The sequence below is a fragment of the Streptomyces sp. NBC_00654 genome (assembly GCF_026341775.1).
GTDB lineage: Bacteria > Actinomycetota > Actinomycetes > Streptomycetales > Streptomycetaceae > Streptomyces.
On the sequence record NZ_JAPEOB010000001.1, the window covers coordinates 4,193,387 to 4,250,103 of the forward strand.

At 69.5% G+C, this 56,717-nt stretch carries 52 protein-coding genes and 9 pseudogenes (2 of these 61 running past the window's edge); 42 read left to right on the plus strand and 19 right to left on the minus strand.

The features are described 5' to 3' along the window. Positions 1-1,998: the 3' portion of an FAD-dependent oxidoreductase gene (locus OHA98_RS17785; protein WP_266926933.1), read on the plus strand. It extends 291 nt beyond the left edge of the window; 1,998 of the gene's 2,289 nt are visible here — the last part of the coding sequence; the start codon falls outside the window, past its left edge; the stop codon is at positions 1,996-1,998. 63 nt (positions 1,999-2,061) lie between these two features. Here the strand turns inward: OHA98_RS17785 and OHA98_RS17790 are convergent, their stop codons facing one another. Beyond that, on the minus strand, positions 2,062-2,850 hold the full coding sequence (locus OHA98_RS17790) for an IclR family transcriptional regulator (protein ID WP_266926935.1): 789 nt from the start codon (positions 2,848-2,850) through the stop codon (positions 2,062-2,064). A gap of 263 nt (positions 2,851-3,113) precedes the next feature. Between OHA98_RS17790 and OHA98_RS17795 the strand changes: the two genes are divergently transcribed. Then, complete coding sequence (locus OHA98_RS17795) at positions 3,114-4,328, plus strand: MFS transporter (RefSeq protein ID WP_266926937.1); 1,215 nt, start codon at positions 3,114-3,116, stop codon at positions 4,326-4,328. On the opposite strand, the gene OHA98_RS17800 is transcribed toward OHA98_RS17795, so the two are convergent. Then, entirely contained in the window at positions 4,291-5,859 is a 1,569-nt protein-coding gene (locus OHA98_RS17800) for an aldehyde dehydrogenase (NADP(+)) (protein WP_266926939.1), read from the minus strand. The two genes, OHA98_RS17795 and OHA98_RS17800, sit on opposite strands and share 38 nt — an antisense overlap. A 144-nt stretch (positions 5,860-6,003) precedes the next feature. Between OHA98_RS17800 and OHA98_RS17805 the strand changes: the two genes are divergently transcribed. The 7 genes from OHA98_RS17805 to OHA98_RS17835 all read left to right on the plus strand — a co-directional run bounded on the left by OHA98_RS17805 (position 6,004) and on the right by OHA98_RS17835 (position 12,960). Next, positions 6,004-7,164, plus strand: a complete 1,161-nt coding sequence (locus OHA98_RS17805) for an FAD-binding oxidoreductase (RefSeq protein WP_266926940.1) — start codon at positions 6,004-6,006, stop codon at positions 7,162-7,164. Then, a complete protein-coding gene (locus tag OHA98_RS17810; RefSeq protein ID WP_266926941.1) occupies positions 7,161-7,415 on the plus strand; it encodes a (2Fe-2S)-binding protein in 255 nt (84 codons plus the stop codon). Before OHA98_RS17805 ends, OHA98_RS17810 begins: the two co-directional genes overlap by 4 nt. Further along, positions 7,408-8,844, plus strand: a complete 1,437-nt coding sequence (locus OHA98_RS17815) for an FAD-dependent oxidoreductase (protein WP_266926942.1) — start codon at positions 7,408-7,410, stop codon at positions 8,842-8,844. The genes OHA98_RS17810 and OHA98_RS17815 overlap by 8 nt, the downstream gene beginning before the upstream one ends. A gap of 9 nt (positions 8,845-8,853) precedes the next feature. After that, positions 8,854-9,750, plus strand: coding sequence for a dihydrodipicolinate synthase family protein (locus OHA98_RS17820; RefSeq protein ID WP_266926944.1), 897 nt, complete (start codon positions 8,854-8,856; stop codon positions 9,748-9,750). Between the two features lies 1 nt (position 9,751). Beyond that, entirely contained in the window at positions 9,752-10,753 is a 1,002-nt protein-coding gene (locus OHA98_RS17825; RefSeq protein ID WP_266926945.1) for a proline racemase family protein, read from the plus strand. Between the two features lie 195 nt (positions 10,754-10,948). Next, positions 10,949-12,022, plus strand: a complete 1,074-nt coding sequence (locus OHA98_RS17830) for a proline racemase family protein (RefSeq protein ID WP_266926947.1) — start codon at positions 10,949-10,951, stop codon at positions 12,020-12,022. After that, a complete protein-coding gene (locus tag OHA98_RS17835) occupies positions 12,019-12,960 on the plus strand; it encodes an ornithine cyclodeaminase family protein (RefSeq protein ID WP_266926948.1) in 942 nt (313 codons plus the stop codon). The genes OHA98_RS17830 and OHA98_RS17835 overlap by 4 nt, the downstream gene beginning before the upstream one ends. 66 nt (positions 12,961-13,026) lie before the next feature. Here OHA98_RS17835 and OHA98_RS17840 read toward each other — a convergent pair whose 3' ends face one another. Further along, positions 13,027-13,737 (minus strand): GntR family transcriptional regulator, encoded by a 711-nt coding sequence (locus OHA98_RS17840; RefSeq protein WP_266926950.1) that lies wholly within the window; start codon positions 13,735-13,737, stop codon positions 13,027-13,029. Positions 13,738-14,116: 379 nt separating this feature from the next. Between OHA98_RS17840 and OHA98_RS17845 the strand changes: the two genes are divergently transcribed. Genes OHA98_RS17845 through OHA98_RS17865 form a run of 5 tightly spaced genes read left to right on the plus strand, consistent with a single transcriptional unit; the run spans position 14,117 to position 19,984 of the window. Beyond that, the gene (locus OHA98_RS17845; RefSeq protein ID WP_266926952.1) at positions 14,117-15,862 is read left to right on the plus strand and encodes an ABC transporter substrate-binding protein; all 1,746 of its coding nucleotides are present in this window, start codon (positions 14,117-14,119) and stop codon (positions 15,860-15,862) included. A 20-nt stretch (positions 15,863-15,882) separates the two neighbouring features. After that, positions 15,883-16,848 (plus strand): ABC transporter permease, encoded by a 966-nt coding sequence (locus tag OHA98_RS17850; RefSeq protein ID WP_266926954.1) that lies wholly within the window; start codon positions 15,883-15,885, stop codon positions 16,846-16,848. Continuing rightward, positions 16,845-17,831 carry an ABC transporter permease gene (locus OHA98_RS17855; RefSeq protein WP_266926956.1) on the plus strand — a complete coding sequence of 329 codons (987 nt, stop codon included), beginning with the start codon at positions 16,845-16,847 and terminating at the stop codon, positions 17,829-17,831. Before OHA98_RS17850 ends, OHA98_RS17855 begins: the two co-directional genes overlap by 4 nt. A 3-nt stretch (positions 17,832-17,834) precedes the next feature. Next, positions 17,835-18,911: an ABC transporter ATP-binding protein gene (locus OHA98_RS17860; protein WP_266926958.1), complete on the plus strand. Its 1,077-nt coding sequence runs from the start codon at positions 17,835-17,837 to the stop codon at positions 18,909-18,911. Next, positions 18,908-19,984, plus strand: a complete 1,077-nt coding sequence (locus OHA98_RS17865) for an ABC transporter ATP-binding protein (RefSeq protein ID WP_266926960.1) — start codon at positions 18,908-18,910, stop codon at positions 19,982-19,984. The genes OHA98_RS17860 and OHA98_RS17865 overlap by 4 nt, the downstream gene beginning before the upstream one ends. Before the next feature lie 172 nt (positions 19,985-20,156). On the opposite strand, the gene OHA98_RS17870 is transcribed toward OHA98_RS17865, so the two are convergent. Continuing rightward, positions 20,157-20,939 (minus strand): phytanoyl-CoA dioxygenase family protein, encoded by a 783-nt coding sequence (locus OHA98_RS17870; RefSeq protein WP_266926962.1) that lies wholly within the window; start codon positions 20,937-20,939, stop codon positions 20,157-20,159. A gap of 396 nt (positions 20,940-21,335) precedes the next feature. Further along, complete coding sequence (locus tag OHA98_RS17875; protein ID WP_266926963.1) at positions 21,336-21,494, minus strand: hypothetical protein; 159 nt, start codon at positions 21,492-21,494, stop codon at positions 21,336-21,338. 7 nt (positions 21,495-21,501) lie between these two features. Here OHA98_RS17875 and OHA98_RS17880 point away from each other — a divergent pair, with 7 nt between their 5' ends. From OHA98_RS17880 to OHA98_RS17910, 7 genes are all read left to right on the plus strand, one after another. Beyond that, complete coding sequence (locus tag OHA98_RS17880) at positions 21,502-21,657, plus strand: hypothetical protein (protein WP_266926965.1); 156 nt, start codon at positions 21,502-21,504, stop codon at positions 21,655-21,657. 200 nt (positions 21,658-21,857) lie between these two features. Next, positions 21,858-22,421: a TetR/AcrR family transcriptional regulator gene (locus OHA98_RS17885; RefSeq protein ID WP_266927941.1), complete on the plus strand. Its 564-nt coding sequence runs from the start codon at positions 21,858-21,860 to the stop codon at positions 22,419-22,421. Positions 22,422-22,492: 71 nt separating this feature from the next. Further along, positions 22,493-23,284, plus strand: coding sequence for a cyclase family protein (locus OHA98_RS17890; protein WP_266926967.1), 792 nt, complete (start codon positions 22,493-22,495; stop codon positions 23,282-23,284). A 29-nt stretch (positions 23,285-23,313) separates the two neighbouring features. After that, entirely contained in the window at positions 23,314-24,249 is a 936-nt protein-coding gene (locus OHA98_RS17895) for a fumarylacetoacetate hydrolase family protein (RefSeq protein ID WP_266926969.1), read from the plus strand. Then, entirely contained in the window at positions 24,246-25,505 is a 1,260-nt protein-coding gene (locus OHA98_RS17900; RefSeq protein WP_266926971.1) for a thiolase family protein, read from the plus strand. The genes OHA98_RS17895 and OHA98_RS17900 overlap by 4 nt, the downstream gene beginning before the upstream one ends. Next, positions 25,502-27,031 carry an AMP-binding protein gene (locus tag OHA98_RS17905; protein ID WP_266926973.1) on the plus strand — a complete coding sequence of 510 codons (1,530 nt, stop codon included), beginning with the start codon at positions 25,502-25,504 and terminating at the stop codon, positions 27,029-27,031. The genes OHA98_RS17900 and OHA98_RS17905 overlap by 4 nt, the downstream gene beginning before the upstream one ends. Before the next feature lie 121 nt (positions 27,032-27,152). After that, complete coding sequence (locus tag OHA98_RS17910; RefSeq protein WP_266926974.1) at positions 27,153-27,482, plus strand: hypothetical protein; 330 nt, start codon at positions 27,153-27,155, stop codon at positions 27,480-27,482. 2 nt (positions 27,483-27,484) lie between these two features. Here OHA98_RS17910 and OHA98_RS17915 read toward each other — a convergent pair whose 3' ends face one another. Beyond that, a complete protein-coding gene (locus OHA98_RS17915; RefSeq protein ID WP_266926976.1) occupies positions 27,485-28,180 on the minus strand; it encodes a flavin reductase family protein in 696 nt (231 codons plus the stop codon). 65 nt (positions 28,181-28,245) lie between these two features. Between OHA98_RS17915 and OHA98_RS17920 the strand changes: the two are divergent. Beyond that, positions 28,246-28,614: pseudogene (locus tag OHA98_RS17920) on the plus strand (ArsR/SmtB family transcription factor); the annotation flags it as partial. A gap of 31 nt (positions 28,615-28,645) precedes the next feature. Then, complete coding sequence (locus OHA98_RS17925; RefSeq protein ID WP_266926977.1) at positions 28,646-29,290, plus strand: SMI1/KNR4 family protein; 645 nt, start codon at positions 28,646-28,648, stop codon at positions 29,288-29,290. Positions 29,291-29,410: 120 nt separating this feature from the next. Here OHA98_RS17925 and OHA98_RS17930 read toward each other — a convergent pair whose 3' ends face one another. After that, positions 29,411-30,067, minus strand: a complete 657-nt coding sequence (locus OHA98_RS17930) for a winged helix-turn-helix domain-containing protein (RefSeq protein WP_266926979.1) — start codon at positions 30,065-30,067, stop codon at positions 29,411-29,413. Positions 30,068-30,107: 40 nt separating this feature from the next. Continuing rightward, entirely contained in the window at positions 30,108-30,287 is a 180-nt protein-coding gene (locus OHA98_RS17935) for a hypothetical protein (protein ID WP_266927971.1), read from the minus strand. Between the two features lie 187 nt (positions 30,288-30,474). On the opposite strand from OHA98_RS17935, the gene OHA98_RS17940 reads away from it, so the two are divergent. Then, positions 30,475-30,990 (plus strand): hypothetical protein, encoded by a 516-nt coding sequence (locus tag OHA98_RS17940; RefSeq protein ID WP_266927972.1) that lies wholly within the window; start codon positions 30,475-30,477, stop codon positions 30,988-30,990. Positions 30,991-31,020: 30 nt separating this feature from the next. Here OHA98_RS17940 and OHA98_RS42685 read toward each other — a convergent pair. Beyond that, positions 31,021-31,242 (minus strand): annotated as a pseudogene (locus OHA98_RS42685) (transposase); the annotation flags it as partial. 92 nt (positions 31,243-31,334) lie between these two features. Next, positions 31,335-32,072: a helix-turn-helix domain-containing protein gene (locus OHA98_RS17950; protein WP_266926981.1), complete on the minus strand. Its 738-nt coding sequence runs from the start codon at positions 32,070-32,072 to the stop codon at positions 31,335-31,337. A 218-nt stretch (positions 32,073-32,290) separates the two neighbouring features. On the opposite strand from OHA98_RS17950, the gene OHA98_RS17955 reads away from it, so the two are divergent. After that, on the plus strand, positions 32,291-33,253 hold the full coding sequence (locus OHA98_RS17955; RefSeq protein ID WP_266926982.1) for an ATP-binding cassette domain-containing protein: 963 nt from the start codon (positions 32,291-32,293) through the stop codon (positions 33,251-33,253). Beyond that, positions 33,250-34,077, plus strand: coding sequence for an ABC transporter permease (locus OHA98_RS17960; RefSeq protein WP_266926984.1), 828 nt, complete (start codon positions 33,250-33,252; stop codon positions 34,075-34,077). Before OHA98_RS17955 ends, OHA98_RS17960 begins: the two co-directional genes overlap by 4 nt. A gap of 227 nt (positions 34,078-34,304) precedes the next feature. On the opposite strand, the gene OHA98_RS17965 is transcribed toward OHA98_RS17960, so the two are convergent. Then, a complete protein-coding gene (locus tag OHA98_RS17965; RefSeq protein WP_266926987.1) occupies positions 34,305-35,507 on the minus strand; it encodes an MFS transporter in 1,203 nt (400 codons plus the stop codon). Between the two features lie 59 nt (positions 35,508-35,566). Between OHA98_RS17965 and OHA98_RS17970 the strand changes: the two genes are divergently transcribed. The 4 genes and pseudogenes from OHA98_RS17970 to OHA98_RS17985 form a co-directional block, all read left to right on the plus strand. Further along, on the plus strand, positions 35,567-36,253 hold the full coding sequence (locus OHA98_RS17970) for a FadR/GntR family transcriptional regulator (protein WP_266926989.1): 687 nt from the start codon (positions 35,567-35,569) through the stop codon (positions 36,251-36,253). Positions 36,254-36,997: 744 nt separating this feature from the next. Next, positions 36,998-37,252 (plus strand): hypothetical protein, encoded by a 255-nt coding sequence (locus OHA98_RS17975; RefSeq protein WP_266926991.1) that lies wholly within the window; start codon positions 36,998-37,000, stop codon positions 37,250-37,252. A gap of 255 nt (positions 37,253-37,507) precedes the next feature. Continuing rightward, positions 37,508-37,684 carry a hypothetical protein gene (locus OHA98_RS17980; RefSeq protein ID WP_266926993.1) on the plus strand — a complete coding sequence of 59 codons (177 nt, stop codon included), beginning with the start codon at positions 37,508-37,510 and terminating at the stop codon, positions 37,682-37,684. 419 nt (positions 37,685-38,103) lie between these two features. Further along, positions 38,104-38,409, plus strand: a pseudogene (locus tag OHA98_RS17985) (transglycosylase family protein); the annotation flags it as partial. A gap of 954 nt (positions 38,410-39,363) precedes the next feature. Here OHA98_RS17985 and OHA98_RS17990 read toward each other — a convergent pair. From OHA98_RS17990 to OHA98_RS18015, 6 genes and pseudogenes are all read right to left on the minus strand, one after another. Further along, positions 39,364-39,618: a hypothetical protein gene (locus OHA98_RS17990; protein WP_266926995.1), complete on the minus strand. Its 255-nt coding sequence runs from the start codon at positions 39,616-39,618 to the stop codon at positions 39,364-39,366. Between the two features lie 77 nt (positions 39,619-39,695). Then, positions 39,696-40,160 carry a hypothetical protein gene (locus OHA98_RS17995; protein WP_266926997.1) on the minus strand — a complete coding sequence of 155 codons (465 nt, stop codon included), beginning with the start codon at positions 40,158-40,160 and terminating at the stop codon, positions 39,696-39,698. 3 nt (positions 40,161-40,163) lie between these two features. Further along, positions 40,164-40,328: pseudogene (locus OHA98_RS42915) on the minus strand (hypothetical protein); the annotation flags it as partial. 1,237 nt (positions 40,329-41,565) lie between these two features. Next, positions 41,566-42,558 carry a tyrosine-type recombinase/integrase gene (locus OHA98_RS18005; protein ID WP_266927942.1) on the minus strand — a complete coding sequence of 331 codons (993 nt, stop codon included), beginning with the start codon at positions 42,556-42,558 and terminating at the stop codon, positions 41,566-41,568. Between the two features lie 309 nt (positions 42,559-42,867). Beyond that, positions 42,868-43,494, minus strand: a complete 627-nt coding sequence (locus OHA98_RS18010) for a DinB family protein (RefSeq protein WP_266927000.1) — start codon at positions 43,492-43,494, stop codon at positions 42,868-42,870. 185 nt (positions 43,495-43,679) lie between these two features. Then, a pseudogene (locus OHA98_RS18015) lies at positions 43,680-44,906 on the minus strand (MFS transporter); the annotation flags it as partial. Positions 44,907-44,995: 89 nt separating this feature from the next. Between OHA98_RS18015 and OHA98_RS18020 the strand changes: the two are divergent. After that, positions 44,996-45,973, plus strand: coding sequence for a winged helix-turn-helix domain-containing protein (locus tag OHA98_RS18020; protein WP_266927002.1), 978 nt, complete (start codon positions 44,996-44,998; stop codon positions 45,971-45,973). Here the strand turns inward: OHA98_RS18020 and OHA98_RS18025 are convergent. Further along, positions 45,925-46,793: pseudogene (locus tag OHA98_RS18025) on the minus strand (IS5 family transposase). The gene OHA98_RS18020 and the pseudogene OHA98_RS18025 sit on opposite strands and share 49 nt — an antisense overlap. A gap of 260 nt (positions 46,794-47,053) precedes the next feature. On the opposite strand from OHA98_RS18025, the pseudogene OHA98_RS18030 reads away from it, so the two are divergent. From OHA98_RS18030 to OHA98_RS18075, 11 genes and pseudogenes are all read left to right on the plus strand, one after another. Continuing rightward, positions 47,054-48,271 (plus strand): annotated as a pseudogene (locus OHA98_RS18030) (IS110 family transposase). 914 nt (positions 48,272-49,185) lie between these two features. After that, the gene (locus OHA98_RS18035; protein WP_266927004.1) at positions 49,186-49,728 is read left to right on the plus strand and encodes an EF-hand domain-containing protein; all 543 of its coding nucleotides are present in this window, start codon (positions 49,186-49,188) and stop codon (positions 49,726-49,728) included. Positions 49,729-49,868: 140 nt separating this feature from the next. Next, a complete protein-coding gene (locus OHA98_RS18040) occupies positions 49,869-50,573 on the plus strand; it encodes a TenA family transcriptional regulator (RefSeq protein WP_266927006.1) in 705 nt (234 codons plus the stop codon). 179 nt (positions 50,574-50,752) lie between these two features. After that, positions 50,753-51,253 carry a DinB family protein gene (locus OHA98_RS18045; protein WP_266927007.1) on the plus strand — a complete coding sequence of 167 codons (501 nt, stop codon included), beginning with the start codon at positions 50,753-50,755 and terminating at the stop codon, positions 51,251-51,253. A 152-nt stretch (positions 51,254-51,405) separates the two neighbouring features. Further along, positions 51,406-52,640, plus strand: a pseudogene (locus tag OHA98_RS18050) (IS701 family transposase). Between the two features lie 113 nt (positions 52,641-52,753). Then, on the plus strand, positions 52,754-53,005 hold the full coding sequence (locus OHA98_RS18055) for a hypothetical protein (RefSeq protein ID WP_266927009.1): 252 nt from the start codon (positions 52,754-52,756) through the stop codon (positions 53,003-53,005). Between the two features lie 153 nt (positions 53,006-53,158). Continuing rightward, positions 53,159-53,509 carry a hypothetical protein gene (locus tag OHA98_RS18060; RefSeq protein ID WP_266927010.1) on the plus strand — a complete coding sequence of 117 codons (351 nt, stop codon included), beginning with the start codon at positions 53,159-53,161 and terminating at the stop codon, positions 53,507-53,509. Positions 53,510-53,511: 2 nt separating this feature from the next. Beyond that, positions 53,512-53,652 (plus strand): hypothetical protein, encoded by a 141-nt coding sequence (locus OHA98_RS42920; protein WP_353962253.1) that lies wholly within the window; start codon positions 53,512-53,514, stop codon positions 53,650-53,652. A gap of 112 nt (positions 53,653-53,764) precedes the next feature. Further along, a complete protein-coding gene (locus OHA98_RS18065) occupies positions 53,765-54,130 on the plus strand; it encodes a S24 family peptidase (RefSeq protein WP_266927012.1) in 366 nt (121 codons plus the stop codon). A gap of 772 nt (positions 54,131-54,902) precedes the next feature. Further along, a complete protein-coding gene (locus OHA98_RS18070; protein WP_266927014.1) occupies positions 54,903-55,082 on the plus strand; it encodes a hypothetical protein in 180 nt (59 codons plus the stop codon). An 830-nt stretch (positions 55,083-55,912) separates the two neighbouring features. Next, positions 55,913-56,242 carry a hypothetical protein gene (locus OHA98_RS18075; protein ID WP_266927016.1) on the plus strand — a complete coding sequence of 110 codons (330 nt, stop codon included), beginning with the start codon at positions 55,913-55,915 and terminating at the stop codon, positions 56,240-56,242. 161 nt (positions 56,243-56,403) lie between these two features. Here the strand turns inward: OHA98_RS18075 and OHA98_RS18080 are convergent. Then, positions 56,404-56,717 (minus strand): annotated as a pseudogene (locus OHA98_RS18080) (transposase); its annotated part runs 1,081 nt beyond the window's last position; the annotation flags it as partial.

Below are 56,717 nucleotides of genomic sequence, written 5' to 3' on the forward strand. Positions count from 1 at the left end.
GCCGTCCGCGCCGAACCGAACATCGACCTCTACCTCAACACCGACGTACGCGAGGCCGACGCGAGCGGCCCCGCCGACAGCCGTGAGGTGCACTCCTGCACCGGCTGGATGATGGGCTCGGAACGCCGCATCACCTTCCACGCGCGCCAGTTCCTCGACTGCACCGGTGACGGCCTGCTCGGCCACCTCGTCGGCGCCCGCTACCGCATAGGCCGCGAGGCGCGGGCCGAGTTCGACGAGCCCTGGGCGCCGGCCGAGGCGGACCAGGCACTGCTCGGCTCGACGATCCTCTTCCACACCAGGGACACGGGCCGGCCGGCGAAGTTCGTACCACCCGCCTGCACCAAGGACCTGTCGACCACGCCCATCCTGCGCAACCGCATCCTGCGCACCGGGGACAACGGCTGCGACTACTGGTGGATCGAGTGGGGCGGCGAACTCGACACCGTCCACGACAACGAGCGCATCCGCGACGAGCTCCAGGCCGTGATCATGGGCATCTGGGACCACATCAAGAACTCCGGCGAGTTCCCCGACGCGGCGAACCTCACCCTGGAATGGGTGGGCAGTCTCCCCGGCAAGCGCGAGTACCGCCGCTTCGTCGGCGACCACGTCCTGACCCAGCAGGACATCCTCGAACAGCGCCAGTTCGCCGACCGGATCGCCTTCGGCGGCTGGTCCGTCGACCTCCATCCCGTACAGGGCATGTACGCGGATGAGCCCGGCGCCCGCCAGCGCTACGCGGACGGCATCTTCCACATCCCGCTGCGCTCCCTGTACTCGGCGAACGTCACGAACCTCCACTTCGCCGGGCGCAACATCTCCGCCACCCACATCGCCTTCGGGGCCACCCGCGTCATGGCCACCTGCGCGACACTCGGCGAGGCCGCGGGCACCGCTGCCGCCCTCTGTGTCGCCGAGGGCCTCACCCCACGCGAACTCGCCACCCGGCGACCGGAACTGGTACGCCACACCCTGCTGCGCCAGGACGCCTCCGTGATCGGCCTCGCCGACGACGATCCCGACAACCTGGCGCGCGCGGCCCGTGTCACCGCCTCCTCCCATCTGACCCGCCTGGCCGCCGAACCCACAGCGACCGCGCCCGGCGCCCCGTACCCCCTCACCCGGGACCTCGCCCTCCTGCTGCCGGTCGACCCCGCACTGGACGCGGTCGACCTCTTCGTCCAGGGCGCCCCGGACGGCCGGTCCCGCGAACTCACCGTGGAACTGTGGGGTACGGGCCACCCCGAGAACGCGGTCCCCACCGACCACATCCTCACGACCACCGTCACCGTCCCGCCGGACGGCCCCCACTGGGTCACGGCCCGTCTGGACCACCATCCGGACACCCCCCGCAACACGATCCTCATCGCCCGCGCCTGCCCGGACACGGCCCTGGTCCTCCTCCCCGAACGCACCGACGGTGTCCTCGCCCTGCGCAGGAAGGCCGAGGGAGACGCGGCCGTCGACCACGACATCCCGGAGGAGGACGGCCAGCCGGTCCTGGAGTGGCAGGCCCGCGGACTGCGCCGTCAGACCTTCGCCTTCCGCGCGACCCCCGACACCACCGCATTCCACCCCGAACGGGCCGTGGGCGGATACCAACGCCCCTACGGCGGCCCGCACATGTGGTCCTCCGAGCCGGAAGGCGCCCCCCAGTGGCTCCGTCTCGACTGGGAAGAGGAGCGAGAACTCACCGGGACGCGCCTGGTGTTCGACGACGACGTCGACGAGTACCTCAACAACCTGCACCGCCACCGCACCCCGTACGAGGTCATGCCGGAACTCGTGCGCGACTACCGCGTCCAGAGCCGTGACCCCGACGGCACCTGGCACACACTCCTGACGGTGACGGACAACCGGCGCCGCCACCGCGTACACGAACTGAAGGCCGCGGACGGCCGCCCCGTACGCACCGACGCGCTGCGGCTCGTGGTCGACGCGACGCACGGGGCACGGCACGCGCATGTGATCGCCTTCAAGGCGTACGGCGCGTAGCCGCACGGCGGAGGGGTCCGGTGAAGGCTGATCAGCCTTCACCGGACCCCTCCGTCATGTGCGTCAGAGCGCGCCGAGTGCCTGACTGATGGCGTCGGCGGCCTCGATGACCTCCCGTACGAGGGCGAGGCGCTGCCCCTCCGTGTCGGAGCGGTCCCCGAGCAGCGAGGTGGGGCCCCACAGGGAGATGGCGGCGACGACGTCCCCCGAAGCGTCCCGGACGGGCGCGGCCAGGGACGCGCGGCCCAGGGCGCGCTCCTCGGCCTCGACGGCGTAACCGGTGCGCCGGACGGTGTCGATCTCGGTGTCGAGGAGGTCGTGACTGGTGGTCGTGTACTCGGTGAGCGCGTCGAGCGGTTCGGTCAGCAGCTTGCGACGCTCTTTGGGAGCGAGCCCGGTGAGGAGGCACTTGCCGATGCTCGTGGCATGCAGCGGGGCGGTGTGTCCGGCCTGCGTATAGGACTTGGGGGTGCGCGTTCCCTCGAAATTGCACAGGAACATCAGCTCGGTGCCACGCCGGACGGCCACGTTGGCCCCGAGCCCGGTGCGGCTGGCGAGGTCCTGGAGCACCATGCGGGCGGCCCGGTGCACCGGGTGGCGGTTGGTGGCGGTGGCGGCGAGGGTCAGGAGACCGAGGCTGAGCCGGTAGAGGTTGCTGACCGGATCGCGTTCGACCATGTCGAGGCGCTCCAGGGTGGACAGCAGGCGAGAGGTGGTCGACGAGCCCAGTCCGGTGAGCTCGGCGACGTCGGAGACGCGCAGTTCGGCCCGACCGGAGTCGAGTGCGCGCAGCACCGAGACCGCTCGTTCGACGCTCTGGTTCGTCCCGACATCGGTCGCCCGCGTAGCCATGACCCTCCTCATTTTGCAAATCGCTTGCACAATCTGCATCAGCATATCGCGCATGATCGAGGCCCGTACCTGATATCGGCGACAGTGGGTGGAGCGCGGCGACGGCCGGCCGGGCCCGCTGATCCGCTGGGCCGTCGTCGCCCGTGGCACCGGGTGGGCCTGCGTGATCTGCCGGCCGTCATCACGGGGCCGGATGGCTGGTCGCCGCCGCCGGGACCAGCCGGTGCGGCGGATTCCGGCAAGGTGGCTCGTACCGTGCTCGCATGACCGCACGTCACCGCAGGAGCCGCCGCCCCGGGTACCTCGTGGCGGCGGCGGTGTTCGCCGTGGGCATGGCGGGCACCACCCTGCCCACACCGCTGTACGGGCTCTACCGCGCCCAGATCGGGTTCTCCGAGCTGATCGTGACGGTGGTGTTCGCTGTGTACGCGGTCGGCGTCATCGCCTCCCTCCTGCTCGCGGGCGACTACTCCGACCAGGTGGGCCGTCGTCCTGTTGTCCTGTGCGCCCTGGGTTTCGCCGCCGCCGCCGATCTGTGCTTCCTGTTCGAGGGCGGTCTGCCCCTGCTCTTCGCGGCCCGACTGCTGTCGGGGTTCTCGGCCGGACTGCTCACCGGGGCTGCGACCGCCGCCGTCATGGAACTCGCCCCGCCGGACCGCGCGGCCCGGGCCGGGTTCGCGGCCACCGCGGCGAACATGGGCGGCCTGGGCTGCGGAGCGCTGCTGGGCGGCCTGCTCGCGCAGTACGCTCCGGCGCCGTTGCGGCTGCCTTTCGCGGTGCATCTGGCCCTGGTGGTCGCGGCCTGCGTCCCGGCCCGGCTGCTGCCCGAGACCGTGGCCCGTCCCCGGCGGCTGCCTCACGGGCGGCCGCAGGGGATGGCCGTGGCGCCTCAGGCGCGGGGAGTGTTCCCCTCGGCGGCGATCGCCGCGTTCGCGGGCTTCGCGCTGCTCGGTCTGTTCACCGCGATCGCGCCGAGTTTTGTGGCCGAGGTGCTGAGGATCAATGATCTGGCCCTGTCCGGGGCGGTGGCCTTCTCCGCCTTTCTCGCCTCCACCCTGGGGCAGCTGCTGACCGGACGACTGGGTGTGCGCCGAGCGCTGCCCGCCGGATGTCTGACTCTCGTGGCAGGACTGCTGCTCGTGGGCGCGTCCGTCGTGGCGGAGTCGCTGCCACTGCTGCTGGCGGGTGCGCTCGTCGGTGGTTTCGGTCAGGGCCTGGCCTTCCGGGCCGGTCTGACGGCGGTCGGTGATGCCACCCCGCGCGAGCACCGCGGCGGTACCCTCTCGGCGTACTTCGTCGTCGCCTACATCGGAATCGCCGTGCCCGTGGTGGGTGTGGGAGCGCTGACGCTCCGGCTGGGGCTGCGGACCGCGAGCTTGGTCTTCACGGCCGTGGTGACGGCCCTCGCCCTGAGCGTCGGCCTGTATCTGCTCCGCCGGCCTACCGGGGCGGGTGGGGGGGATGGGCGCCATGTGTGAGGTGGGGGGCCCGCAGGGGGCTGTCGTCGCGGAGTTCGGGGGGCAGGAGGGGGCCGGGGAAGGACTGGTAGCAGACCGGGCGGAGCCAGCGCTCGATGGCGAGGGTGCCGACGCTCGTCGTTCCGGGTGAACTCGTCGCGGGCCACGGCCCCCCGTGCACCATCGCGTGGCCGACCTCGACCCCGGTGGGCCAGCCGCCCCACAGGATGCGGCCCGCCCGTTCCTCCAGCACGGGCAGCAGTCGCAGGGCCGTGGCCCGATCGGCGTCGGTTCCCTGCAGGGTGGCCGTCAGCTGGCCCTCCAGATTCTCCAGAAGAGAGAGAAGTTCATCCGTCCCGGACCAGCGCACGATGAGCCCCGCGGCGCCGAAGACCTCGCCGGTGAGTTCCTCGTGTGCGGCGTACGTGGCCGCGTCGCATTCGAGGACCACGGGGGCGGGGGCGTACGGGCCGTCCCCGGCTGTGCCCCGGGCAACCTCCCGCACTCCCTCGACAGCCGCCCACCGCTGTACGCCCTCGGTGTACGCCCGGGAGATCCCCGGATTGAGCATGACCTGGCCCTCTGCGCTCGCCATGGCCTGAGCCACCGAGGAGAGGAAGGCATCGCCCGCCGGCCCGGCCGGCAGCAGCAGAAGGCCGGGGTTCGTGCAGAACTGGCCGGCGCCGCTGGTCAGCGAGGCCACGTACCCGTCGGCCGCCGGTCCCGGCTCGGCGAGGGCCCCGTCGAGCATGATCACGGGATTGATCGCGGACATCTCGGCGTGGACCGGTACGGGCACCGGGCGGGACTGCGCGGCGGCGACCAGCGCCAGCCCGCCGGCCCGGGAGCCGGTGAAGCCCACCGCGGCGATCCGTGGATCACCGACCAGGGCGAGACCGACCTCGTTGCCCCGGCCCACCAGCAGCGAGAACACACCGGCCGGCACGCCTGTTCGCGCGGCGGCCGTCGTGACGGCGCGGGCCACCGCCTCGCTGGTGCCCGGGTGGGACGGGTGCGCCTTGACCACCACGGGGCAGCCGGCGGCCAGCGCGGACGCGGTGTCCCCGCCCGCGACCGAGAACGCCAGCGGGAAGTTGCTCGCGCCGAACACCGCTACCGGACCCACGGGAATCCGACGCAGCCGTACATCCGTCCGGGAGGCCCCGGAGTCGATGCGCACGCCGAGCGCGGTTCCGCTTCTGACCAGATCGGCGAACAGGCGCAGTTGCCCGCAGGTCCGCCCCCGTTCACCGGCCAGCCGGACCCGGGAGAGCCCGGTCTCGTGGGCCGCACGTTCGACAAGGGCGTCACCGAGTGCTTCGATCTCCTCCGCGCAGGCGTCGAGGAAGGCCGCCCGGCGCTCGGCGGGCAGGGCGCGGAAGGCGCGGGTGTCAGCCTCGGCGAGCCGGGCGGCCTCGGCGATCTGCTCCGCCGACGCGTCCCGGAGCGGAGGGCCGGTCGGCTCGCCGGTCGCGGCGGTGACCGCCTGCCAGGCGTCCCCCGTTCCGGGGGCGTCACGGCCGGCCAGGATCGAGTGTCCGGTCAGGTTCACAACGATTCATCTCCCTGTGTGCACGGTGGGCGACGTGCCGTCAACGGGCTTCGGGTGAAGATCACCCGGCCGACGGCGTTGTCTTCGGATCAGTCCGATGTATAGCCTAGCTGTGGAATGTGACATTGCACTGAGGGGGTGGCTATGAAAGTCGTTGTCGTGGGTGCGGGCATTGTGGGCGCCGCGTGCGCGTTCCACGCCGCCGCGGCGGGCCTCGACGTCACGGTTCTCGACCGGGGGCCGGTCGGCGCCGGCACGACCAGCCGGGGGGAGGGCAACATCCTCCTCTCCGACAAGGAGCCGGGACCCGAACTGGAACTGGCCCGGCTCAGCCGTGATCTGTGGGACGAGGCAGGCGAGGAACTCGGTCCGGACACCCTCGAACTGGAAGCCAAGGGCGGCCTGGTCGTCGCGAGCACACCAGGCGCCCTCACCGCCCTGCACGCGTTCGCCGCGAGCCAGGCAGCGGCCGGCGTCCGCACCGAACCCGTCGAACGCGTCCGCGATCTCGAACCGCACATCGCGCCCGGACTTCCCGGCGGCGTCCACTACCCGCAGGACGCCCAGGTACAGCCCGTCCTCGCGGCAGCCGGACTGCTGCGCGCCGCCATCCGGCGCGGCGCACGGACGCACACCGGCGAAGCCGTCGCCGCGATCACCGGACCGGGCGGCCGGATCGCCGGAGTCCGCACCGGCGACGGCACCGTGCTGCCCGCCGACGCCGTGGTGAACGCCGCGGGGACCTGGGGCGGCGAAGTCGGCCGCCGGCTCGGCGCCCCCATCGAGATCCTGCCGCGCAGGGGCTTCGTCCTCGTCACCGAGCCGCTGCCGCCGATGATCCGGCACAAGGTCTACTCCGCCGACTACGTCGCCAACGTCGCCTCCGGCGACGCGGGGCTGGAGACCTCGTGTGTCGTCGAGGGCACCCGGGCGGGCACCATTCTGATCGGCGCCAGCCGCGAGCGCGTCGGCTTCGACACCGCCATGAACCCCGCCGTGGTCGCCGCGCTCGCCGCGCAGGCGTGCCGGCTGTTCCCGTTCCTGCGCGGCACCCACCTGCTCCGCGCCTACCGGGGCTTCCGGCCGTACTGCCCGGACCATCTGCCGGTCATCGGCCCCGACTCCCGGGTGCCGGGCGTCATCCACGCGTGCGGCCACGAGGGTGCCGGTATCGGCCTCGCTCCCGGAACCGGAGCCCTGGTCACCGCCCATCTGCTCGGCCGCCCCTGGCGCGGCGCCGACCCGGCCGCCCACACCGGCCTCCTGCCCGACCGATTCCTCACCACCGGAGGTGTGCCGAAATGAGCGAGTTCACCGTGGACGGCGAACTGCTGCCGTTCGTGCCGGGACAGACCCTGGCCGCCGCGCTCGTCGCCTCGGGCCGGGTCGCCTGGAGGGTCACCCGGCTCGGACAGCGGCCCCGCGGAGTCTTCTGCGGGATCGGTGTCTGTTTCGACTGTCTGGTGACCATCGACGGACAGGGCGGGCAACGGGCCTGCCTCGTACAGGCCCGCACGGGCATGGCCATCACGACCGGGGAGGGTGACGATGACTGAATCCGGTGACTTTGTGGTGGTGGGCGCGGGCCCGGCCGGCATGGCGGCTGCCGCCACCGCCCTGGACGGTGGACTGCGTGTCGTTCTCGTCGACTCGGGAGCCGCCCTGGGCGGCCAGTTCTGGCGTCACCCCCCGCGACAGGCGCGTCAGGCCATCCCGACCGCGGATCTGCACCACGGACTGCGCGAGTACCGGGCGCTGTGCGCGACACTGTCCGCCCACGCGCGCACCGGCCGGCTCACGCTGCTGCTGAACCACCATGTGTGGAGCGCGGTCCGCGAGGGCGAGGGGTTCGCCGTCCACGCCGTGGACCGGAGCCGGGCACCCGAGGAGACCCCCGTAGTGCTGCGCGCCCCGGCACTGCTGGTGGCGACCGGCGCCTATGATCGTCAACTTCCCTTCCCGGGCTGGGATCTGCCCGGCGTGCTCACCATCGGGGGTCTCCAGGCGCTGCTCAAGGGCGGGGGAGTCGCCGCCGGCCGCCGGGTGGTGCTCGGCGGTACGGGACCGTTCCTGCTGCCGGTGGCCGCGGCCCTCGCCGCGCGGGGGGCCGAGGTCGCCGCGGTGTGCGAGGCGGCCGCGCCCTCGGCCTGGCTGCGACACCCCGTACCGCTGTTGCGCAACCCCGCCAAGTGGGCCGAGGGCGCACGGTACGCGGGCACACTCGCCCGGCACCGCGTCCCTGTCCGTACGCGCACCGCGATCGTCGGCGCCGAAGGCGACGGGAGGGTCGCCGTGGTGCGTGTCGCCTCCCTGGACGCCGACGGCACCCCGCTCCCGGGTACCGAGCGCCGGATCGAGGCCGACACGGTGGGAGTCGGCTGGGGCTTCGCACCCCAGCTCGACCTCCTCGTCCCTCTCGGCTGCACCCTCGCCGACGCGGGCGACGGCACCATGGCTGCCGCAGTCGACGACGGACAGCGCACCGATGTGCCCGGCCTCTACGCGGCGGGCGAGACCTGCGGCGTCGGCGGTGCCGCGCTCGCGGTGAACGAGGGGGCGATCGCCGCTGTGTCGGTGCTCACCGACCTGCGGGCGTCCGGCCTGCCGAACGTCCGGCGCCTGGCCGCGAAGCGTGCCGCGGTGGCCAGGCACCGAGTCTTCGCCCGCGCGATGGCACAGGCGCACCCCCTGCCACCTGCCTGGTCCGCGTGGCTGACCGACGACACGCTGGTCTGCCGGTGCGAAGAGGTCACCGCAGGGGCGGTCCGAGCCGCCCACGCCGACGGACCGGCGTCCGACCACCGGCAGGTCAAACAGCTGACCAGGGCCGGCATGGGGTGGTGCCAGGGCCGGATGTGCGGGCCCGCCGTGCACTGTCTCGTGGCCCGCGATCAGCCGTACGCATCCGCGGAACGGCTGATCGCGACCCCCATCACCCTCGGCGGGCTCGCCGGTCTTGACGAGTCCACCACCGATCACACCTGAGGAGTTCACATGAACCAGAACCGCATGCCCTGGCACGGCGTCATCGTCGCGACGAGCCTTCCGTTCGACCAAGACCTCGCCGTCGACCACGGTGCCTTCGGGGACAACGTCGCCTGGCTCGCCGAACAGGGCCTGCACGGCGTCGCGCCCAACGGCTCGCTGGGCGAGTACCAGACCCTGACGTACGAGGAACGCGACCGCGTCGTGGAGACCGCCGTCGCGAACGCCCCCGAGGGCTTCACCGTCATGCCGGGTGTGGGAGCCTACGGCGCGGTCGAGGCGAAGCGGCACGCACAGTTCGCCAAGGACGCCGGCTGCCAGGCCGTCATGTGCCTGCCGCCCAACGCCTACAGAGCCGATGACCGCGCCGTTCTGGAGCACTACCGGATGGTGGCGTCGGCCGGACTCCCCGTCACCGCCTACAACAACCCCATCGACACCAAGGTCGACCTGCGCCCGGAGCTGCTGGCCAAGCTGCACGCCGAGGGGTACATCGTGGGCGTGAAGGAGTTCTCCGGCGACGTCCGGCGCTGCTACGCCATCAGTGAGCTGGCCCCGGGGCTCGACCTCCTGGTCGGCACCGACGACACCCTCGTGGAAGTCGGTCTCGCCGGCGCCAAGGGCTGGGTCGCGGGCTACCCCCAGATCTTCCCGCGCGCGTGCCTCGACCTCTACAACGCCTCGCTGGCAGGCGATCTCGACACCGCGCTCCCGCTCTACCGCCGGCTTCACTCCGTGCTGCGCTGGGACAGCAACACCGAGTTCGTACAGGCCATCAAGCTCGGCCAGGACATGATCGGCCGGACCGGCGGCGCCTGCCGTCCGCCCCGGCAGGCGCTGGACCCCGAGACCGAGGCCTTCGTGCGCGCCGCCACCCAGGCCCTCATCGACGCCGGAGTGAACTGAGATGCGTTCGGTCGCCTGTTATCACGCCGTCGACTCGCACACCGAGGGGATGCCGACCCGGGTCATCACCGGCGGGGTCGGCGTCCTGCCGGGCGCGACGATGGCCGAGCGACGGCAGCTGTTCGTCGAGCAACGCGACCGGCTGCGCACCCTGCTCATGTGCGAGCCGCGCGGGCACGCGTCGATGTCCGGGGCGATACTCCAGCCCCCGACCCGGCCGGACGCAGACTTCGGCGTCCTGTACATCGAGGTCTCCGGCTGCCTGCCCATGTGCGGGCACGGCACCATCGGCGTGGCGACGGTGCTCGTGGAGACGGGCATGGTCGAGGTGGTCGAGCCGGAGACCCTCATCCGCCTCGACACACCCGCAGGGCTGGTCACGGCTCGGGTCGCCGTGCGGGACGGCCGCGCCGAGTCGGTCACCCTGGAGAACGTCGCGTCCTTCAGCCACGCGCTGGACCAGGTGGTCGAGGTCGAGGGCTTCGGCCCGGTCCGCTACGACATCGCCTACGGCGGCAACTTCTGCGCCTTCGTGCGCACCGAGGACCTCGGCATCCCCTTCGCCCGGGTGGAGAAGCAGCGACTGCTCGACGCGGGCGTGGCCGTCATGGACGCGATCAACACGCAGAACCCGGTGGCTCATCCGGAGGACCCCGCGATAGACGTCTGTCATCACGTCTATCTGGAGGCCCCCGACTCGACCGCCGGGCACTCGCGGCACGCCATGGTGGTCCACCCCGGGTGGTTCGACCGCTCGCCGTGCGGGACGGGAACCAGCGCCCGGCTGGCGCAACTGCACGCGCGGGGGCTGCTGACGACCGGGCGGGACGTCGTCAACGAGTCCTTCATCGGCTCCCGCTTCACCGGCCGGATCCTGGGAGAGACCACGGTCGGCGGCCGGCCCGCCGTACTGCCCTCCGTCACCGGCCGCGCCTGGATCACCGGGACCGCGCAGTACCTGCTCGATCCCACGGACCCCTTCCCGGCCGGGTTCACCATGTGAACCGGCCGAGGGGCGTGTGCGACGGGCCGGCCGCCGATCGGCGGCCGGCCCGCCGTGCAGGTCCGCCCGGACGCCGCACGGCGGAACGGCCCACAAACACGCAGACAGAGACACATCAGGGAGCGTGATCGAGTGACACGGGAGAGTCCGACGGTGGCTGACACACCGCAAGTGAACAGGAGGGCGGAACATCCGATGGCGACCGTGACGCCGGAGACGCGCGGGCCGCTGCGCACCGAACCGATCGAGACGGTGGACTGGCACACCGGGGGCGAACCGTTCCGGATCGTGCCGCAGGCCCCGCCGGCCCTGACCCGGGCCGGGCTCACCGTCGCCGAGCGGCGCACGGCCGCCATGGCCAGCGACGAGGTCCAGTGGACGCGGGCCCTGCTGTGCGGCGAACCGCGCGGCCACGCCGACATGTACGGGGCCTTCCTGGTGCCGCCGGACGACGACGGTGCCCACCTCGGTGCCCTCTTCTGGCACAAGGACGGATTCTCCACGGCCTGCGGCCACGGCACGATCGCCCTCGGAGCATGGGCGGTCGCCTCGGGCCTGGTCCCGGCGTCCGCCGACGGAACGACGGACGTCGTGATCGACGTACCCTCCGGCCGTGTCACGGCGAGCGTGCGCACCGTCGGCGGCCGGGTCGCGGACGTGACGTTCATCAACGTCCCCGGCTACGTCCACGCGCGCGGCGTCGAGGTGGCGACCTCGCGCGGAACCGTCGCCGTCGACATCGCCTTCGGCGGCGCCATGTACGCGGTGCTTCCGGCCGAGCGGTTCGGACTGGGGGTCCGGCCGGAGGACATTCCCCTGCTCATCGCGGCGGGCCGCGAGATCCGTGACGCGCTGAACGCGGCCGGCGCGGCCGAACACCCGGAGGACCCCCGGCTGTCCGGTGTCTACGGGACGGTGTTCACCGAGGAGGCCGGCCCACCGGCCCACCGGTCCGACGGCACCCGGCGGTTGCACCACCGCAATGTCACCGTGTTCGCGGACGGTGAGGTCGACCGCTCCCCGTGCGGCTCGGGCACCGCGGCCCGGGTCGCGCTGCTCGCCGGTGCCGGGGAACTGCGCCCCGGCGACGAACTGCTGCACGAGTCGGTGGTGGGATCGGTCTTCCACGCCAGGATCGCCCGCCCGACCACCGCCCACGGCCTCCCCGCGGTCGTACCGGCCGTGACGGGCACGGCGTACGCCACCGGGACCTGCCGCTTCACCGTCGACCCCGACGACACCCTCCTGCCGGGGTTCGTGCTGCGATGACGACGATGCTCGACGAGAAGGACGTGCTCGCGCTCGGCCCGGTCGGCGCGGTCGCCGCGGTCCGGGAAGCGCTGGCCGGGGGACTCGACCCGGACGGCGGCGTGCCGCGGGCGATCATTCCGCTGGCACATGGTCAGGGACTGCTCATGCCCTCGGAATCCGGCGGCTGGTTCGGTGTGAAGATCGCGACCGTCGCGCCGGGCAACGCCGCGCGCGGGCTGCGGCGCATCAACGCCACGTATCTGCTGCACGACAGCGAGACCCTGACCCCGGTGGCGATCCTGGACGGGGTGGCACTGACGACCCTGCGGACCCCGGCCGTCTCGGTCGCGGCCTGCCTGGACCGGCTGCGCGCGCTCGCGGACGCCCGCGGGGGCCTGCGTCTGGTGGTCTTCGGCGCGGGCCCCCAGGGCGAGGGGCACGTCGCCACTGTCCGGGCCCACGTCCCGGTGGCCGATGTCACGGTCGTCACCCGGCGCGGGGGACCCGTTCCCGGCTGGGCGGACCGGCATACGACGGCGGACGGCGCGGAAACGGCTGCTCCGGTGTCCCGCGCGGACGTCGTCGTCACCGCGACCTCCGCCCGCGAACCGGTGGTCGACGGACGTCTGGTGCGCGACGGGGCGGTGGTGCTGGCGGTCGGCTCGCACGAACCGGATGTACGGGAACTCGACGGCGCGCTGATGGGCCGTGCGACGGTCGTCGTGGAGAGCCGGGAGACCGCCCTCCGCGAGGCGGGCGATGTCGTGATGGCGATGCGCGAGGGCTCGCTCACCCCGGACTCGCTGGTGAGCATGGCGGACCTGATCTCCTCGCGGGCCGTTGCCCCGGCCGACCGCCCGCTGGTCGTGAAGACGTGCGGGATGGCCTGGCAGGACCTGGTGGTCGCCGTCGCGGCCTACGGGCGGAAGGGGGGAACTCCGGGGGAGCGGACCTGACCGTCCGGTCCGTAGGCGCCCGATGATCCGGTCGGGACCACCGGTCGTACCGCACGTGCCCCGGTGTCAGCGGGTTCCGCGCCCGAGGGCCGGGGACACGTGCCCGGCTTCCCGCTTCCGCGCCGACCACAGGGTCCGCACATGCGCGAGATGGCTGCGCATGTGCTCCTCGGCGCCCGCCGCATCCCCGGCGATCATGATGTCCAGAAGTGCTGTGTGCTCCTGCGCCGAACCCGCCAGCGACCCTTCCTGGGACAGATCGGCGAGTCCGTAGAGCCGGGAGCGCTTGCGCAGTTCGGCCACCGTCTCCACGAGACGGGCGTTGCCCGCGAGGGCGAGCAGGTCGAGATGGAAGCGGCGGTCCGACTCCAGGTAGGCGATCAGGTCGCCCCGGTCGGCGGCGGCCACGATCTCCTCGGCCACCGGGCGCAGCGCCTCCAACTGCTCGCGTGTGGCGGACCGGACCACGCGGCCGATGGTGGGGATCTCGATGAGCGCGCGGATCTCGGTGTACTCGTCCAGGTCGCGGTCGGAGAGCTCGGTGACCCGGAACCCCTTGTTGCGCACCGCCTCGACCAGGCCCTCGCGGGCCAGATCCAGCATCGCCTCGCGCACGGGCGTGGCGGAGACGCCGTACTCGGCGGCCAGCGTGGGCGCCGAGTAGATCACGCCGGGCTGGAGATCTCCCGAGATCAGCGCGGCGCGCAGGGCGTTGGCCACCCGGTCGCGCAGGTGCTCCTGCACCGAGAGGAGTTTGCGGGACGTCAGCCCACTCATGCATTCCCTTTCAGCGGTTTGTCCCCGCACTATACAATGTCACGTTGCGCAGAATCCGCATCGTCCGCCGCAGGCCGACGCGGGGTGTCTCCGGCCGTGCGCGCCGGGGTGCGGAGCTCCCGGGGGCCCTCAGGGGCCGGGGCTTTGGGACACGGTTCGATAACAGGGTGACCTACTCCTTGGCTGTGCAATGTCACATTACTATTTTACAGGTCACACACCACACGCCCCAGCAGTTGCCCCGGGCCGGACGGTCCGCAGCGCCTGCCCCGGGCCGTCCGGCCACCCCGGATCACGAGATCCCTCCGGACCATCCCTTCCACCCGGCCTGTTCCGCGTCTGCCGTGTCTTCCCCGTACCTGTACCGAGGAGTGCCCCCATGTCCCGTCGCACCCGTGCGCTGTCCGCATCCCTGAGCGCCACGCTCTCCCTGGCCCTGCTGGGGGCCTGCACCACTCAGGGAGGTGACGACGGCGGCTCGGAGAAGGGACAGCCCGGCGTGGCCACCGGCACCGTCATCGGCGGCACTCCGAAGCGGGGCGGCACCCTGACCGTGCTGTCCAACCAGGACTTCGCCCACCTGGACCCGGCCCGCAACTGGGTCCTGCCGGCCATGGACTTCGGCACCAGGCTGCTCTACCGCACCCTGACCACCTTCCGGGCGGCTCCCGGAGAGAAGGGCGGCGAAGTCGTCCCGGACCTCGCGACCGACCTCGGTACGCCCTCCGACGGCGGCCGTACCTGGACCTTCACCCTCAAGCCCGGCCTCGTCTACGAGGACGGGACCCCCATACGGGCGCGCGACATCAAGTACAACGTGGAACGCTCCTTCGCCCCGGATCTCGCGGGCGGCCCCGACTACGCCCAGCGCTACCTGGCCGACACCGAGGGGTACGACGGCCCGCTGGGCGGCAAGCACCTCGACTCGATCAGCACCCCGGACGACCGCACCATCGTCTTCTCGCTGCGCAGACCAGTCGCCGAGTTCTCCTACACGGTCACGCTCTCCACCTTCTCGCCCGTGCCCGAGTCCCGGGAGAAGGGTGTCCAGTACGACCTGCGGCCCTTCTCCTCCGGGCCGTACCGCATCGAGAGCTATGCGCGCGGCAAGAAGATGGTGCTGGTCCGCAATCCCCACTGGGACGCGGCGACCGACTCGGTGCGCAAGGCGTACCCCGACCGGATCGTCGTGATCCAGGGCCTCAAGGGCGGCCAGATCGACGACCGGATCATCGCGGGCGCGGGCGCCGACGCCTCCGCGATCGAGTGGTCCGACCTGCAGCCCTCCAGCGTCGCCAAGGTCCTTCCGCGGCCCGAGGTCAAGCAGCGGCTGTCCGCCGAGCGCACGGGCTGCACCGACATGCTCGCGCTGAACACCTCCCGGCCGCCCTTCGACAACCTGAAGCTCCGTCAGGCGATGCAGTACGCCGTCGACAAGGAGGCGCAGGTGACCGCCAACGGCGGACCCGCCCTCAACGACATCGCCACCGGCTATCTGCCGCCCTCCCTCATGGGCGGCAAGGCCGCCGACCCGGTCCATGGCCGGTCCGCCACCGGCGATGTGAAGCGGGCCGAGAAGCTCCTCGCCGAGGGGGGCAAGCCAGGCGGCTTCGACACGACGATCACCGTGTCCACGGGCGACAAGAACCGCGCCGAGGCCCTCCAGCAGAGCCTGTCCCGGGTCGGCGTACGGCTGCGGATCGAGACCGCCGACCCCTCGGTCTACTACGACACCATCGGCGACACCGCCAACGCTCCGGACATGGCCATCAGCGGCTGGTGCCCCGACTACCCGTCCGCCGCCACCTTCCTGCCGTTCGTCTTCGACGGCCGCACCATCCGGCCCAAGGGCAACCAGGGCAACGTCTCCCAGTTCCGCGACAAGGCCGTCGAGAAGCGCATGGACGAGATCGCCGGGATGCCCGACGCGGCCGCCGCCAACAAGGCCTGGGCCGAACTGGACACGGTGATCCAGAGCAAGTCCCCGGCCGTCCCCCTGCTCTGGGAGCGCAAGCCGCTGCTCGTCGGCGACAACATCGCCGGAGCCTTCGGACACCCCTCCTGGACCGGCCAGTTCGACTTCGCGGTCATCGGTCTGAAGGACCCGTCCCGGAGCCAGGGCTGAAAGGGCGAGGACACATCATCATGAGCCTCACCGCGCAGACCGCCGGACCGGGCGACGCCCCGGCGGCCGATGGACCCGGCTCCCCGCCGCCCGACGCCCCCTGGCGGACCACCTGGCGCCGCCTGTGGAGCGACCGCGGCAGCCGGACCGCCCTGCTGGCCGCCGCGCTGCTGATCCTGGTCGCCCTCGCCGCGCCCCTGCTCAGCCGGCTGGGCGGCTGGTCGCCGACCGCCTTCGACCCCTCCGCCATCGATCCCTACCTCGGTGGCCTGCCCCGCGGCCCGCTCGGTGGCATGGGCGCCGACCACTGGCTCGGCGTGGAACCGGTCACCGGCCGCGACCTGTTCGCCCGCGTGGTCCACGGCGCCCAGGTGTCCTTGACGATCGCCTTCGCCGCCACCGCGATCGTCGTCGTCACCGGCACCGCCGCAGGCATCGCGGCCGGCTACTTCGGTGGCCGCATCGACACCGTCCTGAGCCGGCTGATGGACCTGACCATGTCCTTCCCCTCGCTCATCTTCATGATCGCGATGATGTCGGTGGCCCAGGACGTCAACCGGGTGGTGCTGATGACCGTCGTCATCGGTGTCTTCGGCTGGCCGGGCATCGCCCGGGTCGTTCGTGCCGAGGCCCTTTCCCTGCGTCACCGCGAGTATGTCGAGGCCGCCCGTGCCTGCGGCTCCGGACCGTGGCGCATCCTCACCCGGCAGGTCCTGCCCAACATCTCCGGGCCCATCATCGCGTACACCACACTGCTGATCCCCGGAATGATCAGTACGGAGGCGGCGCTCAGCTTCCTCGGGGTGGGCGTGCGCCCGCCCACCTCCTCCTGGGGCCAGATGATCGCCGAGGCCGTCACCTACTACGAGACGGACCCGATGTACTTCATCGTTCCCAGCGCCTTCCTCTTCGTCGCCGTCCTCGCCTTCACGGTGCTCGGCGATGCCCTGCGCGACATCCTCGACCCCCAGGGAGGCCGCCCGTGATCGCCTACCTGGTCCGCAGAGGACTCGGCGTGGCCGGAGTCCTGCTCGCCATCTGCGCCGTCACCTTCGTCATCTTCTACTTGCTGCCCGCCGATCCTGCGGCAGCGGCGTGCGGCAAGACATGCAGCCCCGAACGGCTGGCCGAGGTACGCCACTTCATGGGGCTCGACCAGCCCGTCTGGAGACAGTTCGGCGACTACCTCGTCGGGATCTTCACCGGCCGGGAGCTCGGCAGCGGCCCCCACGCGCTGCAGTGCGGCTTCCCCTGCCTGGGCTACTCCTACGAGAACGCCCTGCCGGTGTGGGACCTGTTGATGGACCGCCTGCCCGTCTCCGCCTCCCTGGCCTTCGGCGCCGCCTGCCTGTGGCTGGTGCTCGGGCTGAGCGCCGGAGTGACCGCCGCCCTGCGAAAGGGGGGACTGCTCGACCGCACACTCATGGTCGGCGCCGTGGCCACCGCCTCGCTGCCCGTCTACTTCACCGCGGTGATGCTCCTGTACGGCCTGGTCAGGCTGACCGGGCTGCTGCCCTACCCCACCTACGTACCGCTCACCGACGACCCACTGGGCTGGGCGACCAACCTGGTGCTGCCGTGGATCGCCCTGGCGCTGCTCTACGCCGCGATGTACGCCCGCCAGAGCCGCAGTTCGATGATCGAGACGATGGCACAGCCATACATCCGGACCGCCCGCGCCAAGGGCATGCCCGCCCGCGTCGTCGTGGTCAAACACGGACTGCGCTCCGCGCTGATGCCGGTGCTCACGCTCTTCGGCATGGACCTCGGCGCGCTGCTGGCCGGCGCCGTCATCACCGAGTCCATCTTCGGTATCCCCGGTGTGGGCCGACTGTTCTACGACGCCCTCCAACGCTCCGACCAGCCCGTCGTACTCGGCGTCACTCTGCTGGCGGCGTTCTTCATCGTGGCCGCCAACGTCGTCATCGACCTCCTGTACGCCGTCGTCGACCCCAGAGTGAGGAACTGAACCGTGCGGACCACCACTGAACCGGCCCAACCCCTGCTGCGCGTCAGCGATCTGCGGGTCGCCTTCGACACCCCCACCGGAGCGGTCCAGGCGGTCGACGGAGTCTCCTTCACCGTGGAGGCCGGCCGCACCCTGGGCCTGGTCGGCGAATCCGGCTCGGGCAAGTCGGTCACCTCCCTGGCCGTGATGGGCCTGCACCGCCGAGCCCGGGTGAGCGGGTCGATCACCTTTGCCGGGCAGGAACTCCTCGACCTGACCGACCGTCGGTTCGGCCGGCTGCGCGGGCGCCGGATGGCCATGGTCTTCCAGGATCCGCTGTCCGCGCTGCACCCCGCCTACACGGTCGGCGAGCAGATCGCCGAGGCCCACCGCCACCACTTCGGCAGCGGCCGACGGGCCGCCCGCAAACGGGCCGTGGACATGCTCGGCGAGGTCGGCATCCCCGAACCGGCACGCCGGGCGGGAGAATACCCGCACCAGTTCTCCGGCGGGATGCGCCAACGCGCCGTGATCGCCATGGCTCTTTCCTGCGAACCCGAACTGCTGATCGCCGACGAACCGACCACCGCGCTCGACGTCACCGTCCAGGCGCAGATCCTCGAACTGATCGCCCGGCTCCAGCAGGAACGAGGACTGGGCGTCCTGATGATCACCCACGACCTGGGCGTGGTGGCGCGCGTCGCCCACGACGTCCTCGTCATGTACGGGGGGCGCGGCGCCGAACAGGCAACGGTCGATGAACTGTTCCGCAGCCCCGCGCACCCCTACACCCGGGGCCTCCTGGACTCCCTGCCCCGGCTGGACGATCCCGACGACGCACCGCTGCGCGCCATTCCCGGCAGCCCGCCGTCGCCCGCAGACCCGATACCGGGCTGCCCCTTCGCGCCCCGCTGCCCACGGGCGGCCGAAGCCACCGAGCCCGAGCGGACCCGCTGCGCGGAGGAAAAGCCCCTGCCGAGGGACGTTCCCGGCGAGGGCGGCCGGCTGGTCGCCTGTCATCTGCCCCTGACGGCCGTCCCGGGCACGTCGCACTCCGGCTCGCCCGGCAGGGCCCCCGTACCGGCCGAGGAGGCCCGATGAAACCCCCACTCCCGAAGTCCACCCACACGCCCCCGCGTTCACGGGAGGAAGGATCCGCACCGGCCGCGGCCCCGGAAACCGCCCCCGCGGCCGGAGGGGCGGCGCCCCTGCTGTCCGTACGCGACCTGGTGAAGACCTTCCCCGGCCGCCGCGTCCTGGGACGCCCCGCCGCACCGGTCCGCGCGGTGGACGGCGTCGATTTCGAACTCGCCGCGGGTGAGACCCTCGGCCTGGTCGGAGAGTCCGGCTGCGGCAAGTCCACCACCGGCCGGATGCTGGTCCGGCTGCTGGAACCCACCGCCGGCACCGTCGAGTTCGACGGTCAGGACATCACCCATCTGTCCCCGCGCCGGCTGCGGCCCACCCGCCGCCACCTCCAGATCATCTTCCAGGACCCCTATGCCTCGCTGAACCCCCGGCAGACAGTGGCCCGGATCATCGCCGAACCGCTGCTGGTGCAGGGAAGCACGGACCGGGCCGCCCGGGAGAAGGCCGCCGAACTGCTGGACCTGGTGGGCCTGGGTGCCCAGCACCTCGACCGGCATCCGCACCAGTTCTCCGGTGGCCAGGCCCAGCGCATCGGCATCGCCCGCGCCCTCGCGACCGGCCCCCGCCTGATCGTCGCCGACGAACCGGTCTCCGCTCTCGACGTGTCCGTCCAGGCCCAGGTAGTCAACCTGATGGAGCGCCTGCGCCACGAACTTGGCCTGTCCTTCCTCTTCATCGCCCACGACCTGTCCGTCGTGAAACGGGTGTGCGACCGCGTGGCGGTGATGTACCTGGGCCGCATCGTCGAGATCGGCGACAAGCACGAGGTGTACGACACGCCCGCCCACCCCTACACCCGGGCGCTGCTCTCGGCCGTCCCGTTGCCGGACCCGGCGGCGGAGCGGCGCCGGGAACGGATCATCCTGCTCGGCGACCCGCCGAGCCCCGCTGCACCCCCCAGTGGCTGCAGCTTCCATCCGCGTTGCCCGAAGGCGCAGGCAGTCTGCCGCACCGAGCGACCACTGCTCGACATCGTGGGTCCCGGCGCCCGCAAGGCCGCCTGCCACTTTCCCGGGACAACCTGACGGGTTCGGGCCCGCCCGGACATCCGCACTACGCCCCGGGCCGGCCACCTCCGCCGCCGTACTGGCGCCTCACTCCGGCACCGATGCGGCGGCGTACGGCCGCAGGGACCGCGCCCGGAGGGCATCCGGCGTATCCGGCGCGTCCCTCGGCCGGGAGACCGACCTTGGTGCCTCACTGAATGGGGGCGTCGTGTCCCAGGCCCCGACGGATCGCGGTCTCCACGGGTGAGTACGCGCCGTCGGCCCGCTCCAGTTCGTACGGTGCGGCCGGCATCAGCGGCGGCTGGGCCATGAAGCGCGGCCGCGCCCCGTGGTGCGGTTGCGCCGCGTGCACCAGGAACGGATGGCACAGGAAGACGTCGCCCGGGGACCCGGTGGCGAGGGCGAGCGGCCGGTGGTCGGACGCCGCCACCAGATCGGGCGCGAGGGTCAGCCCGCTCGCCCCGTCCTCCCCGTACTTCTCGAGCACCTTCGGCACGTCGAGGTGTGAGCCGACCCGGATCCGGGTCGGGGCGTCCTCCTCACCGACCTCGCTGAACAGGAACAGCATCAGCAGTGCCCGGCCCCGGGAGCGCAGATTCGTGAAGTACCAGCTCTCGCCCTCCGGCAGATAGCTCCCCTCGATGTGCCAGCCGGCGTCGTCCGGCTCCTCCTCGTGCGGGAAGCGCAGGGGGAACGTGCCCAGCGAGTAGCGCGGCTCCCAGCCTCCCGCACCGACGAGCAGCTCGTACGCGCGGTGCAGGGACGGGGAGTTGGGTGCGGCGGCGAACGGCCCCTGCGCCATGCCTGCCACCCAGTGCACGGGCCGCGTCCATGTCGCTGGATCGTCCGGGTCGCAGCCCGTTTCCCGCCACAGCAGCCGCGTACAGTCCGTGGCCACGCGCGGCGCGACGGCGCCTTCCAACTTCACGAAGCCGTCGCGGAGGAAACGGGATACCAAGGTCGTGTCATCCATGCCCCCATCGTGTGGCGACACCGGGCCCGAACACCCGACATTCTCCGCACCCTCTTTGTCGGGTGGTCACCGAGCCCCCTCTTGCCCCTCTGAGCAGAGACTGTCGCGACCGAGCCCACCGCCCCACGCATCCCAGACGCTTCGGAATCACGAACCGGCTGTACCCGCGCATGGCCGCAACACGGCTGAAGTCCGGCACGCCCAGCCGTAGCGGGTGATTCGGGCGGCCGCTGGGACGTCCGGAGCGGCACTGTGCCGATCCAGGTGGTGGCGGGTTCGGCCGGGGGAGTCGGTGGGGCGGGTGGTGTTGCTGAGGACGTTGCCGAAGGCGCGGCAGAGCGGCCGAGGGAGCTCTTCCATGAACGGACGCACCCCCCGGCCCTCTTCGTGGGTACCTCAGTTCAGCGGTGCGGGGGGCTGCGGGCCGTAGAACGTGAGCGGCGGCCAGCCCTTCGCCTCGGCGATCGCGGACAGCGCGTTGGCGATCTCCAGGGGGGTGATGTCATGCGCCGACGGGTAGCCGTTGGGCCAGTCCACCCGCACGCTGAACGTCATTTCCATCATGAGGTCGGACCCGGCCATGCTGGAGCTGGCCTCGAACTTGGACCCCGGCGAGAACTCCACCGCGGTCGACTGTGCCGCGTCCGTGCCCTCGGCCGCGGCCGTTCCGGCGGACGCGAACACGGCGCCCGCTGCCGCCGTCCCCGAATACCAGTGACGGGCCGGTAGCCGACGTCGCCCAGGCCCGAGGGGCCGTCGCCGTGCGCGGGGGCCGAGGCGCGATTCCGTACTGTTCGGCTGTGCGTCCAGTTCGTGGACGTGTGCCGGGCACAAGCTCGCGCGCAGGTGTCACACGGTGAGAGGGCAGTGATGGTGTCACGGAAGCAAGAGATCTCGGAGGAGACCCGCAGGCGGTTGATGGAGGCGGCATTCGAACTCGTCGCGGACGGGGGCGCGGCGGCCATGTCGATTCAGGCGGTGGCTGTACGTTCCGGTATCAGCCGGGGGTCTGTGGCCTGGCACTTCGGCTCGAAGGACGGGTTGCTGGTGGCTGTGGTCGAGGAGGCTTTCCGCCGTGGTACCGAGTTCCTGGTCCAGCGTCTTGAGACGGAACCGCGTGGTGCCACAGCGTTGATGCGGGCGAACCACGCGCTGATGTCGCGCCCGGAGGCCCGGATCTTTTCCACGCTTCTCCTGGAAGCGGTCACGAGGGAGTCCGAGGTCGGGGAGACCTATGCGCGGCAGTACGTCGCCCTTCGGCGTGTGTACTCCGACTACCTGCGTTCAGTGACCCCGGAACTGACCGCGATGTTCGATGCCGATGCCCTGGCCGTAGCCATGCTCGGCACCACCCTGGGCATCAACATCCAGCACCGGCTCGACCCGGACGCGGTGGACCGCGCAGGCGCGGTCCACGTGGTGGAGGCGCTCTATGACGCGGCGCTGGCGTCAACAGGGGACACGGCAAGTAACGGAGAGTAGCTACTGCGTCTCTTGCGAGTTCGGCCACTCGGTTCTATGTTGGACGTCCAACATAGAAAGGTGGTTCCGTCGTGGACCTCATAGATCTCACGAGGACTCTGGACCCGGACGATCTTGAGCGGCTGCCGCCGGAAATGCGTACGTTGGGAGGGGTCCTGGCGCCCGACGTCACCTACGCCCATCCGGCCGGCGCGGGCCGTCAGGAGTTCGCCGCGGCGATGGCGTGCGGGGTGGAGGATCTGCCGGGTGGCGAGGGATGGGGCTCGGAGATCCTGAACGGTTTCAGCTCGCACCTGGGTACGCACGTGGACGCGCCGCTGCACTACGGATCGACCTGCGAGGGCCGCCCCGCACGCACCATTACCGACATTGCGCTCCGGGAGCTGTGGTGCGAGGCGGTCGTGCTGGATCTACGTGGCCGATGCACGGCAAACACCGCGATCCCGGTATCGGCGCTCCGGGACGCCGTCGACGAGATCGGCGGAGCGGTGCCGCGGAACGGGGCGGTGCTGCTGCGCACGGGCCAGGAAGAGTTCGGGCTGCGGGACGCGGAGTTCTTCCAGTATCCGGGAATGAGCCGGGAGGGGACCCTGTTCCTGGCCGAACTGGGCGCGAAGGTGCTCGGCTCCGACGCCGCAGGCTGGGACCTGCCCTTCCCGGTGATGGCCGAGGCGTTCCGGGCCAGTGGCGACAACGCGGTGCTGTGGGACGGGCACCGGGCGGGCCGTGAGCGGGAAGTCTTCATCGTCCAACAGCTGGCCAACCTGGCCGCGCTCCCCCCGACCGGTTTCCGGGTCGCGTTCTTCCCCCTGAAGCTCGCCCGCGCCAGCGCGGCCCCCGCTCGCGTCGTCGCGTTCGTATGACCTGCTGATCCCCCCCTGAGGAGTTTGTGATGAAACTGGCCACTGTCATCCATGACACGGGCGAGCACCCTGCGGCGGTACTCGAAGAAGAGCGCCGCGTCATCCTGCTCGACCGCGCAGCCCGCATCCTGTCACCCGAGCCCGATCCGACGCTGCAGTCAGTGCTGGCGATCATTGAGGGAGGAGCCGCGGCCCGCGCCGCGGCCGACCGTATCGTCGCCGATCCGCCGGAGGAAGCCGTCGTGCGGTTCGACGACGTGGTGTGGCGGTCCCCGCTGCCCCGCCCCCCGCAGATACGGGACTTCGGCGGTTTCATGGACCATTTCCGCAATGCTCGCGCACGTATGGAGGGCGTACCGGTTGAGCGCGTCGAACTGCCGCCCATTCAACAGGAACGCCCTCTGTACTACGTCGCCAACCGACTGGCGGTAGCCGGACACGAAGCCGAGGTGCGCTGGCCGCTCTACTCCTCAGTGATCGACTACGAACTGGAGTTCGCCTGCGTGCTCGGCCGCGGAGGCATGGACATCACCCGTGAAGCGGCGGGGTCCCACATCTTCGGCTACACCATCTTCAACGACTTCACCGCCCGCGACACCCAACGGGAGGAGATCTCCACCGGTCTCGGGCTGAGCAAGAGCAAGGACTTCGCCGACGCGAACGTCCTGGGCCCGTGGATCGTCACCGCTGACGAACTGGGTGACCCGTATCAGCTTCAGATGACCGCGCGGATCAACGGCGTCGAAGTCAGCCGCGGCACCAGCGCGGACATGGACCACACCTTCGCCGACATGATCGCCTTCACCTCCACCAGCACTCGGCTGTATCCGGGCGAGGTGCTGTGCTCCGGCACCGTACCCACCGGCTGCGGCGTGGAGCACGGCAGGTTCCTCCAGCCGGGCGACACCGTCGAACTGGAAGTGTCCGGCATAGGCGTCCTGCGCAACAAGGTCATCACGACATGAGCGCGCCCGCCCGTCCAACCGCCGCCGACGACATCGTCATTCTGGGCGTCGGCTCCACCCCGTTCGGCCGGCACCCCGACCGTACCGCCTCCGACCTGGCCCGACAGGCGGTGACCGAAGCACTCGCCGACGGACAGGTCTCGCGCGACGAGATCGGGGCGGTCTTCTATGCCAATGTCAGCCAGAAGGCCCTCGACGGCCAGCACATGATCCCCGGCCAGGTGTCGCTGCGCCCCCTGGGCCTCACGCACGCTCCGCTCGTCAATGTCGAGAACGCCTGCGCGGGCGGCGCCACCGCCCTGTGGCTGGCAGTCTCCCACGTACGCGCGGGCCTGTCCGATGCCGCCCTCGCCGTCGGCGTCGACAAACTCGTGTGCGCCGACCCGGCGCGCGGGCTGGCGGTCTTCGACGGGGCCATGGATGTACAGCACCGCGAAGAGACCCTCGCCGCGCTCCGCAACCTGTCCGGCGCCACAGTCACGGACGACGACAGCGCGGGCCGATCGGTGTTCATGGACATCTACGCTTCACTGGCCCGCGCCCACATGCAGAAGTTCGCCACCACCCGCGAGCAACTCGCCTTCGTCGCCGCCAAGAACCACACCCACTCCGTGCACAACCCCCGCGCCCACTACCGCAAGGCGCTGACCCCTGAAGAGATCCTCGCCGCGCGGGAGGTGGCATGGCCTCTGACCGTTCCCATGTGCTCGCCGGTCAGTGACGGGGCCGCAGCGGTCGTGGTCATGCGCGCCGAGGCCGCCGGCACCCGCGCCGGGTACGACCGGGCTGTGCGGGTTCTGGCCACCGCCCTTGTCTCCGGCAGCGACCGCACCGCCGAGCAGCCAGAGGAACACATCGGCCGCAGAGCAGCACTCGCCGCCTATGAACAGGCAGGTATCACCCCGGCCGACATCGATGTCGCCGAGGTGCACGACGCCACGGCCTTCGGAGAGATCCAGCAAGTCGAGAATCTCGGATTCTGCGCCATCGGCGACGGCGGCCGCTGGTCTCTCTCGGGAGCCGGCGCACTCGGCGGCACTCTCCCGGTCAACCCCTCCGGCGGCCTGGTGTCCCGCGGACACCCCGTCTCAGCCACCGGCCTCGCGCAGATATACGAACTCGTTGGCCAGCTACGCGGCGAAGCCGGTGCCCGGCAAGTCGCCGGAGCACGAGTCGCCGCCGCGGAGAACGGCGGCGGCCTCTACGGCATCGAGGAAGCCGTCGCCGCAGTCACCCTCCTGGGAGCAATCCGATGAACGCGCCCCTGACCACGCCACAGGACTCACTCCACAGCGCCCCCGGCTACGCCCAACTGATCCTGACCGCACTCCGGCGCCGCCCCGACCACCTGGCATTCCGCTGGCGGGAGGACGACCGAGAACGATCACTGACCTACCAGGCCACCGCAGACATGATCGAGCGGACCGCCGCAGCCCTCGCCCGCCTCCGGCCGGTACCCGGAAGCGCGGTCGCGCTGCTCACCGGCCCCAGACCCGAAGCCTTCGTCGTCATGGCAGCCGCCTGTCTGGCGGGCATCCGTTTCGCGGCCCTGCACCCGCTCGGCAACAGTGAGAACGACGCCTACGTGCTGCGTGACAGCGGCGCCGGACTTCTCATCGTCGACGAGGCTCGGTTCGCCGGCCGCGCCGCCGCGGCCCGCGCCGGAACCGAGGTCGTTTCCCTCTCCGTTCTCTCCGATCTCGCCGAACGCACACCCCCCGCAGCGGTGGACCCTCTCGCGGAAGCCTGCTACCTCTTCTACACCGGCGGCACCACCGGAGAGCCCAAGGGCGTAGTACTCGGTGACCGCTCCCTGGCGGCGAACGCGTGGGCCTGCACCACGTGGGCCTGGCCGGAGAAGACGACCTTCCTCATCACCACTCCGATGTCCCACGCGGCCGGTCTTCTCGTAGCACCCGGCTTTCTACGCGGCGCAACTTTCGTCATCCATCCGGGATTCGACCCCGACGAAGTCATCGACGCGATCGAGGAAGGCGGCGTGAACACCACCTTCCTCGTGCCGACCATGCTCTACACGCTCCTCGACCACCCCCGGACAACCGGCGCCGATCTGTCGGGCCTGCGATGGATCCTCTATGGCGCCGCCCCCATCGACCGGGCCCGCCTGGTACAGGCCGGAGACCGATTCGGCCCGATCCTCAGCCAGCACTACGGGCAGGCCGAAGCGCCCAACGCACTGACGGTCCTGGACCCTGACGAACACCTCAGCGACGACCCGGCCGTACTCACCAGTTGCGGACGGCCGATGCCGGGAAACGAGATCATCCTGATCGATCCCGCCGGCCACCCGGTCGCCACCGGCGAACCGGGCGAGTTGTGCGTACGGGGTCCCCTGGTCATGAACGGCTACTGGAACAAGCCGGACCAGACCCGTGCTGCGCTGCAGGACGGCTGGCTGCACACGGGAGACATCGCACGAGCGGATTCCACGGGCCTCCTGACCATCGTCGACCGCATCAAGGACACCATCATCACTGGTGGATTCAATGTCTACCCTCGTGAAGTCGAAGACGCCCTCGCAGGCCACCCTGCCGTCGCCCACTGTGCCGTTTACGGAGTGCCCGATCCTCAATGGGGCGAAGCGGTCGTCGCCGCCGTTGTACTCCGCTCCGGGTTCCCTGCCACTCCCACCGAACTGGCCGCCCATGTACGCGAGGCCAAAGGCGCCGTCTGGGCGCCCAAACGGGTGCGTCTGTGCGCCGAACTGCCGCATACCGCCCTCGGGAAGATCGACAAGAAGGCACTGCGCAGCAGCTCCTGACCCGACTTCAGTGCCTGATCTGTGCCATCGGCGTCGATGAGGAGTCGATGGCCCGGGCCCGGCGCCGAGTGCTCGGGGACGGTCGGAGCCACTGGCACTCGGACACCTCGGCCACCGCCCGATGAGCACCGGAACCGTCCGGAAGCTGAACTGCGGGCTCGACGCCCTGCTCGCGACGGCTCCTGCAAGCCCGGCGACATCGACCGGGACGCCGACGGCCTCGGACGCGACCGTGTCCAAACCGAGGTGCTCGGCGACGGCTCGGGTGGCGGTCACGCACACCGGGGCCGTCGACAAGCACGGCCGCCCGGCGAAGGATCACCGGTTCGGCGAGTACTCCACGCACGACCCCGGCACCCAGCCCGGCGCGTACGAGACGAAACGCGACGTCGGCTTCACCCCGCCGCGCGACCAGGACCTGACCGCCCCGGGCCTCGGCCGGGCCGCCTGAACTCAGATGGGCGCGGTGCCGGCGAGCGCGCGCTCCGCGGCAGGACCGCCGGGGCTGCGCGGTGTCCGGGTGCGGTAGGAATGGCCGCGTTCCGGACCGAGTCCGAAGTAGTGGCGGAAGTTGTAGATGAGAGGGCTCCAAGCGGCGGGGTCGATGTGGTCGGTGCCGGGAACGACGATGCGGGAGTCGGCGTGGACCTTGTGTACGACGGCCTCGACGATGACGAATTCCCCGGAGACGTCCGGCTGCACCCGCTCCGCGCGGGCTTCCAGCTGGATCGGGCATTCGGCGACACGAGGCGGTCGGACCAGGTGGGACGGGTTGCCGGTCAGGCCGGCTGCGGTGAACTTGTCCGGCTCGAAGCGGCAGCCCTCGGCCTTGGTCGATGGCACTGGGTTCCGGCCGGTCAGTGGCGCCAGTCTCTCCACCGCCGGCCACTGGGAGGGGGCCGGCAGGTTGATCACCAGCTCGGGCCGGCTGCCGAGGTTGTGCGCGGTCTGCCCGTCGCGGCCCAGTCCGATCACGACCGTCTGTCCGAGTGCCCATGCGGAGGATATCGGGGCGAGATTGAACGAGCCGTCCTGATTCTCCGTCGACAGGAGTACCACCGGCGTCCCGAAGTACAAGACGCTCGGCTCGATCTCCAGGTGGGTGACGACGGTCCCTGCGGGCAGAGTGCTGGTAGGCGATGTGTGCATGGTGGGCAGCCTAAATTCGGGTCGCTTCGGCCGGGGCCGAAGTGTCACGGGTGACAACGGACCGCATGAACACACGGCGCGCACACGCGACCGGCCCCGATCTGGCCTCCGTGGCCAGGCTGCTGGCCGATGGCATACGGGCGGCCTTGCGGCGACTGGCCCTGCTCGACGGCCGGGCATGGACGGCAACGGAAGTGGCGCGTCGTGCGGGGGGTGGCGCGTCGTGCGGGGGGTGGCGCGTCGTGCGGGGGGTGGCGCCCTCGACCGCGACCGAGCACTTGCACGCGCTCGTGCGCGGAAACCTGCTTGCCGAGGAACGGCAGGGCCGCCACCACTACCTGCGTCTGGCCGGTCCGCACGTAGCCGAGCTGATCGAGAGCCTCGCCGCCACGGCACCCGACCGCGCCCCGGCACCCCGCTCCCTGTCGGCGGCGTTGTCAGTACCAGGTGGCAGGATGCCGTGCTATGACCGCACCGATCAGTGAGTCGTGGACGCGAATCGAGAACTGGCTGGCCGAGCACGCCCCGGCGACCTACGCCGCGCTGGCGCCGCCCGCGGATCCGGCGGACATCGCCGCGACCGAACGCGTCATCGGCCGGCCACTGCTGAAGCCCTTGGTGATGTCGCTGCTGCGGCACGATGGTCTCCCCGATCAGCGGGGCTCGCTGCTGCCAGGGTTCTACAGACCGATGAGTGCACGCGAGATAGCGGCCGCGTGGCAACTTTTCACCGGATTCTACGACAAGCGCACGGCGGATGAGGAAGGAGAGGAGGCGGAGTACGACTTCATGAAGATCGGGGTCAGCAGCCTCCTGTACGGACATCCGCAGGTGATCCCCATCGCGCGGAACGTCGGCGGGGGTTGCCTCGTACTGGACCACCGTCCCGAGATCGACCGGGGGCGCGTCCACGAAGCCGAGGCCGTGGAAGGCGTTATGCGCGTATCACACGAGATGTGGACGTCCCTGCCGCTGCTCATGGAGGCGATCGTCACGTCTCTCGAGACCAACCAGCCCCTCAATGGCTACACGCCGGTAGTTGACGAGGAGCAGAGGCTGGACTGGAACTACATACCGCTGCGCAGTGACCGGACCTTGCATCGGTCATGACGCAGCAGCGGATAGTGAGGTCGGTGGAGCTGCTTCGGGGCGAGTGATCATGGCCCCGTAACTTTCCGGCGAGTCGGGCAGTGTGTGGACTGCCCGTTACCTGACTTCGGCATATCTGGGTCAGTTCGGTCCTTCGAGAGCGAGGCCGGTTCCGGCGAGGAATCCGCCGAGGACGGCGTGCCAGTACTGCAGCGCATTGAGTCGCCTGCGGAGCACAGCCTCCAGCTCGCTGAGGGCGCGTGCGGCCAGGTTGGCCAGGCTCCACCTGATGCGCGCCCACAGGCCCTCGACCGGGTTGAGCTCGGGTGCGTATCCGGGCAGCAGGACCACTGTCAGCCAGTCCCGCTCGGAGGGTTCTACCTCCGGCCAGTTCACCTCCCGCCATGCGGTGATCGCGTCCTCGTCGCGTTCGGCGGCGGGCCGGGCGGGCATCTGCACGCTGTAGCCCATGCGATGCAGCAGCCGAGTGACCCCGGAGACGCTGTAGGAGAAGTGGAACTTCCGCCCAATCAGCGTGCGTACCCGGGCGGCAGTCCATACCTGGTCATCCGCCCAGCCGTGCGCGGCCGGCCCCTCCTCCAGCCACATCGCGAGCTCGGCCTGCAGGTGTGGGCCGAGGTGGCGGTCGTAGCCGGAGGGGCCCTTGGAACGCAGCGCCTCGCGTCCGCCCGCCCTCCAGCTACGGCGCCACTGGTAGACCGACTTCTCACTCACCCGTAACTCCCGTGCGATGCACGGGACTTCCCCGTCCTCCTCGAAGAGGTCAACGGCCCGCATCACCGGTCCCGGCACAGATCCAGACCCCAAGACGCCGAAGTCAGCAAGTCCGTTTCCGGTAGCGGCCTCGTCCGGGTTGCGTGAGGAAGCCTTGGCGGATGAGGCGTCCGAGGCGGCTGCGGGTGATGTTGACGGTCGCCTCGTCGGTGGGCATGCTGGGAAGTCCGTTCAGCTCGCGGGCTCTGAATGCCTGGTCGGGGAGCTGCTTGAAGGCGTTCACGATGGCCTGGTAGGCGGTGGGTGGATCGGGCTCGGTCCCCGGGTGGGACGCGTTGAGCCAGGAACTCGATGACGTTCACGCGGCCAGCCCGAGCGTGTCGCGTCAGGTGGGGGGCGGGTGTGGTGAGGCGGCGAGTCATGTTCGCGATGGAAGCCCAGTGGACGCGTGAGGCGGGGGTGCCGGGGCGGTGGCTGTACTCGCGGGCCAGGCGGCGATGCGACATCAATGCGCCGTTGACCTGCTCGACCACCCACCGCTTGGGCTGCGGGACGAAACCCTTGCCCCCGTCTTCGGGGTTGCGGCGGACGACCTTGACGTCGATGTCCATCAGCGCCCCGTGGATGATGACCTCGTCCTTGAAGCCCTGATCCACCAGGGCCTTCTCCCGGCGCATCCCGCACCGTTCGGCGGCCTGGTCAAGCAGGGGGGGGCGGGGTTGTCGTGGGTGGAGGCGGCCGGCACGACGACGCCGATGATCAGTCCCAGAACGTCTGCGGCCATTCCCCCGCTTGCGGCCCGACACCTTCTTGTTGGCGTCCAGTCCCGTCGTGGCCTTCGGGACACCGGCGGCCGCGCGAACGGACTGGGTGTCGATGATCACGAGGAATGGGTCCTCCAGCCGGCGGGCTCTCTCCCGCGCCTGGCAGCACAGGAGTTCCTGGATCGGCTGGTCGAGCCCGTCCTCGCGCCACAGGCGAAGTAGTAGAACACCGCCGACCAGGCCCGGGAAGTCATGGGGCGGATAGCGCCACTGGCAGCCCGTCCGGTTCTGACAGAAGATCGCGTTCACCGCCTCCCGTAGGTCACAGGACCCAGGATCTCCGGTCGCCGACCGCGTCACCCTGCCCCGCTTCCAGGCCGTGATCATCGGATCGATCGGCGCCCACTGCGCATCCGATAAATCGCTGGGGTACGGCTCTCTCTCCACAGCCCGCATCTCAATGGACATGCCCATCAGGCGGCCCGCGCAGCGATCAGTACCACGATCGAGCGATCACATACCGGGGAAGATCGGGCTTAACGCTATCTGAGGCCAACGTGAGCTGTTCAGTCGTCGGTTTCGGACGTCTTCCGAGGGTGGGTGGGGTAGATCTCGTGCCAGTGCTGGGCTGAGCGGACCAGGTCGTCGATGACGTGGAGGAGGAACTGGCTCGTGTTCTCCAGTCGGGCGCCGGCGGGGGTGGTGGTGCCGAGTTTCTGGGCTGCGATCTTGCAAGCCTCGGCGATCCGGGTTTGGTTGCGCGCGCTGGCCACGATGGACTGGAACGCTACGTCGTCGTCGATGGCGTAGCGGTCGGCGCGGCTGCGGGGGTCGCGTTCGCGTTTGACGAGTGCCTGGTTTTCCAGGTAGCCGACGGCCTTGGAGATGGAGGCGGGGCTGACGTGCAGGCGTCGCACGAGTTCCGCGGAGGTGAGGCTGCCGCTGTCGGTGGTGAACAGCGCGGAGAGCACCCTGGCCATCATCTGTGGGAGCCCGGCCCGAATCATCAGTTCCATGCTCTGCGTGTCCACCTCGTCCACGAGCCGTGGATCGCGCCCGCCGAGGTGGGCCCTTCCTGGTGACGGCGTCGGCGGAGTGGTCTTTCGCTGACGCGCGTGTCGTGTGCCGGCCCGGTTGGCCGCCTCGGCGTGATAGCCGCGCGGCCCGCCGTTGCGCATCACTTCGCGGGTGACGGTGGAGGTCGGCCGCCCGATGCGGCGGCCGATGGCGGCGTAGGTCAGCTCCTCGCGCAGGCCTGCGGCGATCTGCTGTCGGTCCTGGAGAGTGAGTCTGTCACCAGGCATCGGGTGTCCTCCGCTGTCGGCCGTCGAGGCCAGCTTAATGCAACGCAACGCCGTTGCATTAGTCGGCAGGGCTCACGCAATGATTTGCCCCCGTTGACCTGCAATTACGCGGCCGCTTCGCATAGAAATGATTGACGGTCCTGTGGATGCAACGTAACTTTCGCCGAGTTGTGAAAGTGCTCGTGTGGCGCCGGATCTCACCAACGGGAGTGAAACCCATGACTACCGATCTCGGTCAATCCGCAGTCGTGGCGACTGCGGTACGCAAGGTGTACGGCGACCACGTGGTGCTCGACGGCATCGACCTCGATATCCCCGCGGGGTCCGTCTTCGCGTTGCTCGGCCCGAACGGTGCGGGCAAGACCACCGTGGTGCAGATCCTGTCGACGCTGATCCGTGCCGACGCGGGGGAGATGCGGGTCGCCGGCCACGATGTGGTCCGGGATCCGGACGAGGTGCGCGCCGCGATCGGCGTCACCGGCCAGTTCTCCGCAGTGGACAGCTTCCTCACCGGCGAGGAGAACCTGCTGTTGATGGCCTGCCTGAACCACCTGCCCCGCCGGGAACGGCGGCAGTCTGCCGCGGACCTGCTGGCGCGGTTCGATCTGGTGGACGCGGCCCGGAAGCCTGCGGTGACGTACTCCGGTGGGATGCGCCGCCGCTTGGACCTCGCGATGACGCTGGTCGGCCGGCCTCGGGTGATCTTCCTCGACGAGCCGACCACCGGGCTGGACCCGCGCAGCAGGCGGACCATGTGGGAGATCATCCGCAGGCTGGTGGACGACGAGGGCGTCACGATCTTCCTCACCACTCAATACCTGGAGGAGGCCGACCAACTCGCCGACCGGATCGCGGTGCTGCACGGGGGAAAGCTGGTGGCGGAGGGCTCGCCCGAGGAGCTCAAGCGGCAGGTAGGCGGCGGCCATGTCACCCTGCGGTTCGCCGACCCACACGGTTACGACCACGCAGCCCGGACGCTGGACGTGGTGTCCCGCAACGATGAGGCATGCACCCTGCAGATCCCCAGCCAGGGCGATGTCCGGTCGTTGCGCGCATTGCTGGACTGGCTCGACCACGCCTCGCTCACCGTGGACGAACTGCAGGTCCATACCCCCGATCTCGATGACGTCTTCTTCGCCCTGACGGGCAACCCAGTCACGGAACTGGAGGCCGGCCAGTGAGTACCGTTTCCAGCAGCGTTTCCAGCAGCGTTTCCAGCAGCGTTTCCAGCGCCTTTGCCGACTCGGCGACCATGTTGCGCCGCCAGTTGCGGCACATGCTGCGTTACCCGGCGCTCATCCTGACGGCCGCCGGGGTTCCGGTGGTCTTCCTGCTGCTGTTCGTCTACGTTCTCGGCGGCATCCTCGGCAACGGCCTTGGCGGGCCGTCGGGCGGCCGGGACGCCTACGTGAACTACGTCGTCCCCGGTGTCGTCCTGATGACTGTGGCGACCGCGGCCCAGGGCACGGCGATCTCGGTAGCCATCGACATGACCGAGGGTATCGTCGCCCGATTCCGCACGATGGCCATCGCCCGGGTCTCGGTGCTCACCGGCCATGTGCTGGGCAGCCTGATCCAGACCCTGCTGAGTATCGCTGCCGTCTTCGGGGTCGCGCTGCTGGTGGGATTCGAGCCGACCGCGGACTTCGGCGAATGGCTCGGCGCGGTAGGCGTGCTCGTAATGATCATCCTCGCGCTCACCTGGCTGTCGGTCGCACTGGCCATGGTCGCCAAGAGCGTCGCCACCGCGAGCAACATGCTGACGCCGCTGATGATCCTGCCCATGATGGGCAGTGGGTTCGCCCCTACCGACTCGATGCCGGCCGGGCTGAAGTGGTTCGCCGAATACCAGCCGTTCACCCCGTTCATCGAAACTCTGCGTGCGCTACTGATGGGCACCCCGATCGATAACAGTGCAATCCTGACCATCAGTTGGTGCGCCCTGATCGTTGTGGGCGGCTACCTGTGGGCCAAGAAGCTCTACAATCGCGAGCCCACCAAGTGAGTGCCTTCGTCGCGTCAGCCCGTGAACTGTACGAACCCCTCGGCATGCCCACCGACGAGGCGACCGTCAACATCACCCGCAGCCGCCTCGGACGCTCCGTCCGCCAAGGCTTCCTCACCCAACTCGGACGAGGCCGCCACCGGAAACGGTCTTGACGCCCTCTCAGGCGGCGTGAGCCTGGGCGGTCCCTCCCCACATGCGAGCCCTGCTCCCCAGGTTCCGCAGGGTCAGCGCCGGTGGGCGGAGAGCGCCATCCCGATGACGAGCTGTGCGGCCGCTGTTACGAGCAGCGCGGCCATCGGCAGGGTCCAGCCGCCGGAGGTGCTGTGCAGCAGGCCGACGGCGAAGGGGCCGAGAGCGGCGACCAGGTAGCCGAGCGACTGGGACAGGCTGGACAGGGCGGTGGTCTCGGCGGGGCTGCTGCCGCTGCTGCCGATTACTGCCAGCACCAGGGGGAAGGAACACAATCCCAGCCCGACCAGTACGGCCCATACAACCGGCAGGGCCACTGGAGCGACGAGAAGTCCGGTGAATCCGGCGAGCATGGCCGCCGAGATCGTCATGAAGGCGGGCCGTAGCCGGCCCGGCGCGCGTGCGAAGGCGAGCACCAGGAAAGTCGCCGGAATCCCGACGGCCTGGGAGACCGCGAGGACGGCGCCCGCGCCGCCGCCCGACATGCCCTGCTCGGACAGCATCGTGGGCAGCCAGCCGATGATGGCGTAACAGTTCAGCGCCTGGAGTGCGAAGTACGCGGTCACCAGCGCCCCGAGCCGGGTACGCGCCATCGCCCATGGCGACACGTATGTCCCGCGTGTATCCGCGGCCGACACGGATCGAGCCGCGGGAGCTCGTACGAACGCCCATACCAGCGTGGCGAGCAGCGCAGGCAGCGCCCACCCGGCCAGCCCCAGGGAGGGCGAACCCGCCCACACGGCCAGTGGTACGGCGGCAGCCGCGCCCAGCGTCGAACCGAGCGCCATCACGGTCGTGTACACGCCGGTGAGCAGCGCGACCTTGGCCGGGAAGTGGGCCCGGAGCAGTGTCGGCAGCAGGACGTTGCACAGTGCGAGGCCGGACATGGCGACGACGGTTCCGCCGAGCAACGCCCAGGTGGCGGGGATGCCCCGGAGAGCGAGACCGGCCGTGAGCGCCGCGAGCGCGAGCAGCACGGTCCGCTCGGCCCCGAGCCGGCCGACGACGCGGCCGGTGAAGAAGCCGGCGGCGGCGAAGCTCAGGGTCGGCAGGGCGGGCAGTGCTGCGGCGGCTGCCGAGCCGAAGCCGAGGTCGGTCCGCAGGGCGTCGAGCAGTGCTGAGGCGCTGCTGATGCCGAGACGGAGGTTGAGCGCGATGAGCACCACGCCCGCTCCGGCGAGCCAGGCGGCACGGGTGCGGCCAACGGGCCTGCTGGGAGTGAAGGTGGTCTCAGCCATGGATCAAACGTAAAACGTCTGACGTTTGAAGGTCAAATCATCCAATGTATGATCCCCTCATGACGCTGGAACCGGTACGCCGCCCCACGCTGTCCGCCGAGGTGCTCGACACGCTCCGCCGACAGATCACGGCCGGCGAATGGCCCGTAGGTACCCGGATCCCGCCGGAACCCGAGCTGATGCGCCAGCTCCAGGTCGCCCGTGGAACCCTCCGCGAAGCCGTGCGTGCCCTCGCCCACGCGGGCCTCCTGGAAGTCCGCCAGGGCGACGGCACCTACGTGCGGGCGGCCAGCGAGCTCTCCGGCGCGGTCCAGCGCCTCTACGCCGACCGGGCCTCCACCGAGCTCCTCGAAGTCCGCGCCGCCCTGGAGGGCAAGGCCGCCCGGCTCGCCGCCACCCGCGCCACCGACAAGGACCTGGCTGCCCTGACCGCCGCGCTGGAGCGCCGCGCCGAAGCCTGGACGGCCAAGGACTTCGAAGGATGGGTCACCGCGGACTGGGAGTTCCACATCCGTGTCGTCGAGGCTTCGGGCAACGCACTACTCGCTGAGCTCTACGGCAACCTCGCCGAACCGCTGCGCGCCTCGATGTCCGAATTCTGGAAGCTGCCCGGATTCGACGGAGCGGCCCCCGCCGGGCACGAGGACCTGATGGCCGCCCTGTACGACCACGACCCGGCCGCGGCCGCCCGCCAGGCCGACGCCAACATCGATGCCACGGCCGAGTGGCACGGCTCCGCAGGCTGAGGCGATCTTGATTTGGGCTTCAGCGAACTCCGCGGCGTCCGATCGGTGCTGGTCGTGTGCCTCGCTCCTCAGACCGAAGCCGAGCCAGCAGGGTCTTTCCAGAATGTGTGCCAGAACCTCGCTGAGTTCTGGCACACATTCTGGATGCTGATGGTGATCTTCGCTCGGTGGGGTGAAGCCTTCCTCCGAGGGGCTGTTCGCGCTGGGGGTGGTGTGCTGCCGTTGTTGAGTGGGGCAGTTTCTGTCGGCTTGCCCGTTGATGCGGAAGTCCTGCGTGGCGAAGCCGGGCCGTTCACCGGCCGCGTAACGCCTGCCGCGAAGGCGTCGACCGGCTCAAACGCACCGGCAACGTCGGAGGCAAGGGCCGTCACGTCTTCCTGATGCCGCAACCTCTCCAAGAAATCCAGACGCGGAACAGGGCCGAACAGACGACGACCGAAGGGCGCCGGAAACGCAATCCGCGCAGGCAGCGAGGCCACCGTCTCCGAGACCGCTCATGCCCACGACCTGCGGAACTGCCGCTACCGAGGCTGGCCAGAACCCAAGTCCAACATGAGCTGACGGTAGCCGGGATGAGACATCGTCCGACTCAGCGGCTACTTCTCACCGGGCATCGCACCGTCCCGCAGAGCGTGGCCCGGGACCGCTCCCAGCGGCTCCGCCGCGACCTGTCCACCCAGGATCGCCAACAGCATCCGGAAAGTGAGCCAGAACCGGGACTCGTGAACCCGTCTGATATGCGGCGTGCACCCGGTTGTACAGGTCTCCGTCGTCTGGCTCCAGATGCAAACGGTCGCTCAGCCGAACCGCCTCGCGGACACTCTGGACGAACTCGGCGACCTGGACCTGCCCAACGCCCGACAGCGTTGTCACACGCTGAACCTCGGCAGCAATGTTTGCCGCTTCCCGCGCCGCCGTCTGAGCCCTGCCGCCGTTCGCCTGCGTCTTCGTCCCGACCGCGCCGCCGATGACCGCCACCAGGGCGGCGAAGAACTCTGAGGTTGCCCTCGAAGGACTTCCACAAGTCCACCGGCACATCACGCCGAACGTCCTCGCCTACAAGGGGAGTGTGATCGAAAGCGAGATTCCATCAGCCAGATCGGCTGCCCGTGACTGCCTCCCCTTCCTCACCACCGGCTGCGCTGCTCGCCCGAGCCGGTCGATCTGACCGGCGAAGAGCGGCACGACGTCACCTGGACCAGCACCGCGATCTCGCCCCAGCCGAAAGACGACCTGACCGGGGTTCCGCAGACCGTGCCCAGCGACCTGCTGGGCCGGCCCGTTCGACCACGCCACGACCCCGTCGGGCGCCCGACCGTCGCCCTGGCGGCCGTGCACGCGGCCCCGGGCAACGGCATCGTCGCTGTCCTGACGGCCGACGTGGATCTCGCCCGCGGCAGCCTTGCCGTGAGGGGGGTCACCTCGCGGTGACCCCGGTGCACGTTGTCGCAGTTCAGGTGATGTTCTGTGCCTGTTTCCCGGGTGATGGGTGAACGGCGTCACATACGCCGTGCCGAAGGCAGAACGTCCCGGTCGTCAGCTGTGCGCACCCCTCTCGGAATGGCGCCCGAGCCCACGGGCCCGGGACCTTCGACCCAGGGCCGAAGTCCCGACGGGCAGGCCGGGAGCCGATGACTGAGGGCCTTCGCGGCGTGCTGGAAGCCTCTCGGAACCAGCCGTCGCGGCCGCCAGAGTGGAGGGGTCGCCCAGCGCACCGGCAACACCCGGCGCCGACGGCGCGACAGTCCCTGCCGCCTCCGAACGGAGCACCTGAATTGTTCAGCACCACCAGCACGCCGGCTCATCACTCCGCGCGCCCGGCCATCCGTCGTTCTTCCCTGTTCCGCCGTATGGCCGTGAGTGCGGCCGTCGCCGCCGCCGGCGCGGCGGTCGCGCTCACGGGCGCCGGCAGCGCCTCCGCGGCCACCACCGGAAACAGCCAGTGGGACGCCTTGGTGAACTGTGAAGCGTCGGGAAACTGGTCCGCCAACACGGGCAACGGCTTCTCCGGCGGCCTGCAGTTCACCCCGTCCACGTGGCAGGCCTTCGGCGGTCATCAGTACGCCGCGTCCGCCCACCAGGCCACCGCGCAGCAGCAGATCGCCGTCGCCGAGAAGGTCCTGGCCGCACAGGGCCCGGGGGCCTGGCCGGTGTGCAGCGCCAAGGCCGGAATGTAGGCGCATCATGGCCTCACCGACAGACCGGTGAGGCCTGTGCCATGACCGTCACCGTACGGATATGAGCCGCCGGCGCGTGCGGCACCGGTAGATCCGACGCGCCGCCGAACCGATCGCCTTGTCCAGGTCACGGACTGCGGGATTTACGGTCCCCACCGCACCATTCATCAGGACGCCATCCTTCGAGTTTCATGGCCTCGATCGGCTCTCGGGACCAGGCGAGCCGCTGCCGCAAGGCGTGCAGTTCGACCTGGTGTGGTGGAGCCCGCGCTGGGCTAGGAAGCAAGCCGACGAGGGCTCAGCGTCCTGAACAGACAAACTTGACAGGGAACAGTGCTCCTCGGCGAACATCCGCAGCTCGGACCTGCCTCTGCCGGGTGTCCGGACCTGCCAGATGCCAGCAGTCATTCTTCACCGGTAAGTTGGCCGCTTTCACTCTTCAGAGAACACCAGCGGCGGGCATGCAGGCCGACTGGGAGACGCTCCGATCCCATTGCGCGTCGCATGCACAAAGAGCTGTCCCCGGTCGTTGACCGCATCCGGCCGGGAGTTCCCCCACCACGGGGATCCCGCAGTCGATGGTCGACGACGCGTCCGTTCCGGCCGGGCCGATGCCGTCCCCGAGCAGTACCTGATCCTGCCCGGCGACAGACGGCGACCCCTTCTCGGTGTCCATCGACAAGGGGCCGCTTCCTCGCGCTCTGCGTGTACGCGAGCCGAACAGAGCGGTCAGCGCTGCGTGGTGGCGGGACTGGTACTGCGAGCGCGTCGTCCGGCCGACGTGCGGCACGGCGTCGGCGTCGGCGTCGGCCAGTCGATCGGCGGCGAGCACCAGGAGCACGACGTCTGCGATCTCTGGACGTGGCCCGTCTCCCGCCGTTCGGGCGGCACCACATCAACATTTATCTGGACGATTTCTGGGACAGTGAGGGCTCACTCGTAGAAGCAAGCCGCTCTCAACATGCTGGCGATCAAGCTCCAGTCGGGCCGGTCGGGAACGGACTCTCCGCGGTTGATGAAGTAGCCGTCCATATCGTTGGTCCAGGAACTGAGCGCTTCGAGGTAGCGGTCAAGTGATTGGTTCTCCCAACCGCTGGAAGGGACCCCGGCCTCTTGGCTGAGCTGTCTGATGTAGGAGACGAGGTCCGCCCGTGTTGTTACCCAGGTGGTGTCGTTCAGCGAGTTCATAGCGAAGATCTTGCACGGGTTCGCGGGCAGACCTGTAGGTGGGGCGGATCGGCTTTCCTCTGTTGAGGATGGGTTGGTCAGCAGTGGTCGTCAGGGCTGGGTTCGGGGGTCTCGCCGAGGTCTGCGAGGAGGCCGCGGATTCGGTCGGCGATGGCGTTGTGTCGTTCGACCTCGCGGGGCCAGCCGCGTTCAACGGCGTCCTGGGCGAGTTGCTGCTCACGGGCGAGGCGGGACCGCAGGCGCGGGGCGTACTCGCTCGTGGTGAGGAACTTCGAGCAACGAAGGTAAAGATCGCACTCGCAGGGTCCTTCGGCGGGTGCCCGCAGGCAGTGGCCGAGTTCGAGTTCGGTCTTGAAGAAGTTGGTCTTGAGCCAGTTCAGGGTGTCCTCGCCGATCCTGCTGGTGAGGAGTTCCTCGGCGGCTGGTCCCGCGATCCGTCCGCCGGCGGCGATGACTTTCTCGTACTGCTCCTTCAGGACGGGGTTGCTGATGTGGGAGTAGGTGGCCGACATCTGCGCGTTGCGGTGCCCGAGGATCGCCATGATCGTCTGGATCTGGGCGCCGCCTTCGGCGAGCTGGGTGCCGACCGTGTGGCGAAACCGGTGGTGGGGGTGGGGGGCACGGTGGGGTTGCCGTCGCTGTCGAAGAGCCCGGCCTTGCGGCAGTCCAGGGTCAGCCGTGCGATCTCCCCGCGCCGGGCGCCGCTCCAGCGCAGCAGAAGCAGAGCGGCGCGTTGGTGCGGGTCTTCGAGTTCCTCAACGGCATCCATGAGGCGGTCCAGCTCGGCCCGGGGGATGAATCGCGGCAGCGCGGAGGGGAGCTTGGGCATGTCCGAGCGGCCGAGCAGGGGCCGGCCCGGGACATCGTTCCAGCCCCATTGGCTGGTCTCGCGGAAGAACTGAAGCAGCGGGCTGAGGTAGGTGTAGCGGGACCGTGCCGTCAGCGGCCGTCCGGTGCGGGTGTTGATGTGCTCGTGCAGGTGGGCCATGAAGCCCTCGATGTGCCGCCGCTCCAGCTGGGTCATCGCATCGATGTCGGGGTGGGCCTGGGCGAGCCAACGCAGGAAGTAGCGGAAGGCGTCGCGTGAGTGGCGGACGGACTCCGCGCGGTCGCTGGTCTGCAATCGGCCCGAAAGCCAGCGCTTCACCGGGGCGGCGAGCCCTGGCGGCGTCTCGGGAGGGGTGAGTTCGGCCCGCCAGAGTTCGGCGGTCTTCAGGCCGTGGAACGGCGGCTCGGGGACCTGTCCGATGTTGAACAGCAGCACATGGACGCCGTGAAGCCTGGTCAGACACGCCTTCTGGTAGATCTCGGCGAGCTGGTCCATGGGCAGGCGGCGGCGTGCGTTGGAGACATGGCTGGCTCGCACGAACCCGGCCTCCGGCCGGGCGCAGTAGCGTTTGATCTCTTCGGCGAGCGCGGTGAGGTCGTCGAGCCGGATCGCGTGCAGATCGGGGTCACCACGCATCAGGAGAAGGCGGGTGAAGGTCCAGGTCAGGACGGACCGGCCGCTGACGGGCGCATAACCGAGCTGGAGCATGCGGGCGGAGAACGAATCGAGCAGATCCAGGTCCAGCCCGAGGTCGGCGGCCGCCTTGGGGACGAACAGGCTGTCGAAGTTCCGGCTGAGGACGTAGTCGGCGTCCAGCCGGATGCCGTGCACCAGCGAGAGGTAGGCGAGATAGGGGCCTGCGTCGTGGGACGGCCCGGTGCGTTTGCCTGGCTCGTGCGCGACGCGTTCGTGCAGGTCCAGGCGGACCAGCAACGGCTCGGCGAACCAGTCCTCCAGGTCCTGCCAGTGCTTGAGGAAGCGGTTGTAGGAGTAGCGGCGGGACTTGATCGACGCCGGAGCATCGGCGAACGTCGCACGGACCCATGCGAAGTACTCCTCCCTCGGCGCGTGGCACCGACGGCGGTCCGGTTCCGAGGCCGGCGCCAGGGCGAGTACGGTCACCGTTTGTTCTCCAGCGCGCGGGTGTAGTCGGCCAGCACGGCCTCGTCGGAGACCCGGGTGTAAACCTTCGTCGACTCCGGCGACGCGTGCCCCAATCGCTTTTGCAGCGACAGCTCCCGCATCCCGCCCTCCCACATCGCCGTGGCGTGAGTGTGCCGCAGCGCGTGTGGCGTGGTCTCCGGCGTGCGCAGGCCGAGCTTGTCCAGCCGCCGCGCGAACAGCCGCACCACCGCGTCGTAGCCCAGCGGCTCCAGACGGTGGGTGCCCTTCCCTCCGACCAAGAACACGAACGGGCTGGTCGCATCGAGGGGACGCTTGTGCATCACATAACGGCTGACCGCCTCCAGGGTGCGAGGCTCGTGCAGGTCCACCACCCGTTCGGTGCCCGGCCGCAGCCCGCCGTCCAGCATCAGCAAGAACACCGCCAGGTCCCGCAGCCGCTTCAGACTCCCGATGAACTTCTCCAGCACTGCCTCGTCCACCGGACGCGGCAGCCGCCGCGGCTGCTTGACCGTCACCGTGCGGCGTGTCGGCTGTTGACGGCTCGCGCGGCCCATGAACGGCTGATGCCGGTCCGGCACCCGGGCAAGTGCCGGGTCAAGGCGCTTTTGCATTGGGGAGTCGCCGTCGTACTCCTCGGCAATCACCGCCCAGTCGTAGAAGCTGGAGACGGCAGCCAAGATCCGGTTCACCGTCGCCGGCGCGAGCAGACTGCCCGGTGCCTCCGGACCGCCGACCACGACCGTCAGGCCCAGCCGCTGGGCGGGGCGGCGCGACGGTGCCCGCCGCAGGAATGCCAGCAGTCGCAGGGCGTCCGGGCCCCGGAACTGGCGCCAGTCCATGCCCTCAGCAGTGAGGAAGGTGAACAGGCGCCGCAGGTCGTACGCGTACGCGCAGATCGTGTGCGGAGAGAAACCCCGGTCGACCAGATGATCCAGGAACCGGCAGGCCGCCGTGACCTGTTCACCGTCCCCGTCGACCAACCGCACAAGCCGTACGACACCGTCATCGCGTTCCTTGACCACCCGCACACAGGCCTCCCCAAGCCTGCACTCGGACGGCCCAACGAGACCTGTACCTCCGCGGCCACGGCGCCGGTTCAGGCGTCACTCGAAGGTGTCCAGATAAGGAGATGCTGGGCCGCTCCTCCTTGCGGCTGCCCGATCTGCCCGGCGGTATGAGGTCGCTGCGTGCCCCGGACGCGGCCGATGAGTGGACCGGGAGGAAGGGGATCGCTGCCGACCCCGGCCGTTGTCTGGCGGCATACGGCCGCCGGACAAGGTCGCACACCGCCGAAATCAGACGCCTTCGCGCAGGTACAGGTCGCGCAGCAGGCCGATCTCGCCGCCGTGATGTGTGACCTCTTTCAGAGCGTGCAGCGCGAGCTTCAGATAGGTCTCATCGGCCCAACCGCCGGGGCCCATGCCTATCGGCGCCAACAGGCGCTTGTCGCCGAGGGCCGCGATACGGGAAGTGAAGTGCTCCCAGTCCTCGGCGAGCGCCTGGACGCCCTCTTTCGCGGTGCCCGGCCACTCGTGGCGGTCACCGAACTCGGGGATGTCCTCGAAGAAGTGGATCACATAGCCGCGCAGGCAGAGGCTGCCTATGTGCCAGATGCGCCAGGCGATCGTCGTGAAGGGGTCCGGTACCTCCGGACTCGATTCCGGAAATAGCGTGGCGACGCGGAAGACGCCGTCCTCGCCGGGGCGGATGCTGATGCAGTCGCTCACCGGCTCCCAGTGGTACTCGGCGTCGGTCAGGTCCTTCATACGCTCGAACAGCCGGAAGCGCACGTTCTCGAAGATCGCGAGAATGTCCCGCGTGACGGGGTCGGGCACGATCATGTCAGTCATGTCAACTCCAGGGCTCGGTAGTTTCGGGTCGGTCGGGATGATCAGGATCGACGGGTCGGCCGGCTCGGTCACGTACCGCCGCCTCTGCGTGTGTCGCCGGGTGCGTGACGGCTCGTGGCCGACCCGGCCTGCGACGATTACTGCGCTGGAGAGCTGCGCGCATGCTGTTCGGTGCCGTTCTCCGCTTCCGTTGAGTATTTCGGGACAGGGACAGGGACAGGGACAGGGACAGGGACAGGGACCGGGGAGGCGGGCGGGTGCCAGGTGAGAATCCAGCCGGCGGTAAGCGCCGTCGCGCCGCCTGCCAGGGCGATTGCGCCGCCTGTTCCGATGCCTGCGGCCACCGAGCCGAAGCAGGCCGGCCCGACGCCCTGCAGGGTCATGCTGCCGGAGCCGAGCAGACCGAAGGCCTGGCCCTGGCCGTCCTGCGGCAGGGCGTCCAGGAACGGCCGTTACAGGCCGAGACCGGAGGCGAATCCGAAGCCGCAGAGCAGCAGCAGACAGGACGAGACGCCCACTCCGGGCTCGGCAGCGAAGCCGACCAGCGGCAGTCCCATCAGCACAATCAACGGGACTACCAGTTGCTCCCGGGTGGGTGGGCGCAGGAATCGACCCACCAGCAGGTCACCGACAAGCATGCCGACCGGCAGACAGCCCATCAGCACCGCGTACCAGCCGGGCGCGAAGTGGCGTTCTCCCGCGTAGGCGACGATCAGGCCCTCCGCGCCCGCTACGAACGCGGGCGGTAGCCACTGGGCCAGCATCAGTTGTCGCACCGTGTGTCCGCGCAGCAGCAGGCCGGCACCGTGCAGGCTTGCCCGGACGGCCCCGCCAGCGCCCCGGGCGCTGCCGGGTGTGCCGCCGAACTCTCCCAGCTGCAGCCGGGGTAGCCGGATGAGGATAGCGAGTGCGCAGCCGAGGTAGAGGGCGGCGCTTACCGCGAGCGCCCGGTGCGGGCCGAGCACCGCGACGGCCGCACCTCCCAGCGCCAGACCGAACAATTGCGCGCCGGAGGCAGCGATGTTGTTCAGTGAACGGCCCAGTACATAGGCGTCGCCCTCCAGCCACTGCGCGACCAGCCGACTCGACGCGCCGTGAAACACCGGTGTGGCGAGGGCGACCAGCGCCACGACACCGAGGCTTGCCACGATCGGCATCCGCACCAGGGCGAGCAGCAGGGCGGCGGCGCACGTCAAGGCGTAGCCGCCGGTGATGAGCGCGCGGGGCGGCAGCCGGTCGGCCAGTGAGCCCAGCAACAGCGAACCGAACAGCTGCGGGAGGAAGCCGATGCCGAAGGCCAGTGCGCTCAGCAGCGCGGAGCCGGTGGCCGAGAAAACCAGAACCGAGAACGTGGTGATTCGCAGCGCGTCCGCAGTGATCGCGACGGTGCGGGTTGAGAAGAGCAGCCGGAAGCGCGGCTCGGCCAGCACCTCCCGGTAGGTGGCACGGTGGTTGACCTGCGCGGGTTCGGTGGTTGGGGTCATGACGCCCAGCCTCGCCGTGCGCCCACGTCACTCACCAATGATTCGTCGCTGGACGAATCTGAACAGACGCCCCGCGGTAGCATGGCCAGGTGCTCCGCTTCGAAGTCTCCGTCGAGGACCTGCTGCGCAGCCGCTTCGCACTGTCGCCCGCGCTGGACCTCTGCTTGCTGTTGCGCTTGCTCGTCGGCCAAGACCGGCCGCTGCCGCGAGCCTGGGCCACCCGGCTACTGCCGGCCTTTGAACGGCTTCGCCGCGAGACCGAACTGAACGCCGCCCTCGCGCTGCAGGCCCCGCAAGGCGGACCGAACTTCGTCGCCCCGCCCCCGCGCGGCCTCAACCAGACCTGGGCGGACGACCTGGCCATGATCCGGGCCACATCGCTGGAAGCGGCCCGCCACGAATTCGCCGCCACCGCGACCGGCCCGTCCGCCCGTGACCCCCGCGTACGCGCAGTGCTGGACTCACCGGACGCCGTCTCCAGGATCGCCGAGGCGATGGACCAGGCGTGGCACGAGCTGCTCGCCGCGGACTGGCCGCAACTGCGCGCGATCTGTGAGCGCGATGTCGTGCACCGGGTGGGTGTGATCGGTGAACACGGCTGGGCCACGACCATCGAGAGCCTGCACCCGGGCATCGCCTGGCGCGCCGGCGGTATCGAGATCGGCTTCTTCCGAGGCGGAACAGTCCGCCTCGCCGGCGACGGGCTCTTGCTGATCCCTTCGGTCTTCGTCGGGCATATCGCCGCCCACCTGGAAGACCCCTGGCCCAGGACCTTGGTCTATCGTGCCCGCGGCACCGCCGGCCTGTGGGGCGAACAGGAGGCCGTCCCCCGACCGGACGCGCTGACCGCTCTGGTCGGCCGGGCCCGAGCCCGGCTGCTGTTGGCGCTGGACGCCCCGGCCAGTACCAGCCACCTCGCCCGAAGCCTCGCCATGGCACCCGGCGCGGTAGGAGACCACCTCGCCATCCTGCGAGGCGCGGGGCTGCTCGTCCGCGCCCGGTCCGGACGATCGGTGCTCTACCGGCGCACGCCGCTCGGCGAGGCCCTGGTCGGCGGTTCGGGCTGAGGGCTCGGATCAGCTTTCTTGAGGCGTCGCCAGCAGATGATTGCGCAGCCGAGAGTGAGGAAGGCCCTGGTGGATGTCGGCGCGGACTTCCCAGCGGATACGCAGTCGGCGGAACCAGCGCAGAAGTGCGAAGGCCGCTTCTACGACCCAGCGGTTCTTGCCCGGGCCGCTTCCGTGCTCGGTGACCCGCCGGGCGATGAGCGGGCGGATGCCCAGCTCACGGACCTGGCGGCGGTAGACGTTGTGGTCGTAACCGCGGTCGGCGTAAAGGACGTCGGGGCGCTGACGGGGTTGTCCGCGCTTGCCGCGGATGGGCGGTACGGCGTGGATCAGGGGCAGGAGCTGGGTGACGTCGTTGCGGTCGCCACCGGTCATGGTGGCGGCCAGGGGTATGCCGTGGACGTCGAGAATGACGTGGTGCTTGCTGCCCGTCTTGCCCTGGCCCACTGGCGAGGGCCCGGTGGCGTCTCCGCCCTTCAGAGCCCGCAGGTGGGAGCCGTCGACGGATGTGCGGGACAGGTCCAAGACGTCCCCCAGCTCGGAGTTCGGCGAGCAGGAGTTCGTGCAACTGCTGCCACACGCCGACCTCCTTCCAGTCGCGCAGTCGCTGCCAGCAGGTCGTCCCGGAGCCGAAGCCCAGCTCCTGCGGCAGGAACTCCCACCGGATCCCCGTGTACAGCACGAACAGGGTCCCGTACATGGCCAAGCGCTGGTCAAGCCGTTGACGTCCGGGATAGCGGTAGCGCCGCTTCACTACCGTCAGCAGCGGTTCAACCCGCTCCCACAGCCCGTCCTCGACCTCCCACGGCTTGTGCTTCATCCCCCGTTATCTTTTTCGCGGTCCTGCAATGGGGCTGTTGGCCTCCGGGCCCGGCATGACTGTGTCCCCCTCTGTCGAAGCGATGACCTGGGGGGCACCGAGTCCGTGGGGTGCCGTCGGAGACGCTGATGAGAGGTCCGGCCACCGCCTGGCCCGATGCAATGCCGGGCAGCTCGCGGGCGGCAGGTCTGCATGACGTGGAGGCGCGCGTACGACACCCATGCCGAGGCCCACACGTTCAACTCGCCTGGAGCGGCGCGATGTTCGACACAGAAAACGTGGGCGTGTTCCTGGGCATGGACGTCGGCAAGAGCGCCCATCACGCCCACGGGCTGACCCCCGCCGGGAAGAAGATCTTCGACAAGCAGCTGCCCAACAGCGAACCGAAACTGCGGGCCGTCCTCGACAAACTGACCGCGAAGTCCGGCACCGTCCTGGTGATCGTCGACCGGCCCGCCGCCATCGGTGCTCTGCCCCTGACCGTCGCACGGGACGCGGGCTGCCAGGTCGCCTACCTGCCCGGACTCGCGATGCGGCGGATCGCCGATCTTTATCCCGGCGAGGCGAAGACCGACGCGAAGGACGCGGCGGTGATCGCGGACGCCACCCGGACAATGCCCCGCACTCTGCGCTCGCTGGAACACACCGACGAGTTCACCGCCGAGCTCACGGTCCTGACCGGCTTCGGCCAGGACCTCGCAGCCGAGGCCACCCGGACCTCCAACCGGATACGCGGCCTGCTCACCCAGTTCCATCCCGGCCTGGAGCGCGTCCTGGGCCCGCGACCGGACCACCCGGCTGTCACCAGGCTCCTCGAACGATATGGGTCCCCGGCCGCCCTGAGGAAAGCCGGCCGCCGCAGACTCGTCGAACTCATCCGGCCCAAGGCCCCGCGGACGGCGGCATAGAGGCTGGTCGACGACGTCTTCGACGCCCTCGACGAACAGACCGTCATCGTTCCCGGCACGGGCACCCCCGACATCGTGATCGCGTCCCTGGCCACCCCGCTCGCAGCGGTCCACGACCAGCGCAGAGCGCTCGAAGCCCAGGTCAGCACCCTGTTGGAGGCCCACCCTCTTCACCCGGTCCCGACCTCGATGCCCGGGGTCGGAGTCAGGACCGCTGCCGTCCGGCTGGTCACGGTCGGCGACGGCACCGGGTTTCCCAGCGCAGCCCACCTCGCCTCCTACGCCGGCCTCGCCCCCACAACCAAGTCGTCCGGGACCTCGATCCACGGCGAACACGTACCACGAGGAGGAAACCGGCAGCTCAAACGCGCGATGTTCCTCTCCGCCTTCGCCTGCATGAACGCAGACCCTGCCTTCCGTACCTACTACGACCGCCAACGCGCCCGCGGCAAGACCCACACACAAGCACTCCTCCGCCTCGCCCGCCAACGCATCAGCGTCCTGTTCGCCATGCTCCGCGACGGCACCTTCTACGAGCCCAAAACCCTCACTGCCATCCAGGCCGCATAGCCACCCCCAAGCCCGCACACCCGGCACCACGACCTTGACGAAGGAAAAAGAGGCCACCCCCCAGCGTGAGCGGGGTGTCTGCGGCGACTGGTTTGGCGGGTCCTCCCCCCGGCGGATCTCCGCGACCTGCCGAGGATGGGCAGCGAGTGGTCCGGGGTCATGTTCAGCTCAGTGAGCCTGCCGCGGTCGATGTACCGAGCTGCTGCCCGTTTCCCTGAACATCCAGCGCGGGCACTGTTTCCCAGCTGCTGTCGAATCGCTGTGCTGCGACGTGAACAGAGCCAGGAGTTTTCGCTCAGTGTCCGAGCCAGCCGGCTTCGGCGAGTGATCCGATGCTGGTGGCGGCTGCGAGGCACCAGGGCGGGATGCGGTGGATGGTCAGGTAGAGGCCACCGAGGGGGAGTTCCAAGACGGGGTGAGGGATTTCGCAGGTCAGGCGGCGGGGGTGATGAGTCGGTCGATGAAGCGCCGGGTGCCGGGGTGGGTGGAGTGGACGCGGGTGGTGTGGGTGCCGCGGATGAGCAGGAGGCGGTAGATGTACTCCGAATCCGAATGCTCCGACGAGCCACAGCAACATCCCCGCGACCTGGAATCTTGACGCTCACCTGACGCGACAGCCGGTCCGCCGAATCTGCCCCCGCCCACGCACCTCGCAAGCCCAGAGTCCCCGTCAGCGAACCGACGAGGACTCATGAACGATCGAGGTCAGTGGACGGTAGGGCTACCGTCGCTGGGAAACTGGCAGATCAAATTAATCACTCGAATGAGTGGTGAAGCTTTGGTGCCGACGCCCGGGAAGGGAAACGCTGCCACCCTGAGCGCACGAGTCATCGCTCGTGGACCGGGTCGCGGTGGGTATTCGATTCGCCCGCACCGCACAGAAGATTCGAGGACTTCGCATGCAGGAAATATCAATGATTCACAGTAAGGCCCAGCATTACTACAACGTTTTCCACAAAGAGCGTGCTGGCTGGGTCGGCGAGACCGACGTGTACGCCTGGGTGGGCCGCACGACGCGGGAATTCAAGCTGACGCCGGGAACCGCCCCCGCCGACGCGCTGCAGAGATCCCTTCTGGAGTACTGGCAGAGATTGTTTGTCCCTATGGACACGGACGGGGACGGCGTCGTATCACGCGACGAATTCCTGGCCGGGTTTGTCAGCCTGGGGGACAAGCCGGATGACTACGCGCGGATCGTCACGCCGTCTGCCAAGGTCTTCGTGGCCACTGCCGATGTCGACGGAGACGGCGAACTCGACAAGTCCGAGTTCAAGCGCCTGTTCCAGTCCTCTTTCGCGCTGAGCGAAGAAGACATCGACGTGTCCTTCGCCGACATCGACACCGACAGCTCCGGCTCCATCTCAACTGACGAGCTGAGAGCGGCCATTCGCGTGTTCCACAGCAGCTCTGATCCGGACGACCGAGGTCACCGCCTCCTGGGAGCGCTGAGTTCCTGAGCCGACGGAACCGGACAGCATCCTCCAGGCCAGAGTCCCTCGCCGGCGGGTGCTGATTCCATCCGGAACCGGCGATCTGAGGTGCTCCGCCAGTTCCGCATCGAGCCGCGTTCAGGAACAACACGCCAGGAGAAACGACCGTGACCACCCATCTGCGGACAACCAAGGCCCCACTGGTGACAGCGCTCGCCAAGCACATCGTGGCCGAGGCCGGTGTCCTGAACAATCCGTACTTCCGAACACTGGTAGACGGAAGCATGTCGTTGGAGAACTTCCGCACAAGCCAGGAGCAACTAGGCTTCGCCGTCACCTACTTCGCCCGTCCGATGGCTGCGTTGGTGTCCCGGATCGAGCACCCCGCGGATCGCATCGGCATCCTGGGCAATGTTGTGGAAGAACACGGCGGATTCCGCCCTCAGGAATTCCATCACGAGACCTTCCGCGGATTTCTGGCAAGCATCGGCAGCGACACCGCACGGCTCAACAGCCTGAAGATGATGCCGGCCGTCCACGCCTACAACAGCGTTCTCAGTGCGGTGTGCACGTGGGAGGACCTGCAGGTAGGAATCGGCTGCATGGGTGCGATTGAGTACGCATTCGCCTCGGTATCAGCCATCACGGGCAACGCGGCTGTGAACCGCGGTTGGGTGGCTGAAGCCGACCTGATGCACTACGGCCTCCACTCCGAAATCGACGAACAGCATGCAGAGGATTTCTTTCTGCTGCTGGAACCCCACTACCGAAACCCAGCCGCACGACGCCGAATCGACCAAGGTCTCGGCCTGGGAGCGTACGCACTGAACCGCCTCTACAGCGATTTGTCCGAACTGGGTCGTTCACAGTAAAACTGATCACGGCTGGGCGAGCAGGAAGGTTGCGAGCGCGGTCAATACGGACACGATCGTGTCTTCCGCCGCCCGGGACGACCGTGCTAGTGCTCCAGCTGTAGATCGTGATCTTCATGCTCGATAGCACGCAGCAGCACCGGTCGGGGATGCCCTCATGATCCGGTAGCGTCCGGGACATGACAGCCAACCAGTTCTCGACCTCTACCGAGCGGGAGGCCCTCTGTGGCTTTCTCGACAAGCAGCGCGCCGATCTGCTTCGGAAGGTCGGCGGTGTCTCTGACGCGGATGCCCGCATGACTCCGACGGTGAGCTCGTTGTCCTTGATGGGCCTGCTCAAACACTCGGCCCTCTGGGAGCGCAGGTGGTTTCAGATCGTCGTTGCGGGACGGGCACTTCCCGGCGAGTGGCCCGAAGCAGAGGTCCGGGACTGGAGGGACGAAGACTTCCGTGTTGACGAGCAGGACACGGCGAAGCACTGGACGGCCTTCTTCGAGGAGCAGGTGGCTATCTCGCGTGAGATCGTCGCAGGCATGTCATTGGAGGCTCCGTGCAGTCGACCCGACCTGGCGGACCGGAACCTGCGTTGGGTCCTGCTCCACATGATCGAGGAGACTGCCCGGCACGCCGGTCATGCGGACATCATTCGCGAGAGTCTCGATGGCAGCCGCGGTATATAGCGCTCCGCCGCAAGCCCGACCTGGGGCAGGGGCCTGCTGACGATACGAGCACGGCCACCGTTGATCATCGGTGTGTGAAGACTGAAGACCATGCGGTGGCCGCAGGTCACAGCGTAGACCCTGCTCGGTGGCAAGAGGCGTTCGAATGCCTGATGGGCCGGATCGCGGGCCGGTTCAAGCGGGTCGAGCCCCGGCGCCGGGTCCGGCGATTGGTGCTCGGGCTCCTGTCGGACCTGCCGCGTAAGAACTGCTGGACGATCGCCGAGTGGGCCGGGGAGTCCACCCCGGATGCCATGCAGAACCTGCTCAGCCGGGCCAAGTGGGATGCCGACGCCGTCCGCGACGACGTACGCGGATACGTGGTGGAGCACCTGCATGACGAGCGGGCGGTGCTGGTGGTCGACGAGACCGGCGATGTGAAGAAGGGTATCGGCACGGTCGGCGTCCAGCGCCAGTACACCGGCACCGCGGGCAGAATCGAGAACGCCCAAGTTGCCGTCTACCTGGTCTACGCCGGTCAGCGCGGGCACGCCGCAGTGGACTGCGAACTGTATGTTCCGCGTTCCTGGACCACCGACCCCGACCGTTGCCGCGCCGCCGGACTCGGTGAGGAGACCGCCTTCGCCACCAAACCTGAGCTGGCCACCCGCATGGTCGCCCGGTTCCTGGACGCCGGCCACCGGGCCGCTTGGGTAGCGGGCGACGAGGTCTACGGCGGCAACCCCAAGCTGCGAAGCGCGCTGGAGGAACACGGCACCGGCTACGTCCTCGCGGTGGCCTGCTCGCACGAAGCCACCACCAGCGCGGGGAAGTTCCGCGCGGACACCCTGGCGAAGAAGGTGCCCAAACGGGCCCGGCAGAAGCTCTCCGCCGGAACCGGAGCCAAGGGCCACCGCTTCTACGACTGGCCGTCATCGACCTCGCCAGCCCCGATCCAGGCAGCCGTCAACTGCTGATCCGACGCAACCGCAGCACCGGCGAACTGGCCTACTACCGCTGCTACTCGCCCACCCCAGTGCCGCTGACCGAGTTGGTACGCGTCGCTGGATCAAGGTGGCGAGTGGAGGAGTTCTTCCAGTCCGGAAAGGGCCTGGCCGGATTGGACGAGCACCAGGTCCGCCGCTACGCGTCCTGGTCGCGCTGGGTCACTCTTGCCATGCTCGCGCACGCCTTCCTCGCCGTCGTCCGCGCAGACGAACACGTCCGCCACCCTGCACCGGACGGCCTCGCGCCGCTCACCTGCAATGAGATCCAGCACCTGTTCATCACCCTCGTCGTCCAGCCCGTCCACACCGCTGCCTACCGACTCTGCTGGTCCATCTGGCGACGCCTCCACCAGGCCCGATCCCACACAAGCCACTACCAACGACAAGCCACCCAGGCATGAAGATCACGATCTACAGCTGGAGTACTAGCCTGCGCTGTCGTCTCCGCCCTGGCCGGCCCTGCGGTCGGAACGCTGCGCCTGCAGCGCCCCGACCGCGGCGAGGTGCCGGCGGCATGGGGCGGGGCGACATCGTGGCGTTCTCCCACCGCATGGGTCACCTCATCACGACGGGAAAGCTCAGCGCGGCCCGCCGACTGGCTTCACCCGGGTTCGTCCGCCGGGTCCTGCTCCGGTTCCGCACTCTGGGCCTGAGCAGTACCGGGGGAGTGCTGGAGGGGATGCCGGTCGGCTTCGTGATCTGGCCCGAGGACATGCCGGACGACCGGAGGGCACCGAGGCCTGCCGCGACCTGCCCGACACAGTGATGCGCGTCCTGTGCGTCGACCTCGGCCGCCTGGAAGCGATGAGCAACACCGAACCCGGGTGGCAACCGAACTTCTCATCGACAACGCCGCCGCCCCGACGAGATCTGCACCCCGGCCCTGAACTGCCTGGAGAGCGACCCCGACGGCTCGTCCGTGCTCATCCACGACAACCACAAGGCCTACCGGCTCGGCCGCCGCCTGCCGATCCGCGGCGAGACCGCCGACGAGATCCGCCGCCAGCAGCAACGCGTGCGCGACCGATTCCCGGCCGCCCCACCAAACCGGCTCAAGCTCCTGCCCCGCCCGAGGACGAACCCCGAGGGCACCAAGACCTTCAAGAGCATCGCCGCCGCCCACCGGGACGGGGTGGCCTTGCTGCCCGACCTCGTCTTTCCCCTCGTCACCACCGAGTCCGGCACCCAGGCGATCCACCATCCGGCCGGAGCTCGCGGCCACCGCTCAGTTCAGAGTTCCTCGCCACGGGCGGCTACGACACGGCGCTGAAGCTGTGGTACCTCACCGCGCGCCGTGAGAAGGCAACCTTCGAAGGACACACCGATGTCGTCCGGACGGTGGCCTTCAGCGCCGACGGCACCACTCTGTACTCAGGCGCCCTCATGGAGCTGCTGGCCTGGGACGCGAACTGAGGGGTCGCGAAGAAGGAACTAGTGCCGCATCAGGCAACGTTTCGCCTCGCCTGTGGAGCATGGAGGCGTAAATCGGTGGGGTGATTGCAGGGGAGTCTGCGACGATCGCCGGATGGGTGCATTGGATGCGGTGGCAGGCAGGGTTGCTGGCGGGGCCACTGCGGCGTTCCGGCCCAGCGGCTCCTCGATGGTCCCGCTGATACGCAGTCGGCAGCAGGTGGTCGTTGCTCCGGTCGACCCGTCGAAGTTGGAGGTCGGGGACATCGTCCTCGCCCGTGTCGCCGGGACGGTCTACCTGCACTTGGTGTCGTCCGTGGACCCCGCCAGGAAGCGGGTGCAGATCAGCAACAACCGTGGCCGCGTCAACGGCTGGACCAGCCACGATCGTGTCTTTGGCATCTGTGTGGCGGTCGACGGCGTCACCTGGTCACGTGCCGGAGGCAAGACGCTCGCGGCCGACTCCAACGACTCCTCCTGAACCTGGCGCTCCAGCGGCATCGCGCCGCCGAGCTGTGCGGGTGGCAGAATGGGTGCGCGTTCGCGAGATCGATGACGACGAGGGACGGCGGTTACTGCGGATCATCCACCGGGGCACGGGCTCCGTGGTGACCTGGCGGCGCGCGCCGACCTGAAGCCGGCAACGTGATCATCGCCGACGACGGCCGCGCGTTATCGACTTCGGTATCGCCTGCGACGTGGACGCCAGCTCGCTGACCGCTACGGGCACGGTCATCGGCACGTGCAGCCGCAGCCGCAGGCGGGGCCGCGACCGGCAAAACGACAAGGCAGGCGGCTTGTCCGACGCCGGCGACAAGCCCCGCCCTGTGCCGGGCACTTAGAAGCCGGTCGGAGCCGAAGAGGTCGTCCGGCTCAAGGGAATCCAAGACGGCGGACGCTTGCCTTCAGCGAGGACGGCCAGCAGCTGTACGGCGCCGAAACCGACACCATCTGGCGCTGGAATCCGAGCATTGAGGCAGGCGACCCGGTCCGCATCGGCGGCGCCCGGAGGCACCTGCAGTCCGCGGTGTATCAGCCGGGGCCTCAGTTTCCTCGACAGTGCCGAGGAGAACAAGGTCCGCATCTGGGACACGACCAACGGCAAGACCGTGCACACGTTCACGTTGCCCACCGAGAAGGGCCCGACCCAAGAGGGCTGGCCCCTGGGCCTGACAGTCAGCGCGGACGGTCAGAGGCCGGCCGCGAGCACCGGGGATGGCCTGTACCTTGGGGAGCTGCCGTCAAGCAAGCACATGAGCGTCTCCCCGAGCGACCCCGGCGGCCCTGTGGCGTTCCGTGACGACGGTGGAATGCTGGTCAGCGGGCAGTCCCTGGAGACCTTGACCCCCGCGGGCAAGACCACCGGTACGGTCAAGGACAGCAGCAACGCCAAGGTCGCCGTGTTGAGCCCGGACGGAAGCCTCCTCACGTAAGGGAAGCACGACGGCCACATCGTGCTGTGGAACACCGAGTCCTGCTCGAAGGTCATCCGGTTCAAAGGCTGGGCCTCAGCCCTCGCGTTCCAACCGGACGGACACCTCCTGGTCAGCGGCGCCGACTCGACCGTCCATGCACCTCCAGCAGATCCCGCAGAACACCCGTGCCCACCACCTGCTCTATCCCTCCGCAGCGACGCCGAGTGCCTCCACAACCCGTTCGACCAGAGCCTGTGGAACCGCCGCATGATCTCCTACGGACTGGCCCGGCAGACGATCTGCACTCTCGGCTTCGCACTCTCCCAGGACGCCACCAGCCACCATCTCAACCAGAACAGAGGCGGACAGCGAGACGGCCGGTGACGGGGGGAGCCACCGGCGGAGGCCTCCGGCCTCCAGCCTCCGCCGGACACTCTGCCGGAGTTGTGGATGCGGTGGTTTACCGCCGTTCAGACGCTGAACGTGCACATCGTGGTCCGTCGAGGTGCCGCTGTCGACTTCATTCTGAAGAGCCGTTCGTGGCGGTCACGGTGGCCGGTCCACAAACGGGTGCTCTTCGCCACCATCTCCGCTTCATGACGCTGACCTGCGCTGACGGGGGATGACAACAGGATCTGGTGGACTCCCGGGGGCCTGCGGGCACGATCTGCATCAAGGCGACCGTGGTCGTCTCGGTCCGCAGCGGTCAGGGTGCCCGCCGTCTCCCGGCCGTCCGGTGTGTGTTGGTCTCCACGGTTCGGAGTGCCTTCCCGGCGGGGGTTACGCGAGCGTGTGAGGCTGGTGTTGACCGGGCCGCGTGGCGGCTGTTGGACGGCTGGGAGTATGCGGTGGATGACCAGAGGCAGGGGTATGAGCAGACGTACACGGAGCTGCTGGCGGTGGTGGCGCGGCTGGATGCCCTGCGACGGCGCGGTGGGCGCGAGCTGGACCCGATGGCCACTGCGGCGATGCATGCCTCCAGTCACGCGGCCTGGACCCTGTGGCGCGCCATGCGGCGGGAGGTGACTCCTCCGCTGTTCGCCGATCTGGGCGACGAGTTCCTCGACCTGGCCAGGGAATGGACCATCAGCCCGCCCCCGCCCCGGGCCGGGACCAATGCGGCGCATGCCGCGGTACTGGCCTGGGACGGGCGGCCCTCGATGATGGACCCGGGGTGAACCGCTTCTACGACGGCATCAACACGACGATCCTGTCCGGCGGTCTCGGAATGGCGGGGCAGGGTGGCAGCAAGGGCGGTAGGGGTGTCACCGAAGGCCAAGCTTGACGTCTGTCCAGTCGGGCCGGCGATGAGGGCGGCGGGCGGCTCTGGTTTGTCCTGTCTCCCGACGGGATGAATGCGTGCACGGTGCTTGTTCTTCAGGCCGGTTGGCCGGCTGGGCCTGCGATGGTGGATTTCGGTGCGCCGGCCGGCTGAGGGGGTGTCCCGTGGAGGCGGTGAGATCCTCGACGGACGCGTGCGGGTGTGAGGCGCCCTTGACGTGCGGGCTGTTCCCAAGGACGACGGAGATCTTCCGCGAGGGGGCGGGCGGGACGGAGCTGGGCGTGGACAGCTATGACGAGCCAGGTCGAGCGGTCGATGGCGGCCGGTCTGCGGAGTTTGGGTGTAGTCCACCCCAACGTCCGCTGATCATC

Excerpts from the sequence above, each read along its gene's own strand:
- OHA98_RS17790 (WP_266926935.1), bottom strand. The coding sequence starts at position 2,850 with ATGGCTACGCGGGCGACCGATGTCGGGACGAACCAGAGCGTCGAACGA.
- OHA98_RS17795 (WP_266926937.1), top strand. The coding sequence starts at position 3,114 with ATGACCGCACGTCACCGCAGGAGCCGCCGCCCCGGGTACCTCGTGGCG.
- OHA98_RS17805 (WP_266926940.1), top strand. The coding sequence starts at position 6,004 with ATGAAAGTCGTTGTCGTGGGTGCGGGCATTGTGGGCGCCGCGTGCGCG.
- OHA98_RS17810 (WP_266926941.1), top strand. The coding sequence starts at position 7,161 with ATGAGCGAGTTCACCGTGGACGGCGAACTGCTGCCGTTCGTGCCGGGA.
- OHA98_RS17815 (WP_266926942.1), top strand. The coding sequence starts at position 7,408 with ATGACTGAATCCGGTGACTTTGTGGTGGTGGGCGCGGGCCCGGCCGGC.
- OHA98_RS17820 (WP_266926944.1), top strand. The coding sequence starts at position 8,854 with ATGAACCAGAACCGCATGCCCTGGCACGGCGTCATCGTCGCGACGAGC.
- OHA98_RS17825 (WP_266926945.1), top strand. The coding sequence starts at position 9,752 with ATGCGTTCGGTCGCCTGTTATCACGCCGTCGACTCGCACACCGAGGGG.
- OHA98_RS17830 (WP_266926947.1), top strand. The coding sequence starts at position 10,949 with ATGGCGACCGTGACGCCGGAGACGCGCGGGCCGCTGCGCACCGAACCG.
- OHA98_RS17835 (WP_266926948.1), top strand. The coding sequence starts at position 12,019 with ATGACGACGATGCTCGACGAGAAGGACGTGCTCGCGCTCGGCCCGGTC.
- OHA98_RS17840 (WP_266926950.1), bottom strand. The coding sequence starts at position 13,737 with ATGAGTGGGCTGACGTCCCGCAAACTCCTCTCGGTGCAGGAGCACCTG.
- OHA98_RS17845 (WP_266926952.1), top strand. The coding sequence starts at position 14,117 with ATGTCCCGTCGCACCCGTGCGCTGTCCGCATCCCTGAGCGCCACGCTC.
- OHA98_RS17850 (WP_266926954.1), top strand. The coding sequence starts at position 15,883 with ATGAGCCTCACCGCGCAGACCGCCGGACCGGGCGACGCCCCGGCGGCC.
- OHA98_RS17865 (WP_266926960.1), top strand. The coding sequence starts at position 18,908 with ATGAAACCCCCACTCCCGAAGTCCACCCACACGCCCCCGCGTTCACGG.
- OHA98_RS17870 (WP_266926962.1), bottom strand. The coding sequence starts at position 20,939 with ATGGATGACACGACCTTGGTATCCCGTTTCCTCCGCGACGGCTTCGTG.
- OHA98_RS17875 (WP_266926963.1), bottom strand. The coding sequence starts at position 21,494 with ATGACGTTCAGCGTGCGGGTGGACTGGCCCAACGGCTACCCGTCGGCG.
- OHA98_RS17880 (WP_266926965.1), top strand. The coding sequence starts at position 21,502 with ATGAGGTCGGACCCGGCCATGCTGGAGCTGGCCTCGAACTTGGACCCC.
- OHA98_RS17885 (WP_266927941.1), top strand. The coding sequence starts at position 21,858 with ATGGAGGCGGCATTCGAACTCGTCGCGGACGGGGGCGCGGCGGCCATG.
- OHA98_RS17895 (WP_266926969.1), top strand. The coding sequence starts at position 23,314 with ATGAAACTGGCCACTGTCATCCATGACACGGGCGAGCACCCTGCGGCG.
- OHA98_RS17900 (WP_266926971.1), top strand. The coding sequence starts at position 24,246 with ATGAGCGCGCCCGCCCGTCCAACCGCCGCCGACGACATCGTCATTCTG.
- OHA98_RS17905 (WP_266926973.1), top strand. The coding sequence starts at position 25,502 with ATGAACGCGCCCCTGACCACGCCACAGGACTCACTCCACAGCGCCCCC.
- OHA98_RS17910 (WP_266926974.1), top strand. The coding sequence starts at position 27,153 with ATGAGCACCGGAACCGTCCGGAAGCTGAACTGCGGGCTCGACGCCCTG.
- OHA98_RS17915 (WP_266926976.1), bottom strand. The coding sequence starts at position 28,180 with ATGCACACATCGCCTACCAGCACTCTGCCCGCAGGGACCGTCGTCACC.
- OHA98_RS17925 (WP_266926977.1), top strand. The coding sequence starts at position 28,646 with ATGACCGCACCGATCAGTGAGTCGTGGACGCGAATCGAGAACTGGCTG.
- OHA98_RS17930 (WP_266926979.1), bottom strand. The coding sequence starts at position 30,067 with ATGCGGGCCGTTGACCTCTTCGAGGAGGACGGGGAAGTCCCGTGCATC.
- OHA98_RS17950 (WP_266926981.1), bottom strand. The coding sequence starts at position 32,072 with ATGCCTGGTGACAGACTCACTCTCCAGGACCGACAGCAGATCGCCGCA.
- OHA98_RS17955 (WP_266926982.1), top strand. The coding sequence starts at position 32,291 with ATGACTACCGATCTCGGTCAATCCGCAGTCGTGGCGACTGCGGTACGC.
- OHA98_RS17965 (WP_266926987.1), bottom strand. The coding sequence starts at position 35,507 with ATGGCTGAGACCACCTTCACTCCCAGCAGGCCCGTTGGCCGCACCCGT.
- OHA98_RS17970 (WP_266926989.1), top strand. The coding sequence starts at position 35,567 with ATGACGCTGGAACCGGTACGCCGCCCCACGCTGTCCGCCGAGGTGCTC.
- OHA98_RS17990 (WP_266926995.1), bottom strand. The coding sequence starts at position 39,618 with ATGAACTCGCTGAACGACACCACCTGGGTAACAACACGGGCGGACCTC.
- OHA98_RS17995 (WP_266926997.1), bottom strand. The coding sequence starts at position 40,160 with ATGGCGATCCTCGGGCACCGCAACGCGCAGATGTCGGCCACCTACTCC.
- OHA98_RS18035 (WP_266927004.1), top strand. The coding sequence starts at position 49,186 with ATGATTCACAGTAAGGCCCAGCATTACTACAACGTTTTCCACAAAGAG.
- OHA98_RS18045 (WP_266927007.1), top strand. The coding sequence starts at position 50,753 with ATGACAGCCAACCAGTTCTCGACCTCTACCGAGCGGGAGGCCCTCTGT.
- OHA98_RS18055 (WP_266927009.1), top strand. The coding sequence starts at position 52,754 with ATGGGGCGGGGCGACATCGTGGCGTTCTCCCACCGCATGGGTCACCTC.
- OHA98_RS18065 (WP_266927012.1), top strand. The coding sequence starts at position 53,765 with ATGGGTGCATTGGATGCGGTGGCAGGCAGGGTTGCTGGCGGGGCCACT.
- OHA98_RS18070 (WP_266927014.1), top strand. The coding sequence starts at position 54,903 with ATGAGCGTCTCCCCGAGCGACCCCGGCGGCCCTGTGGCGTTCCGTGAC.